The 56,534-nt window shown below is 66.3% G+C and carries 49 protein-coding genes and 2 pseudogenes (2 of these 51 only partly in view); 19 read left to right on the forward strand and 32 right to left on the reverse strand.

The window, feature by feature from the left end:
* On the forward strand, positions 1-178 hold the 3' portion of the coding sequence (locus ACHMWQ_RS01335; protein WP_396306103.1) for a DUF2160 family membrane protein. The gene continues 29 nt to the left of window position 1, outside the view; 178 of the gene's 207 nt are visible here — the last part of the coding sequence; its start codon lies beyond the left edge, outside the window; it ends in the stop codon at positions 176-178.
* A gap of 87 nt (positions 179-265) precedes the next feature.
* Here the strand turns inward: ACHMWQ_RS01335 and ACHMWQ_RS01340 are convergent, their stop codons facing one another.
* The 4 genes from ACHMWQ_RS01340 to ACHMWQ_RS01355 all read right to left on the reverse strand — a co-directional run bounded on the left by ACHMWQ_RS01340 (position 266) and on the right by ACHMWQ_RS01355 (position 4,700).
* Positions 266-1,549 carry a TRAP transporter large permease gene (locus ACHMWQ_RS01340; RefSeq protein WP_354553893.1) on the reverse strand — a complete coding sequence of 428 codons (1,284 nt, stop codon included), beginning with the start codon at positions 1,547-1,549 and terminating at the stop codon, positions 266-268.
* Positions 1,546-2,112, reverse strand: coding sequence for a TRAP transporter small permease (locus tag ACHMWQ_RS01345; protein WP_396306104.1), 567 nt, complete (start codon positions 2,110-2,112; stop codon positions 1,546-1,548). The genes ACHMWQ_RS01340 and ACHMWQ_RS01345 overlap by 4 nt, the downstream gene beginning before the upstream one ends.
* A gap of 70 nt (positions 2,113-2,182) precedes the next feature.
* A complete protein-coding gene (locus ACHMWQ_RS01350; RefSeq protein ID WP_396306105.1) occupies positions 2,183-3,139 on the reverse strand; it encodes a TRAP transporter substrate-binding protein in 957 nt (318 codons plus the stop codon).
* A gap of 241 nt (positions 3,140-3,380) precedes the next feature.
* Entirely contained in the window at positions 3,381-4,700 is a 1,320-nt protein-coding gene (locus tag ACHMWQ_RS01355) for an aspartate aminotransferase family protein (protein ID WP_396306106.1), read from the reverse strand.
* A 445-nt stretch (positions 4,701-5,145) separates the two neighbouring features.
* Between ACHMWQ_RS01355 and ACHMWQ_RS01360 the strand changes: the two genes are divergently transcribed.
* The 5 genes and pseudogenes from ACHMWQ_RS01360 (at position 5,146) to ACHMWQ_RS01380 (ending at position 9,185) form a co-directional block, all read left to right on the forward strand.
* Positions 5,146-5,820: a GntR family transcriptional regulator gene (locus ACHMWQ_RS01360; protein WP_396306107.1), complete on the forward strand. Its 675-nt coding sequence runs from the start codon at positions 5,146-5,148 to the stop codon at positions 5,818-5,820.
* A 60-nt stretch (positions 5,821-5,880) separates the two neighbouring features.
* Positions 5,881-6,114, forward strand: a pseudogene (locus ACHMWQ_RS01365) (ABC transporter permease); the annotation flags it as partial.
* A gap of 123 nt (positions 6,115-6,237) precedes the next feature.
* Positions 6,238-7,191, forward strand: coding sequence for an ABC transporter substrate-binding protein (locus tag ACHMWQ_RS01370; RefSeq protein WP_354553899.1), 954 nt, complete (start codon positions 6,238-6,240; stop codon positions 7,189-7,191).
* A 318-nt stretch (positions 7,192-7,509) separates the two neighbouring features.
* Positions 7,510-8,391: an ABC transporter permease gene (locus ACHMWQ_RS01375; RefSeq protein ID WP_396306108.1), complete on the forward strand. Its 882-nt coding sequence runs from the start codon at positions 7,510-7,512 to the stop codon at positions 8,389-8,391.
* On the forward strand, positions 8,388-9,185 hold the full coding sequence (locus tag ACHMWQ_RS01380; RefSeq protein ID WP_354553902.1) for an ABC transporter ATP-binding protein: 798 nt from the start codon (positions 8,388-8,390) through the stop codon (positions 9,183-9,185). Before ACHMWQ_RS01375 ends, ACHMWQ_RS01380 begins: the two co-directional genes overlap by 4 nt.
* A 528-nt stretch (positions 9,186-9,713) precedes the next feature.
* On the opposite strand, the gene ACHMWQ_RS01385 is transcribed toward ACHMWQ_RS01380, so the two are convergent.
* From ACHMWQ_RS01385 to ACHMWQ_RS01395, 3 genes are all read right to left on the reverse strand, one after another.
* The gene (locus ACHMWQ_RS01385; protein WP_396306109.1) at positions 9,714-9,851 is read right to left on the reverse strand and encodes a hypothetical protein; all 138 of its coding nucleotides are present in this window, start codon (positions 9,849-9,851) and stop codon (positions 9,714-9,716) included.
* A 124-nt stretch (positions 9,852-9,975) separates the two neighbouring features.
* Positions 9,976-11,022, reverse strand: a complete 1,047-nt coding sequence (locus tag ACHMWQ_RS01390) for a Gfo/Idh/MocA family protein (RefSeq protein WP_396306110.1) — start codon at positions 11,020-11,022, stop codon at positions 9,976-9,978.
* A 166-nt stretch (positions 11,023-11,188) separates the two neighbouring features.
* Positions 11,189-11,995 (reverse strand): MipA/OmpV family protein, encoded by an 807-nt coding sequence (locus ACHMWQ_RS01395; protein ID WP_396306111.1) that lies wholly within the window; start codon positions 11,993-11,995, stop codon positions 11,189-11,191.
* A gap of 421 nt (positions 11,996-12,416) precedes the next feature.
* Here ACHMWQ_RS01395 and ACHMWQ_RS01400 point away from each other — a divergent pair, with 421 nt between their 5' ends.
* Both ACHMWQ_RS01400 and ACHMWQ_RS01405 read left to right on the forward strand, forming a co-directional pair.
* Complete coding sequence (locus ACHMWQ_RS01400; RefSeq protein WP_396306112.1) at positions 12,417-13,727, forward strand: DUF3300 domain-containing protein; 1,311 nt, start codon at positions 12,417-12,419, stop codon at positions 13,725-13,727.
* Positions 13,728-13,738: 11 nt separating this feature from the next.
* A complete protein-coding gene (locus tag ACHMWQ_RS01405; RefSeq protein WP_396306113.1) occupies positions 13,739-14,650 on the forward strand; it encodes a DUF2950 domain-containing protein in 912 nt (303 codons plus the stop codon).
* A 71-nt stretch (positions 14,651-14,721) separates the two neighbouring features.
* On the opposite strand, the gene ACHMWQ_RS01410 is transcribed toward ACHMWQ_RS01405, so the two are convergent.
* The 10 genes from ACHMWQ_RS01410 to ACHMWQ_RS01455 form a co-directional block, all read right to left on the reverse strand.
* Positions 14,722-17,856 (reverse strand): efflux RND transporter permease subunit, encoded by a 3,135-nt coding sequence (locus ACHMWQ_RS01410; RefSeq protein WP_396306114.1) that lies wholly within the window; start codon positions 17,854-17,856, stop codon positions 14,722-14,724.
* A gap of 4 nt (positions 17,857-17,860) precedes the next feature.
* A complete protein-coding gene (locus ACHMWQ_RS01415) occupies positions 17,861-19,120 on the reverse strand; it encodes an efflux RND transporter periplasmic adaptor subunit (protein ID WP_354553911.1) in 1,260 nt (419 codons plus the stop codon).
* Positions 19,121-19,327: 207 nt separating this feature from the next.
* Positions 19,328-19,759, reverse strand: a complete 432-nt coding sequence (locus ACHMWQ_RS01420; RefSeq protein ID WP_396306115.1) for an RbsD/FucU family protein — start codon at positions 19,757-19,759, stop codon at positions 19,328-19,330.
* A gap of 176 nt (positions 19,760-19,935) precedes the next feature.
* Positions 19,936-21,489 carry a UxaA family hydrolase gene (locus ACHMWQ_RS01425; RefSeq protein WP_396306116.1) on the reverse strand — a complete coding sequence of 518 codons (1,554 nt, stop codon included), beginning with the start codon at positions 21,487-21,489 and terminating at the stop codon, positions 19,936-19,938.
* A 48-nt stretch (positions 21,490-21,537) separates the two neighbouring features.
* Positions 21,538-22,386 (reverse strand): sugar phosphate isomerase/epimerase family protein, encoded by an 849-nt coding sequence (locus tag ACHMWQ_RS01430; RefSeq protein ID WP_396306117.1) that lies wholly within the window; start codon positions 22,384-22,386, stop codon positions 21,538-21,540.
* Between the two features lie 94 nt (positions 22,387-22,480).
* The gene (locus ACHMWQ_RS01435; RefSeq protein ID WP_354553917.1) at positions 22,481-23,491 is read right to left on the reverse strand and encodes a sugar ABC transporter substrate-binding protein; all 1,011 of its coding nucleotides are present in this window, start codon (positions 23,489-23,491) and stop codon (positions 22,481-22,483) included.
* 43 nt (positions 23,492-23,534) lie between these two features.
* Entirely contained in the window at positions 23,535-24,506 is a 972-nt protein-coding gene (locus ACHMWQ_RS01440) for an ABC transporter permease (protein WP_396306118.1), read from the reverse strand.
* Positions 24,506-26,026 carry a sugar ABC transporter ATP-binding protein gene (locus ACHMWQ_RS01445; RefSeq protein WP_396306119.1) on the reverse strand — a complete coding sequence of 507 codons (1,521 nt, stop codon included), beginning with the start codon at positions 26,024-26,026 and terminating at the stop codon, positions 24,506-24,508. The genes ACHMWQ_RS01440 and ACHMWQ_RS01445 overlap by 1 nt, the downstream gene beginning before the upstream one ends.
* 14 nt (positions 26,027-26,040) lie before the next feature.
* The gene (locus tag ACHMWQ_RS01450; protein ID WP_396306120.1) at positions 26,041-27,183 is read right to left on the reverse strand and encodes a Gfo/Idh/MocA family protein; all 1,143 of its coding nucleotides are present in this window, start codon (positions 27,181-27,183) and stop codon (positions 26,041-26,043) included.
* Positions 27,184-27,204: 21 nt separating this feature from the next.
* Positions 27,205-28,257, reverse strand: coding sequence for a TIM barrel protein (locus ACHMWQ_RS01455; protein ID WP_396306121.1), 1,053 nt, complete (start codon positions 28,255-28,257; stop codon positions 27,205-27,207).
* Positions 28,258-28,857: 600 nt separating this feature from the next.
* Here ACHMWQ_RS01455 and ACHMWQ_RS01460 point away from each other — a divergent pair.
* Positions 28,858-29,482: pseudogene (locus tag ACHMWQ_RS01460) on the forward strand (GntR family transcriptional regulator).
* A gap of 50 nt (positions 29,483-29,532) precedes the next feature.
* Here the strand turns inward: ACHMWQ_RS01460 and ACHMWQ_RS01465 are convergent.
* Genes ACHMWQ_RS01465 through dsbD form a run of 3 tightly spaced genes read right to left on the reverse strand, consistent with a single transcriptional unit; the run spans position 29,533 to position 32,725 of the window.
* Positions 29,533-30,198: a L,D-transpeptidase gene (locus ACHMWQ_RS01465; RefSeq protein WP_396306122.1), complete on the reverse strand. Its 666-nt coding sequence runs from the start codon at positions 30,196-30,198 to the stop codon at positions 29,533-29,535.
* A 53-nt stretch (positions 30,199-30,251) separates the two neighbouring features.
* Complete coding sequence (locus ACHMWQ_RS01470) at positions 30,252-30,878, reverse strand: DsbA family protein (RefSeq protein WP_396306123.1); 627 nt, start codon at positions 30,876-30,878, stop codon at positions 30,252-30,254.
* Positions 30,875-32,725: a protein-disulfide reductase DsbD gene (gene dsbD, locus ACHMWQ_RS01475; protein ID WP_396306124.1), complete on the reverse strand. Its 1,851-nt coding sequence runs from the start codon at positions 32,723-32,725 to the stop codon at positions 30,875-30,877. The genes ACHMWQ_RS01470 and dsbD overlap by 4 nt, the downstream gene beginning before the upstream one ends.
* A 98-nt stretch (positions 32,726-32,823) precedes the next feature.
* On the opposite strand from dsbD, the gene ACHMWQ_RS01480 reads away from it, so the two are divergent.
* From ACHMWQ_RS01480 to ACHMWQ_RS01495, 4 genes are all read left to right on the forward strand, one after another.
* On the forward strand, positions 32,824-33,486 hold the full coding sequence (locus ACHMWQ_RS01480; RefSeq protein ID WP_396306125.1) for a response regulator: 663 nt from the start codon (positions 32,824-32,826) through the stop codon (positions 33,484-33,486).
* Positions 33,483-34,817, forward strand: coding sequence for a sensor histidine kinase N-terminal domain-containing protein (locus tag ACHMWQ_RS01485; RefSeq protein ID WP_396306126.1), 1,335 nt, complete (start codon positions 33,483-33,485; stop codon positions 34,815-34,817). The genes ACHMWQ_RS01480 and ACHMWQ_RS01485 overlap by 4 nt, the downstream gene beginning before the upstream one ends.
* Positions 34,818-34,919: 102 nt before the next feature.
* Positions 34,920-35,507, forward strand: coding sequence for an IMPACT family protein (locus tag ACHMWQ_RS01490; RefSeq protein ID WP_396306127.1), 588 nt, complete (start codon positions 34,920-34,922; stop codon positions 35,505-35,507).
* Positions 35,508-35,707: 200 nt separating this feature from the next.
* A complete protein-coding gene (locus ACHMWQ_RS01495) occupies positions 35,708-36,676 on the forward strand; it encodes a crotonase/enoyl-CoA hydratase family protein (protein WP_396306128.1) in 969 nt (322 codons plus the stop codon).
* Positions 36,677-36,724: 48 nt separating this feature from the next.
* Here ACHMWQ_RS01495 and ACHMWQ_RS01500 read toward each other — a convergent pair whose 3' ends face one another.
* Positions 36,725-39,226, reverse strand: coding sequence for an ATP-binding protein (locus tag ACHMWQ_RS01500; RefSeq protein ID WP_396306129.1), 2,502 nt, complete (start codon positions 39,224-39,226; stop codon positions 36,725-36,727).
* Positions 39,210-41,381 (reverse strand): EAL domain-containing protein, encoded by a 2,172-nt coding sequence (locus ACHMWQ_RS01505; RefSeq protein ID WP_396306130.1) that lies wholly within the window; start codon positions 41,379-41,381, stop codon positions 39,210-39,212. Before ACHMWQ_RS01505 ends, ACHMWQ_RS01500 begins: the two co-directional genes overlap by 17 nt.
* A 357-nt stretch (positions 41,382-41,738) precedes the next feature.
* Between ACHMWQ_RS01505 and ACHMWQ_RS01510 the strand changes: the two genes are divergently transcribed.
* On the forward strand, positions 41,739-42,299 hold the full coding sequence (locus ACHMWQ_RS01510) for a DsbA family protein (RefSeq protein ID WP_396306131.1): 561 nt from the start codon (positions 41,739-41,741) through the stop codon (positions 42,297-42,299).
* Between the two features lie 55 nt (positions 42,300-42,354).
* Here the strand turns inward: ACHMWQ_RS01510 and ACHMWQ_RS01515 are convergent, their stop codons facing one another.
* Positions 42,355-42,612: a hypothetical protein gene (locus ACHMWQ_RS01515; protein ID WP_396306132.1), complete on the reverse strand. Its 258-nt coding sequence runs from the start codon at positions 42,610-42,612 to the stop codon at positions 42,355-42,357.
* Between the two features lie 192 nt (positions 42,613-42,804).
* On the opposite strand from ACHMWQ_RS01515, the gene ACHMWQ_RS01520 reads away from it, so the two are divergent.
* The 4 genes from ACHMWQ_RS01520 (at position 42,805) to ACHMWQ_RS01535 (ending at position 46,831) form a co-directional block, all read left to right on the forward strand.
* On the forward strand, positions 42,805-43,371 hold the full coding sequence (locus tag ACHMWQ_RS01520) for an SIS domain-containing protein (RefSeq protein WP_396306133.1): 567 nt from the start codon (positions 42,805-42,807) through the stop codon (positions 43,369-43,371).
* A 409-nt stretch (positions 43,372-43,780) separates the two neighbouring features.
* Positions 43,781-45,031 carry a four-carbon acid sugar kinase family protein gene (locus ACHMWQ_RS01525; protein WP_396306134.1) on the forward strand — a complete coding sequence of 417 codons (1,251 nt, stop codon included), beginning with the start codon at positions 43,781-43,783 and terminating at the stop codon, positions 45,029-45,031.
* Positions 45,028-46,044, forward strand: coding sequence for a 4-hydroxythreonine-4-phosphate dehydrogenase PdxA (gene pdxA, locus ACHMWQ_RS01530; RefSeq protein ID WP_396306135.1), 1,017 nt, complete (start codon positions 45,028-45,030; stop codon positions 46,042-46,044). The genes ACHMWQ_RS01525 and pdxA overlap by 4 nt, the downstream gene beginning before the upstream one ends.
* Positions 46,045-46,072: 28 nt before the next feature.
* A complete protein-coding gene (locus ACHMWQ_RS01535) occupies positions 46,073-46,831 on the forward strand; it encodes a DeoR/GlpR family DNA-binding transcription regulator (RefSeq protein ID WP_396306136.1) in 759 nt (252 codons plus the stop codon).
* Between the two features lie 100 nt (positions 46,832-46,931).
* Here ACHMWQ_RS01535 and ACHMWQ_RS01540 read toward each other — a convergent pair whose 3' ends face one another.
* The 3 genes from ACHMWQ_RS01540 to ACHMWQ_RS01550 all read right to left on the reverse strand — a co-directional run bounded on the left by ACHMWQ_RS01540 (position 46,932) and on the right by ACHMWQ_RS01550 (position 50,275).
* Complete coding sequence (locus tag ACHMWQ_RS01540) at positions 46,932-47,372, reverse strand: hypothetical protein (protein WP_354553944.1); 441 nt, start codon at positions 47,370-47,372, stop codon at positions 46,932-46,934.
* Between the two features lie 213 nt (positions 47,373-47,585).
* Positions 47,586-48,794: a PQQ-dependent sugar dehydrogenase gene (locus ACHMWQ_RS01545; RefSeq protein WP_396306137.1), complete on the reverse strand. Its 1,209-nt coding sequence runs from the start codon at positions 48,792-48,794 to the stop codon at positions 47,586-47,588.
* Between the two features lie 236 nt (positions 48,795-49,030).
* The gene (locus ACHMWQ_RS01550) at positions 49,031-50,275 is read right to left on the reverse strand and encodes a benzoate/H(+) symporter BenE family transporter (protein WP_396306138.1); all 1,245 of its coding nucleotides are present in this window, start codon (positions 50,273-50,275) and stop codon (positions 49,031-49,033) included.
* Positions 50,276-50,426: 151 nt separating this feature from the next.
* Here ACHMWQ_RS01550 and ACHMWQ_RS01555 point away from each other — a divergent pair, with 151 nt between their 5' ends.
* Positions 50,427-51,878, forward strand: coding sequence for a PLP-dependent aminotransferase family protein (locus ACHMWQ_RS01555; RefSeq protein ID WP_396306139.1), 1,452 nt, complete (start codon positions 50,427-50,429; stop codon positions 51,876-51,878).
* Positions 51,879-52,129: 251 nt separating this feature from the next.
* On the opposite strand, the gene ACHMWQ_RS01560 is transcribed toward ACHMWQ_RS01555, so the two are convergent.
* From ACHMWQ_RS01560 to ACHMWQ_RS01585, 6 genes are all read right to left on the reverse strand, one after another.
* Positions 52,130-52,948 (reverse strand): SDR family oxidoreductase, encoded by an 819-nt coding sequence (locus ACHMWQ_RS01560; protein WP_396306140.1) that lies wholly within the window; start codon positions 52,946-52,948, stop codon positions 52,130-52,132.
* 24 nt (positions 52,949-52,972) lie between these two features.
* Positions 52,973-53,782 carry an HpcH/HpaI aldolase/citrate lyase family protein gene (locus ACHMWQ_RS01565; RefSeq protein WP_396306141.1) on the reverse strand — a complete coding sequence of 270 codons (810 nt, stop codon included), beginning with the start codon at positions 53,780-53,782 and terminating at the stop codon, positions 52,973-52,975.
* 24 nt (positions 53,783-53,806) lie between these two features.
* A complete protein-coding gene (locus ACHMWQ_RS01570; protein ID WP_354553952.1) occupies positions 53,807-54,538 on the reverse strand; it encodes an amino acid ABC transporter ATP-binding protein in 732 nt (243 codons plus the stop codon).
* Positions 54,519-55,175: an amino acid ABC transporter permease gene (locus ACHMWQ_RS01575; protein WP_354553954.1), complete on the reverse strand. Its 657-nt coding sequence runs from the start codon at positions 55,173-55,175 to the stop codon at positions 54,519-54,521. Before ACHMWQ_RS01575 ends, ACHMWQ_RS01570 begins: the two co-directional genes overlap by 20 nt.
* Positions 55,172-55,891, reverse strand: a complete 720-nt coding sequence (locus ACHMWQ_RS01580) for an amino acid ABC transporter permease (protein WP_354553955.1) — start codon at positions 55,889-55,891, stop codon at positions 55,172-55,174. The genes ACHMWQ_RS01575 and ACHMWQ_RS01580 overlap by 4 nt, the downstream gene beginning before the upstream one ends.
* An 87-nt stretch (positions 55,892-55,978) precedes the next feature.
* Positions 55,979-56,534: the 3' portion of a transporter substrate-binding domain-containing protein gene (locus ACHMWQ_RS01585; RefSeq protein ID WP_354553957.1), read on the reverse strand. The gene runs 248 nt beyond the window's last position; 556 of the gene's 804 nt are visible here — the last part of the coding sequence; its start codon lies off the right edge, out of view; it ends in the stop codon at positions 55,979-55,981.

Consider the following 56,534-nt stretch of genomic DNA (forward strand, 5'->3'; position numbering starts at 1 on the left):
GGTCAAGCACGGCTTCCTGCCGATCACGACCAACCTGTTCGATCGCATCTTCATCGCGGTCGTGCTGTTCGTCGCCATCCACCTGTTCTGGATGCGCTTCGTCGAGCAGTCGCTGTCGCTGTATTTCGCGACGGCGATCTCGGTGGTGGTGGGCGCCATCGTCATCAAGCGCGGCTAGCGGCCGCTCTCTTCCCAATGAAAAGGGCCGCTCTCCTTGCCCGGAGAGCGGCCCTTTTTTCGTTCGTCCACGCCCGGCGGAGGGCTGCTACTTCATGCCCATCACATGCGGCAGCCAGAGCACGGTCTGCGGCACAAAGGTGATGACCAGCAGCACCACGAGCACGATGCCGACGATCGGCAGGCTCGCCCAGACCACGTCGCGCATCGGCACCTTGGCGATCGACTGGGTGATCAGCAGATTGAGGCCGAGCGGCGGATGGATCAGGCCGACCATCAGGTTGAGCACGATCACCAGGCCGAAATGGGTCGGATCGATACCGAAGCTGGTGGCGGCCGGCAGGAAGATCGGCACCAGGATGATCGTCGCCGGTGTCGAGTCGAGGAACATGCCCGCGACCAGGAAGATGACGTTGACGATCAGCAGGAATTCCCAGGCCGAGAGATCCGCGCCGTGCAGCAGCGCCTGGATGTCGCGCGGGATGCCGTGCACGACGACCAGATAGGCGATGAAGGACGAGACCGCGACGACCAGCATGATGTTGGCGGTCTGCAGCCCGGCCTCGGTCAGCATGCCGGGGAACAGGCGCCATTTGAATTCGCGGTGGATCACCCAGCCGACGAAAATCGCATAGAGCACCAGCACGGCGCCGAGCTCGGTGACGGTGAACAGCCCGCCCTTGGCGCCGACGATCAGCAGCAGCGGCATGGACAGCGCCCAGGCGCTACCCTTGAACTGCTTGCCGATCACGCCCCAGGGGCGGCGGCCGCGCGCCGGCAGATTGTGCCGCTTGGCGTAGAAGATGACATAGGCGATCAGCGCCGAGGCGATCATCAGGCCGGGAATATAGGCGCCGACGAACAGCTTGGTGATCGAGACCTGCGCGATGACGCCGTAGATGACCAACGGAATGCTGGGCGGGATGATCGGGCCGATCACGGCCGCGCCGGCGGTCAGCGCCGCGGCGAAGCCGCCGGAATACCCTTCCTTGCGCATCTCCGGGATGATCAGCGCGCCCGAAGCGGAGGCATCCGCCACCGCCGAACCGGAGATGCCGGCCAGGAAGACGTTGGTGCCGACATTGACGACGCCGGACGAACCGCGAATGCGCCCGAGCGCCGAGGAGAACAGGTCGACGACGCGGGTGGTGATGCCGCCCGAGTTCATCACCGAGGCGGCGAGGATGAAGAATGGCACCGCCAGCAGCGGGAAGGAGTCGATGCCGTTGACCATCTTCTGCGCCAGGATGAAGCCCGGCATGCCCCAGATGGCGACGATGATCAGCGCCGAGACGCCGAGCGCGATGGCGATCGGCACGGCGAGCAGGGCCAGCGCCAGGAAGGTGACGGAGAGAACGCCGAGCATGATCATGATGCGGAGCTTTCGGTCGCGGCGGCGCGCGTCTGGCTGGCCGTGGCATGGGCGGCGGCCTGGGCCGCCCGGAAGGTCGCCTCCCGCTCGGCCGAGATGCGCGGCGTGAGAATGCGCTCGAGGATGAAGAACAGGCCGAGCCCGGAGAAGGCGACGATCGAGCCATAGAACCAGGCGAAGGGTAGCCCGGTGGCGGGCGCGATCTTCTGGCCGACGACGATCATCAGGTGCCGTGCATAGACGATCAGCATGACGAGGAAGACGGCGGTGGCGAGATCGATGACGATGCCGAGCCGCTTGAACAGGTCGGCGTTCAGCCTGTCATGCAGGAAATCGATGACGATCAGCTCGCGCCGGCTGATCAGCAGGGCCGAGCCGAGAAAGGTGAGCCAGATGAACAGAAGGCGCGAGATCTCCGCCATGCCGGGCGTCGCCGCGCCGATGAAATAGCGCGAGAAGACCTGAACGCAGACCAGAAGGACGATCGCGAGCAGCATCGCCCCGACCAGGAAAGTGAGCAGCCAGCGCAGCGTATCGCCGACCCGGACGAGGATGCTTGTCATCGATACCCCCAAGGGAGACGGCCCGCCGCGCGGACGCGACGGGCCCGAATCCTGCGTTACGAGCCGTGTGTTACTGGACGGCGCGGATCTTGGCGATGATCGGCTGCAACGCCGGATCGTAGGACGCGGTCGCGGCCTTGGCCATGAAGGGCGCGAGATCCGGCTTGTGCACGATCACGCCTTCCGCGACCAGCGAGGCCAGGACGTCGGCCTGCGACTTGTCGGTGTAGTCGCGATACCAGTCGGCGCTCGCGTCAGCGGCCTTGGTGAAGGCGGTGCGCAGGCGCTCGTCCTGGCCCTGGTACCATTCCTCACCGCACATGAAGCCCATCGTCTCGGCCATGTGGTTAGTCATGACGAGATGCTTGGCGACTTCGTAGAAGCGCTTGTCCTTGATCGCGACCAGCGGCTGCTCGACGCCGTCGACGACGCCCTGCTGGATGGCGGTGTAGACTTCCTCGAACGGGACGGTGGCGGGATTGGCGCCGAGCGCACGGATCGATTCGATATAGGCGGGAATGCCGGGAGCGCGGATCTTGCGGCCCTGCAGATCGTCGAGGCTGTCGGCGGGCTTGGTCACCAGGAACTGGCGGAAGCCGTGAAAGGCCGGGCCGATGACGCGGAAGCCGGCATCCTTGGCGATCGACTCGATGATCTCCTGGCCGACCGGGCCGCGCCAGATGCGGAAGAAGTGGTCCTCGTCGCGGTAGAGATAGGCGACGCCTTCGGCATTGGCCGCCGGATGGAACGAGCCGAGGTCGCCGACGCTCTCATACATGCATTCGAGCACGCCGCCCTTCACCTGCTCGACCATCTCGTCGACGGTGCCCAGATGCGAACCCGGGAACAGCTCGATCGAGACGTCGCTGCCGAGATCGGCCTCGATCTTCTCCTTGAAGACCTGCATGGCCTTCGTGTCCGGGCTGTCGTCAGAGCCTGCGCCGCCGATGCGGATGGTGACGCCGGCCTGGGCCGAAGCGGTGGTGATGGCGGCGACACAGACGGCCGCCAGAAGTGTCTTCAACATGCTGCATTCCCCTCAGTGGTTCTTCTTGTCCCGGCAGGCCGCGTTCGCGTGCTTACCGGCCCTGCTCTTCGATCCAGCGTCGCCGGCCGTCGTCAATTCAAGAAAACGATACTCGATTATTGATAGTCCGCAAGTCTCTCTCCGCGCCAGCTGCCTGCCCAAGATCAAGGCGGCCGACGCGCCGCGCGTCCTTACACGGCCCCGAGCCTGCGCCCGAAACCAACCCGACGCGAGCGACCTCTCAGGCGATCGCGCCGATCGTATCGTCCAGCGCATCGACCAGGATGTCGATTTCCGCCTCGCTGACGATGAAGGGCGGCGTGATCTGGATATGGTCGCCGCCCTGGCCGAAATTGGCGCCGGGCACGCCGCCGCCAATGATGACGCCGCGATCCTTCATGCCGGAAACCAGCCGCGAGGTAAAATTCGTCTCGGCCGGGAACGGCGCGCGCGTCGCCCGGTCGGCAACGAATTCGACGCCGCCATAGAGGCCGCGCCCCCGCACCTCGCCGATGCAGGCATGGCGCTGCTGCAGGGCGTTCAGGCGGGCGTGCAGATGCTTGCCGATCTCGGCGGCGCGCGTGAACAGCCCCTCCTTCGACATGATGTTGAACACCTGCTGGCCGATGAAACAGGAAGTCGGGTGGCCGCTATAGGTGAAGCCGTGCACGAAACGCTTGCGACTCTCGCGGAAGAAATTGGTGATCTTGTCGTTGATCAGCACGGCGCCGAGCGGCGCGTAGCCGCTGCCAATCGCCTTGCCGCAGGTAATCATGTCCGGCACGACGTCCCAATCCTGGATCGCGAAGGGCCGGCCGGTGCGGCCATAGCCGGCCAGCACCTCGTCGGCGACGAACAGGACGCCGTAGCGGTCGCAGATCTCGCGGATGCGCTTGTAATAATCGGGCCGCGGCACGAGGCCCGAGGCGGTGGTGCCGACGATCGTCTCGGCGAAGAAGGCGGAGACCGTCTCCGGGCCCTCGAGATTGATCGCGCGCTCCAGCTCGTCGGCGCAATCCAGCGTGCAGCCGCCCTTATCCTTGCAATAGGCGCAGCGATATTCGTAGGGCGGCGCGATGTGGATCACGGGCAGCATGTAGGGCGTATAGGGCGCGCGCCAGCTGGTGCGGCCCGACAGCGACAGCGTCGCGATGGTCACGCCGTGATAGCTCTGCCAGCGCGAGATGATCTTCTGGCGCTGCGTGTCGCCGCGCTCCAGATGATATTGCCGGGCAAGCTTCAGCGCGGTCTCGTTGGCCTCGGAGCCGCCGGAGACGAAATAAACGGATTCGATGCCCTTCGGCGCGACGGAGAGGATCGATTTGCCGAATTCCTCCTGCCAGGGCGTGGTGAACTGGGCCGAATAGGCAAAGGGAACCTTGTCGCCGGCCGCGGCCAGCGCCTGGTAGATCTCGGTGCGTCCATGGCCGATGCCGACCACGCCGGCGCTGCCCATGCCGTCGAGATAGGCCTTGCCCTCGGCGTCATAGAGATAGACGCCCTCGCCCCGCACCGCGGTCGGCAGCTCGCTCGCATAGTCCCGGGAAAAGATCGACGACACCTGGCTCTCCTGCTGGGGCGTGCGCCGCGTCGGGGGCGGCGTCTCATGCGGCTTGGTTGGCTCGCCCGCGGGGGCGTTCTGGACGGCGCGCAAGATCCTGCGAGTTTGGAGCGGTGTCAATATCGATTATTGATAAAATGGAGCGCCGGAAGACAGGATGTTGCCGATTGCACGGACGGGCCAAATAGGAGGGCACATCGCGCTTAAGATGCGGGACGGGGGAACGCCCGGCCTAGTCGTGGTGGAAATATCGTTTATTGTTAGTTTTCAATGCCGGACAGGCATAGAAATCCCCGGGGAACTGGCTGGAGCGTATGAGGGCAAGGCACGGATCGGGAGAGACTCGACGGGGCTCGAGTCCTGCGGCGTGGCTCGTGACGGAACGGCCGATCGACGGATATCCCCTTAGCGACATCCCTTCCCAGTCCCGTACAGGAGCGATCCGATGATGGGCCGCCAGACCAAGAAAGCCGTATCCGGCGATACGCATGCGAGCCTCGAAGCCGAGATCGGCGCGGCGTTGCGCACCGCCATCCTCGACGGCGAACTGGCCCCTGGCGCCCGCCTGATCGAGCTGGAACTCGCGACCCGCTTCAATGTCAGCCAGGGCACCATCCGCGCCGCGCTGAAATTCCTGCAGGCCGAGGGCCTGGTCGAATACCGCCCCCGCCGGGGCAATTTCGTCATCACGGTCGAGACCTCCGACATCTACGAGATCTCCCTGCTGCGCGAGGCGCTGGAATCGCTGGGCGCCCGTCTCGCCGCCAAGCGGATCGACGACAAGGGCTGCAAGGCGCTCGAAGCCCTGCTGCAGGCGATGCGCATAGCGGCGCAGACCGGCAACCGGGCGCGGCTGACCGAACTCGACTTTGATTTTCACCGCACCGTGATCGAGATCTCCGGCCATCGCCGGCTGATGGACGTCTACAGCCGGCTGGAGGGCCAGACGCGGATGTTCCTGCGGCTGACCGACAAGTTCTACCAGAACCCGCTCGACATCATCGAACTGCACGAGCCGCTGGTGAACGCGATCTGCAATGGCGACGCGGAAGCCGCCTTCCAGCTGGCCAACCGGCATGCCGACGCGGATGCCGAGGATTTGATCGAAAGCATGCGCTGACTACCGCAGCGGGGACGTGTGGCGCTGGTCGGCATCACGACCTCGGCCGACGCCAATCTCGGCAACGGCTACACGCTGCTGGCGATCGCCGTGGTCGTCATCGGCGGCACGTCGGTGGCCGGCGGCAAGGCCAATGTGCCGGGCATCTGGGGCGCCTCGCTCTTCCTCTTCCTCGTCCTGCTCCTGACCATGCTCAACACCTTCGGCGTCAGCGCCGGCGTGCGCCTGCTCCTGACCGGGCTGATCATCGTCGGCGTGATCACCGCCGCCGGCGGCCAGAAGGCGCTGCGCTAGACCCGGACACAAGGCCGAACCGCCCCGGCGGATCGGCTGGGATGTTGACTTCTCCGCCGGGGGCTGGTTTCACCGTTTGACCGAACAAACAAATTCCAAGAAGCCACTAAGGGGGGCCCTCTGATGAAGTTCCTGACTGCCGCCGCGATCGCAACCCTTGCCTTCGTCCAGCCTGCCCTCGCGCGCGACGTCACCGTCGATGTCACCGCCATCGTCGAGCATCCGGCGCTGGACGCCGTCCGCGACGGCGTGAAGGACGCGCTCGGCGAAGCCGGCTTCAAGGTCGGCGAGAACCTGACGTTCAATTACGAATCCGCGCAGGGCAATCCCGGCACCGCCGCGCAGATCGCCCGCCAGTTCATCGGCAACGGCCCGGACATCATCGTCCCGATCTCGACGCCGTCGGCCCAGGCCGTCGTCTCCGCGACGCGCGACATCCCGATCGTCTTCTCGGCCGTGACCGACCCGGTCGGCGCCCAGCTCGTCAAGCAGCTGGAAAAGCCCGGCGGCAACGTCACTGGCCTCTCCGACCTGTCGCCGGTCGCCGATCACGTCGCGCTGATCAAGGAGATCCTGCCGTCGGTGAAGACCATCGGCGTGCTGTTCAACCCGGGCGAGACCAATTCGGTCACGCTGGTGGAACTGCTGAAGAAGTATGGCGCCGAGCAGGGCATCGCCGTCGTCGAGTCGGCCGCGACCCGCTCGTCGGAAGTGCAGAACGCCGCCCGCGCCCTGGCCGGCCGCGTCGACGCCATCTACGTGCCGACCGACAACACCATCGTCTCCGCGCTGGAATCGGCTGTCACCGTCGCGATCGAAAGCAAGCTGCCGCTCTTCACCGCCGACACGGATTCCGTCTCGCGCGGCGCCGTCGCGGCGCTCGGCTTCAACTACTATGACGTCGGCAAGCAGACCGGCGCCATCGTCGTGCGCATCCTGAACGGCGAAAAGCCGGGCGACATCGACATCAAGGTCGCCGCCGGCACCGATCTGGTGATCAACCCGGCCGCCGCCGAGAAGATCGGCCTGACGCTGCCGAAATCGGTCGTCGACCGCGCGACCAAGGTGATCAAGTAATTGAAGGACGGCCCGGCCCAGCGCCGGGCTTTTCTTTGCCAGTGACGAGTAGAGCGGGCTTAAGCCGCTCTGGAAATGCCACGCTCACCTCTCCGGAGGAGAACCTCGCGCAACACCGCCGTCATCCCGGCCAAGGCCGGGATCCATACACATCGCCATCTGGCCGGCCGGCGGGGCCACGGCTTACTTGGCCGGTGTTCATGGGCCCTGGCCTTCGACGGGGCGACGACATTGATGCTAAGCAAGGTCTCCCCTAGGGAGAGGTGAAAAGTCGGGTTCGACCCAAATGTTTCTTGCTCTATCGAAGAGGCCGCTTGCGTGAGCCAAATTGCCTTCCTCGGCGCGGTTGAACTCGGCCTCGTCTTCTCCTTCGTGGCGCTCGGCGTCTATCTCGCCTTCCGCATCCTCGACTTCCCGGATCTGACCGTCGACGGCTCGTTCCCGCTCGGCGCCGCGGTCGCCGCCGTGCTCATCATCGCCGGCTGGAACCCCTGGCTCGCCACGGCGATCGCCATGGCAGCGGGCGCCGCCGCCGGCCTCGTCACCGCGACGCTGAACGTCAAGTTCCGCATCCTCAACCTGCTCGCCTCGATCCTGACGATGATCGCGCTGTTCTCGGTCAATCTTCGCGTCATGGGCAAGCCGAACGTCGCGCTGATCAACCAGGACACGATGCTGACGCCGTTCTTCGGCCACGGCCTGTCCGAGTTCTATGTCCGGCCGCTCTTCATCGGCGTGCTCGTCATCATCGCCGTCTTCCTGGTCTGGCGCTTCCTCGCCAGCGATCTCGGCCTCGCCATGCGGGCGACCGGCGCCAATCCGCGCATGGCGCGGGCCCAGGGCGTCAACACCAGCCTGCACATCTATCTCGGCATGGCGCTTTCCAACGCGCTGGTCGCGCTGGGCGGCTCGCTGTTCGCCCAGACCAACGGCTTCGCCGACGTGACATCGGGCGTCGGCACCATCGTCGTCGGCCTCGCCGCCGTGATCATCGGTGAGACTTTGTTCCATTCGCGCCTGATCATCTGGGCGCTGGTCGGCTGCGTCATCGGCTCGGTGCTCTACCGCATCGCCATCCAGCTGGCGCTCTCGAGCGACATTCTCGGCCTGAAGGCGTCGGATTTGAACCTCGTCACCGCCGTGCTGGTCGCCTGCGCGCTGATCCTGCCCCGACTGCGCCGCGGGAGGGCCACGGCATGATCGAGCTTTCCAACCTTTCCGTCATCTTCGGACGCGGGACGCCGCTCGAGAAGCAGGCGCTCTCCGGCCTCGACCTCGCGATCGAGACCGGCTCCTTCGTCACCGTCATCGGCTCGAACGGCGCCGGGAAGTCGACCATGCTCGGCGTGCTGGCCGGCGACGTCATCCCGACCTCGGGCCGGGTCGTCATTGGCGGCCGCGACGTCACCCGCATCGCCACGGCGCAGCGCGCGAAATATGTCGCCCGCGTCTTCCAGGACCCGCTGACCGGCAGCTGCGGCGCGCTGACAATCCAGGAAAACCTGGCGCTTGCCGCGGCCCGCGGCAGCCGGCGCGGCTTCGGCCTCGCCATCGGCAGCAACCGCCGAGAGGAATTCCGCGCCCGCGTCGCCGAACTGAAGCTCGGCCTCGAAAACCGCATGGACGACCGGATGGATCTTCTCTCCGGCGGCCAGCGCCAGGCGCTGTCGCTGGTCATGGCGACCTTGGCCGGCAGCGAGGTGCTGCTGCTCGACGAGCACACGGCGGCGCTCGATCCCGGCATGGCCGAGTTCGTCATGGAGCTGACCCAGTCGCTGGTCGAGAAGCACAAGCTGACGACGCTGATGGTCACCCATTCGATGCGCCAGGCGCTCGATTACGGCACCCGCACCGTCATGCTGCATGGCGGCAAGGTGATCCTCGACGTGGTCGGAGACAACCGCCGCAACCTGACGATCGAGGACCTGATCGAGATGTTCCGCAAGGCCCGCGGCGGCGAAACGCTGGATGACGACGCGCTTCTGGTGAGCTAGGGGTTGCTGGCCGTCGACCGGACAGGCAGAGCGCCCCTCCCCAAAACCGGCGCTGCCGGTTTTGACCCTCCCTCAAGGGGAGGGTTCAAGGGAAGTCTGCCGCTCTCCCGGACCAGGTCCCGCTCGAACCCTCCCCTTGAGGGAGGGTCGAAAATGCCCTTCGCATTTTCGGGGAGGGGGCTCGGCGAGCTGCCACCATAGCCGCCCGGCGATATGAAAGCCCGAAAGCCCCGCTGCATGGATCCTCGCTTTCGCGAGGATGACGACGGAGGGAGGAGACGCAGCATCAGCGGCTCGACCCGCCCTTGCCGGGGACGCGGACCCATCTTACCTAGCCGGTGTTCATGGACCCGGCCTTCGCCGGGGCGACGAATCGCAGCCACCCACTCGGCGTCATCCTCGCGAAAGCGAGGATCCATTCAGCCGAACCCCAGGGAATTGCGAAAGACTAAGGCGTCGCCGCCCGAAAACCCCGCTGCATGGATCCTCGCTTTCGCGAGGATGACGGCGGCGGAGGGACACGCGGCCTCAGCGCGCCTTGCCGGGGACGCCGACGCAGCGCAGGCCCGTCGCGGCGCCGATGCCCCAGAACAGCGAGCTGCAATTGCGGCAGGTGCCGCAGCCGCTTGGCGGGATGGTTGCCGCGCTGTTCTTGGGGTTGGCCATGCCGAAACGCTCCGCTCCAATCGATGCGAACATCATCGCGGGAGCGGGCAGCCCTGCCAAGAAACGGAATTCCGGGCGTCGCCAGCTTCCGTAGAACAAGCGACGCCCGAACGAGCCAAAAGTGTTAAGCCGGCACCGCCTCGAAGGTTTCGGGCGTGACCGGCCCGCCCGTCTCGATCGACTTGTACGCCGCTTCGACCAGGGCGAAGGTGTTGAGGTTGTCGTGGCCCGAGGTTGCGGGCTCGCTGCTGGCGTCGAGGCTATCGAGCCAGTGGCGCTGGGTCGAGACCACGCTGTCCTGGATCAGCAGCCAGGGCTCGCCACCCCAGGAGAGCGGCTTTGGCGCCGCGATTTCCGTGAAGTTGCCCTCGGGCGAGGTAACGACCAGCCGGCAATCCGTCTCGACCCGGATCGAGCCCTTCGTGCCTTCGAAGTGGATCAGCGTCTGCGGGAACAGGTCGGGCGACTGGCGGCTGGCATAGCTGCATTCGGAAACGCTGACCGCGCCATTGGCGTGGCGCATCATCACTGTCGCCTGGTCCTCGCCCTTGATGCCCTGCTTGATCGCCTGGTCGAGGCAATAGACGCTCGTCGCCTCGCCCATGAAAACACGCGCCACGTCGAGCACATGCACGCCGATATCGAGCAGCACGAAGCGCTCGACCTCGGCGAGATAGGGCTGACCCTTGTAAATGTCGTAGCCGGTGCGGAAGGCGAAGCGGCCCCAGGTCGGCTCGCCCAGCACGCCGGAGCGGGCGATCTCGGCGGCACGCAGCAGCGGCGCCTGGAAGCGGAAGTTCTCATGCACCATCAGCGGCCGGCCGGCCTTGTCCATGGCCGAGACCAGCGCGCGGCAATCTTCCCAGTCCGGCGCCAGCGGCTTCTGCACCACCGCCGCCACGCCATGCCGGGCGCAGGCCTCGACCAGCGCGCGATGCGACGGCGCGGTGGTGACGATGTCGACGAAATCCGGCTTCTCGGTCGAAAGCATCGTCTCGAAATCGGTATAGAAGGCCGGGATGCCGAAATCGGCCGCGGCAGACGCCGCCTTCTCGCCGTCGACATCGCAGACCGCGACGATCTTCGCGCGATCCGCCAGTTCCGCCCAGGCGTTCAGATGATTGCGCGCAAAGAACCCGCACCCGACAAGGGCGCCCCTCCGAAGTGTCATCGTCTCTCTCCCTCGACTGAATCAGCCTGCGCCGGCGCGTTTTCGCGATGCGCCGCGGCCGGTCCCGTTGGCGCGTCGGACCGGCCCGCAGCTTGGCGTCGAGTCGAGCAGCCGGCCGCGCGAACGTCAAGCGGAGGCAGACGAATTCGGCAGGAAGAGGAAGCGGTCAGTCGCGAAAAAGATCGACCGAGAAGCGCTTGGAGATGCCGAGGCCGACGGTGAACTGGTTCTCGCTGCCGGCCGTCGCCACGATCGGCGAATTCTTGGCGTCGCCGACGAAGCGGTCGTAGCCGGCATCGGCGTTCAGGAACCAGTCCGGCTTGAACTCGTAGCGCGCCGAGGCCTTGAGGCCGACCGAATAGATGCCGCCGCCGGCATCATAGGCCGCGAGGTTGCCCCCGCTGGCGAGGCTTTCCTCGGCCGAGACGTTGAAATAGGTGCTCGTGAAGCCGCTGGAGCCGAAATTGGCGCGCGGGCCGAGCTTCAGCTCGACCTGCTTGGTCGGACGGACGATTGCATCGGCGCCGAAGCTGCCGACCACGCCGCTGGCCTCGCCGAACGCGCCGCGCACTTCGCCCAGCACTTCCGCGCCATAGACCTCGTCGAAGTTGAACTCGTAGCCGGCCTTGACGCCCAGCTCATAGGTCGCGTCGAGTCCGCGCGTCCCGGCAAGGCCCGGCTCGTCATTGGGGTTGCGCTCGCCGATGATGCGGAAGGACGGGCCGAAGTTAAGCGCCGTCTTCGGGCCGCCGCCAAGCTCGAACACGCCGGGCAGCCGGAAATAGGACATGGAGACGATCGGATAGGGCGTAAACAGCAGGTCCTTTGAGCCCAGGAAGCTCGGCACCAGCTTGCCGCCGGCGCCCAGCTCGATCACCAGGTCGACATCGCCATAGGGCCGACGCTCGGCCGCGTTCGCGGAAAAGGCGGCAAGCGGCAGCAGCAGGGAAGCGGCAGTCAGAATTCGCAACAAGGCTGGCAGTCTCCGGAACGCGATACGCCGGGGCCAGTCGCAACCTCCCCACGCACTATGGTTAGCTAGATATCACGCGCGTTGCTGAAGAAATTATTACGAGCCGCCCCGCAGCACATCGCGGCTCGGTTGTAGCGCTTCACCATGACGCGGCGGCCGTGGTGGCGCTTGCGGGCGAAGACGCCTTCCCCGCCCCATACGCAAGAATTGATGCAGTAAATATCACCGCCATGACGATAGGAATTGCACATTCCTTTGGGTCATATAAGGTCGATTGGCTTGTCCAGGATCGTCAGGTGGCGCAATGACAGCCTCATTCCAAGGTACTCGTGGGCCGGCCATCGGCCTTGTCTTTCTCGCGACGGCCGCGCTCATCACCAGTTCTATCGCGGCACGGGCGCAGGACGCCCCGGCCCCGCGGATGCAGCCTCCGGCGGCATCGCCGGCCGAAGCGGCCGCCTCCGCCCCGACCCAGGCTGCGCCGGACGACGTCTTCACCCAGGACGAACTGCGCAAGCTGCTCGCGCCCTTCGCGCTCTATCCCGACGCGCTGCTGGCGCAATTGCTGCCGGCCTGCGCCTATCCCGTCGACATTGTCCAAGCGGCGCGCTGGCTGGCCAAGAACAAGGCCGCTGTCGCTAAGAACGATTTCTCCGGCGTCGATACGCAAAACTGGGACCCGACCGTCAAGGCCCTGGTGCGCTTCCCCGACATCATCGAGCGGCTCAACGACGACCTCGACATGACGACCGACCTGGGCGATGCCTTCGTCAACCAGCCCGACGACGTCGCCGCGATGATCCAGGACCTGCGCCGCGAAGCGCAGAAGGCCGGATCCCTCAAGACTACCGAGCAGCAGAAGGTCGTCGTGCAGGACCAGGGCGGCACCAATTACGTCACCATCGAGCCGGCGACGCCCGGCGTCATCTATGTGCCGACCTATGATCCGCAGACGGTTTATTACGAAAGCGGCGACACGGTCGCGGCCGGGCTGATCGGCTTTGGGGTCGGCGTCGCGGTCGGCATCGCCATCGACAATGTCTGGGACTGGGGCCGCGGCTGGGTCTACCCGCCGCGCTGGCCGGGCTATCCCGGCTACCGACCGGGCGGCGGAAACAACATCAACATCGGCAACGACATCGATATAGGCGGCGGCACGCGGCCCTGGCGGCCGGACGGCGACCGTTATCGACCCGGCCAGGGCACCAAGCCGGGCCTGGGCAACCGGCCGGGCGGCCCCAACGCCGGCAATCGCCCCGGCGCTGGCAACCGGCCCGGCGCGGATCGCCCGAACGCCGGCAACCGGCCGGAGGCAGGCAACCGCCCCTCCGCCGGCAACCGCCCCGACATGGGCAACCGGCCTGACGCGGGCAACCGGCCCAATGCCGGCAACCGGCCTGATCGGCCCGCTGGCGCCAACAAGGCGCAGCGACCGGCTTCCGGCGGCAAGGCGGCGGCCAAGAAGCCGGTCAAGAAGCCGGCCAAGGACACCGCCTTCAGCAGTGCGAAAATGGGCGGCAAAGGATCCAAGGCGGTCTCGAACCGTGGAGCCTCCAGCCGGCAGTCGGTCGCCCGCCCCTCCGCGCCCCGCCCGCAGGTCAACCGCGGCGGCGGCCGGCCACCGCAGATGTATCGCGGCGGGGGCGGACGGCCGCAGATGCAGCGCGGCGGCGGCGGTGGCGGTCGGCAGATGCATCGTGGCGGTGGTGGTGGCGGACGCGGTCGGCGCTGAGGAGAACGGTCATGCTGAAAATAGCCCTGTCCGCCATCGCCATGCTGGTCGCCGGAGCCACCCTCCTCGCCCAGCCGGCCGGCGCCCAACAGGTCTTCCCCACGCCCGAGGCGGCGTCGACAGCGCTCGTCGACGCGGCGAAGGCGCCGGAAAAGGGCATGCTGGACAAGATTTTTGGCCCCGGCGCGCGGGAGCTGATCGCCTCCGGCGACGAGCAAGTCGACAAGCAGCGGCTTTCCGATTTCCTCGATCTCGCCAGCAAGGGCAGCGCCGTCACGGATGGCGAGGACGGCACCAAGGTGCTGACCTTCGGCGCCGATCCATGGCCGTTTCCCATTCCGCTCAAACCCTCCGGCGGCGGCTGGGCCTTCGATCTGGAGGCGGGCCAGCAGAAGATCGCCGACATGGCGATCGGCAGGAACGAACTCGTGGCGATCGGCGCCTGCGAGGACTATGTCGCGGCCCAGAACGAGTATTTCCGCACCCTGCATGACGACGAGCCGGTGCATCAGTTCGCGCGCCGGCTGATCAGCACGCCCGGCCGGCATGACGGGCTCTACTGGGAACCGGAATCGCCGACCGATCGCAGCCCGCTTGGCGACCAGATCGCCGCCGCCTCGGTGCGAACGGGCAAGGATTCCGACACGCCTCGCGCTTATCACGGCTATCGCTACCGTGTCTTGACGCGCCAGGGTCCGGCGGCGCCGGGCGGCGCCTATGATTATCTCGTCAAGGACCGGATGCTGGCCGGCTTCGCGCTCGTCGCCTATCCGGAGATCTGGGGCGAGACCGGCATCATGACGTTCCTGTGCGACCAGCGCGGCAAGGTCTACCAGCGCAATCTCGGCGCCTCGACCGCCGCGGTCGGTCCAAAAATCCAGAGCTTCAATCCCGGCCCGGCCTGGGAGCCGGTCGAGCCCTGAATGCCAGAGCGGCGCGAAACCGGTCGGGTTCCGCGCCGCTCTGTTGCTTCGCACGCTTGTCCGCCCTGGTTCTAGACCGGCTTTTCGGCCGGCGCGGGGGACTTGCGCGACATCCGCCAGGAGCCGAGGCGGCGCACGCCGACATAGAACAGCGGCACGAAGAAGATGCCGATCGCGGTCGCCGCGATCATGCCGCCCATCACGCCGGTGCCGACTGCGTTCTGCGCGCCCGAGCCGGCGCCGGTGGCGATCGCCAGCGGCAGGATGCCGAAGATGAAGGCCAGCGACGTCATCAGGATCGGCCGAAGCCGCATCCGCGCGGCGTCGAGCGTCGCTTCGACCAGCCCCTTGCCAGCCGCCTGCTGGTCCTTGGCGAATTCGACGATCAGGATCGCGTTTTTCGCCGCGAGGCCGATCGTCGTCAGCAGGCCGACCTTGAAGTAGACGTCGTTCGACTGGCCGAACAGTTTGGCGGCGATCAGCGCGCCGAGCACGCCGATCGGCACGGAAAGCATGACCGAGAATGGGATCGACCAGCTTTCATAGAGCGCCGCCAGGCAGAGGAAGACGACGAGGATCGAGATCGCATAGAGCGCCGGCGCCTGGTTGCCGGAAAGCTGCTCCTGGTAGGACAGCCCCGTCCACGAGGCGGTGAAGCCATCCGGCAGCTTGGCGACCATGGCCAGCATCTCGTCCATGGCCGTGCCCGAACTGACACCCGCCCCGGCCGAACCCTGGATGCTCACCGCCGAGATGCCGTTATAGCGATCGAGCTTGGGCGAGCCATAGGTCCAGTCCGTCGAGACGAAGCTGGAGAACGGCACCATCTCGCCGCTGGCATTGCGTACGAACCAGTCGTTCAGATTGTCCGGCTGCATGCGGAAGGGCGCGTCGGCCTGGAGATAGACCGGCTTGACCTTGCCGCGATCGATGAAGTCGTTGACATAGCTGCCGGCGAAGCCGACCGAGATCGTGTCGTTGATATCGCCGAGATCGATGCCGAGCGCCCGGGCCTTGGCCTGGTCGATGTTGATGCGGAATTCGGCCTGGTCCTCCTGGCCGCCCTGGCGGACGCCGCTGACCAGCGGATTCTCGCGCGCCATTGCCAGAAGCTGGTCGCGCGCTGCGGCCAGTTTTTCCGGACCGGCCCCGGCCGAATCCTGCAGATACATCTCGAAGCCGTTGGAATTGCCGAGATTGGGCAAGGCCGGCGGCGACAGGGCGAAAACCTGCGCGTCGCGGATTTTCGAAAAGGCCGCCATCGCCCGTCCGGCAATCGCCGAGGCAGATTGGTCCGCACGGGTACGCTGGTCGAAATCCTTCAGCTTGATGAAGGCCATGGCCGCGTTCTGGCCATTGCCATTGAAGCCGAAGCCGAGGGCGGAGAACACGCTGTCGACGGAATCCTTCTCCTGCGTCAGGAAATGGTCCTCGACCTGCTTCACCACTTCCAGCGTCCGGGCGCGGGTGGCCCCGACCGGAAGCTGGATCGACGTCATCAGCACGCCCTGGTCTTCTTCCGGCAGGAAGGAGGTCGGCAGCCGGTTGAACAGGACGGCGACGCCGGCGCACATCAGCAGGTAGATGATGAAGAAGCGGATCGGCCGGCGGATGATCCCGCCAACGCCGCGCTGGTAGCGGTCGGCATTCCGGTCGAAGGTCCGGTTGAACCAGCCGAACAGGCCCTTGCGCTCGCCATGGCCGCTGGAGGGCTTCAGCATGGTGGCGCAGAGCGCCGGCGTCAGCACCAGGGCGACGAAGACCGAGAGCACCATGGCGGCAACGATCGTCACCGCGAACTGGCGATAGATCACGCCCACGGAACCGCTGAAGAAGGCCATCGGCACGAAAACGGCCGAAAGCACCAGCGCGATGCCGATCAGCGCGCCGGTGATCTCGTGCATGGATTTCTTGGTCGCCTCGCGCGGCGACAGGCCCTCTTCCGCCATCACGCGCTCGACATTCTCGACCACGACGATGGCGTCGTCGACGAGCAGGCCGATCGCCAGCACCATGGCGAACATGGTCAGCGTGTTGATCGAATAGCCCGCGAAGGAGAGCACGGCGAAGGTGCCGAGCAGCACCACCGGCACAGCGATCGTCGGGATCAGCGTGGCGCGGAAGCTCTGCAGGAACACGAACATGACGATGAAGACGAGCACCACCGCCTCGATCAGCGTTTCGACCACCTTCTCGATCGAAAGCTTGACGAAGGGCGTGGTGTCATAGGCCGTCACCACCTCGATGTTCGGCGGCAGGCCGGCCGAAAGCTTGGCGATAACCTCGGCGACGCCGGCGGCCGTATCGATCGCATTGGCGCCGGTGGCGAGGTTGATGCCGAAGCCGGCGGCGTTCTTGCCGTCGAAGCGCGAACTGGTGGTGTAGCTTTCCGAGCCGATCTCGACCCGCGCGACATCGCTCAGATGGACGATCGAGCCATCGGTCGTGGTCTTCAGGATGATGTCGCGGAACTGCTCGGGCGTCTGCAGCTGGCTCTGCGCCGTGATGGTGACGTTGAGCTGCTGGCCATCGATGCTGGGCAGCGCGCCGAGCTGGCCGGCGGAGACCTGCTTGTTCTGCGCGGCGATCGCGGCGACGACGTCGCTCGGAATCATCTGGTACTTGGACAGCTTGATCGGATCGAGCCAGATCCGCATCGCATAGCCGGAGCCGAAGACGTTGACGTCGCCGACGCCGCTGACGCGCTTGATCGAATCCTCGAACCGGCTGGAGAAATAGTCGCCGAGATCCTCGGACGACTGGCTGCCATCGGTCGAGACCAGGCCGCCGACCATCAGGATGCTCGAGGTCGACTTCGTCACCGTTATGCCCTGCGCCACCACGGCATCGGGCAATTGCGACTGCACCAGCTGCAGCTTGTTCTGCACCTGCACCTGAGCGATGTCGGGATCGACGCCGCTCGAGAAGGTCAGCTGGACCGAGGCCTGGCCGGAGGCGGTGCTGGAGGCCGACATGTAGTCGAGATTCTCAAGCCCGGTCATGCCCTGCTCGATGATCTTGGTCACCGAGTTCTCGATCGTCTCGGCGCTAGCGCCGGGATAGGTGGCGGAGATGCGCACCGTGGTCGGCGCGATCTCGGGATATTGCGCGATTGGCAGGGTGTAGATGCCGAGCAGGCCCGCGAGCATGACGGCGATCGCCAGCACCCAGGCGAAGATCGGGCGGTCGATGAAGAAATCGGCCATGCGATCAGCCTCCTGCCGCGGGGGCGGGAGCGGCGGCCGGTGCCGGCGTGCCGGTCGATGCAGGCGTCCCGGTGGATCCGGGCGTCTTGGCATCCACGGGATGCGCCACGCCGGCGGCGTCGAGCGCGACCTCGATAGGAGTCACGGCCTGGCCGTCGCCGATCTTCTGCAGGCCGTCGACGATCAGCCGGTCGCCATCGGAGATGCCCGATTCGACCAGCCAGTCCGAGCCGACCGATTGCATGGTCTTCAGCACGCGGGTCTCGACCTTGCCGTCCTTCGAGACGAACATCGCCGTCGCGTCGCCCTTGGCGTTGCGGTTGACGGCGCGCTGCGGCACCAGGAAGGCGCCCTCGTCATTGCCGAGGTCGACAATGGCGCGGACATACATGCCCGGCAGCAGCATGCGCGTCGGGTTTTCGAAGCTGGCGCGCATCGAGAAGGTGCCGGTGGTCTCGTTGACGGTCGCTTCGGCGGATCGCAGTTCGCCGGTCTTGTCGTAGACGAGCGTGTCGTTGAGCTTGAGCTGTACCCTGGGCGGGCCATCGCCGCGCTTCAGCCGTCCGCTGTCCATCAGGCTGCGGATGCGCAGCAGATTGGTGCTGGAATCGGTCAGGTCGACATTGATCGGGTCGATTTCGCGGATGGTGGCGAGCGCCGTTGCCTGATTGGCGGTCACCAGCGCGCCCTCGGTCACGGTCGAGGTGCTGATCAGGCCGGAAATCGGCGCCAGCACCTTCGTATAATCGAGATTGATCTGGGCGGAGGCGAGCGCTGCCTCGGCGGCCGCGACATCGGCCTTGGCCTGGGCCAGCGTCGCCTTGGCATCGTCGAGGCTCTGCGCCGTCACGGTGTTGACGCCGACCAGCTGGTTGTAGCGGTCGACCTTGGCCTGCGCGCTCGGCACGGCGGCCTGCGCCTTTTCCAGCGACGCGGCGGCCGCGTCATAGGCGGCCTGATAGGGGCGCGGATCGATCTGGTAGAGCAGGTCGCCGGCCTTGACCTGGCCGCCCTCGGTGAACACCCGCTTCTGGATCAGCCCATCGACCTGCGGCCGGATCTCCGACACCTTGGTGGCGCTGACGCGGCCGGGCAGCTCGATCGTGATCGGCACGTTCTGCGGCTTGAGCGTGACGACGCCGACCTCGACGGGCCCCGTCGGCGGCCCGCCTGGACCCGGCCCGGTCCCGGAAGACGGGCCGGAACAGGCCGCCAGGAAGAGAGCGCCGAACAGGCTCGCCAATGCGAGGGCCCTGGGTTTCATGCGAGATGCTCCGAAGATCGCCACGACCACTCTTGTCGAGTGATCCTATAGAGCCTCTCTTTTCACCTCGTCCGCCAGCTGCGCAACCGTTTTTGGGCGTCAAAACATTGCTGGCGTTTCGAAATATTGCTGCGAATTCTGCATTCGCACGCAAAGGTTAGCGCCCAACCCCCTCGCACGCGGCGCAGCGACGGCAAGCCGGCCTGTTCAAGCCGGCCGGACGATGCCCTTCTTCAGGATGAGATTGCCATATTGCCGGGTCTCGCCGGTCTGGACGATCGCATAGCCGGCATTGGCCCGCTCGTAGAAGGCGAAGCGCTCCAGCGAGTGGACCTTGTGCTCCGGCTCGTGGCGCTGGACGATCTGCTCGAACTCGTCGACGATCGGCTCGCGCCGGTCGGGATCGCCCACCACCTGCATCGAAATCGCGGCGACATCGTCATACTGGTCGAGCGGCAGCAGCGACAGGATGGCTTCGAGCACCTGCGGCGCCGTGGCGGCATCGATGCGGATCAGCTCCGGCCCGGCGCTGGTCGCGGGATAGTTCGCGTCGACGATGGTGATCTCGTCACCATGGCCCATGGCGCGCAGCGTCCAGAGCAGATCCGGCGAGAGGATCGGCGAAAGTCCCTTGAGCATGTCGTGTCCTTTGGTTGGAGGAATGGGGGGGGGAACCGGGCCTGCACCAGCCCGGTCCGCTCCCGCCGATGAAGGCCGGAGCGGACCGGACCCCTCCCCTCGGGTTCGGAAAAAGGTCGTTGCGCGCTGGCGCAGGGTTAACGGAAGGCTAACAAGGGGAGACGGGTCAGCGCCCCCTAGAAGGTCGCTCCGATCTGCCACGGCACGAATTCATTGTCGCCATAACCGAGCAGTTCCGACTTGCTCTTGTCGCCGGAGGCAACCTGGAGGATCCGGTCGAAGATCTCCTGCCCCTTGGTCTCGAGCGACTTGCCGTCGAGCACGTCGCCGCCATTGATGTCCATGTCGTCGATCATCTTGGCGTAGATCTCGGAATTGGTGGCGATCTTGATCGAGGGGGTCGGCTTGCAGCCATAGGCCGAGCCGCGGCCGGTCGTGAAGCAGAGGATGTTGGCGCCGCCCGCCACCTGGCCGGTCGCCGAAACCGGGTCGTAGCCCGGCGTATCCATGAAGACAAAGCCCTTCTCGGTCACCGGCTCGGCATAGCCATAGACAGCGGTCAGCGGCGAGGTGCCACCCTTGGCGGCGGCGCCGAGCGACTTCTCGAGAATGGTCGTGAGGCCGCCCTGCTTGTTGCCGGGCGAGGGATTGTTGTTCATCTCCATGAGGTTACGCTCAGCGTAATCCTCCCACCAATGGATGATGTCGACCAGCTTCTGGCCGACCTCGCGCGACACGGCACGCCGGGTGAGCAGATGCTCGGCGCCGTAGATCTCCGGCGTCTCGGAGAGAATGGCGGTGCCGCCATGGCGCACGAGGATATCGGCGGCGACGCCCAGCGCCGGATTGGCGGTGATGCCGGAATAGCCGTCGGACCCGCCGCATTGTAGCGCCAGCATCAGTTCGCTCGCCGGCACCGTCTCGCGCTTCACCGCATTGACGATCGGCAGCATCGCCTTGACCGCTTCCACGCCGGCATCGACCGTCTTCTTGGTGCCGCCGACTTCCTGGATGGTCATGGTGCGGAAAGTCTCGCTCTCCTGGATGTTATAGGCATCCTTGAAGCGCGGAATCTGGAAGCCCTCGCAGCCGAGGCCGACCATGACGACGCCGCCCATGTTCGGGTTGGTGGCATAGCCCCAGGTCGTGCGCTTCAGCGTGTCGAAGATCACGCCGCGATAGTCGATCACGCAGCCATTGGCCTGCTTAAGCGCGACGATACCGTCGATATTCGGATAATCGCTCAGGATGCCTGAGCGTTCGATCTCGGTCGCGATGAAGCCGGCCACCGTCGTCGAGCAGTTCACCGAGGTGAGGATGCCGACATAGTTTCGAGTGCCGACCTTGCCATTGGCGCGGCGAAATCCCTGGAACGTCGCCTGGAATTCCTTCGGCACAAATTGCGTCGGCACCACCCCCTCGCTGAAGGCGTAGTCGCGCGCGAAGGCGCCATGCTCTTCGCCAATACCGCAATTATGCTCATGCACCCAGTCGCCGGCGGCGATGTCTGTCTTGGCGAAGCCGATGATCTGGCCGAATTTGCGGATCGGCTCGCCCGCGGCGATCGGCCGGATCGCGAATTTGTGCCCGCGCGGCACGCGCCGGAGGATGGTGGCGCCCTGCGCCGTCGTCATGCCGACATCGAGATTGCCGAGCGCCACCGCGATGTTGTCCTCGCCATGGAGGAGAAGCGTGCGCGGCTGGGCCGGAAGGGGGGCTGCCTCGTTCATGGGTTCGTTCCTATCGCGGCCACACGGGCAGCCGCCGTTGCGCGGGCCTCAGGCTGAACGCCAGCCATCGCGGATGAGCGTGAAGCCGTCGCTGTAGACTTCGGTGGCGGCCGGGAAGAGATCGCGCCAGATCCGCGTCGCCGCCGCCAGCAGCGGCATCGACCGTCCGAACGCCTCGATGGTGATCCAGCCGTCATAATCGGCCTGCTTCAACGCCTTGAAGGTGCTGGCAAAATCGATGTGACCCTTGCCGGGCGTGCCGCGATCGTTCTCCGAGACATGCACATGCGCCAGATGCGGCGCGATGGCAGCCACGGCGGCGATCGGGTCCTTCTCCTCGATATTGGCGTGGAAGGTGTCGTACATGCCAGCAACGTTCGGGTGAGCGACGGCGGCGAGGTAATCGTTCAGGTCGTGCATGGTGTTGACGAAATAGCATTCGAAGCGGTTGACCGCCTCCAGCACCAGCGTAATGCCCTTGGCGCGCGCCATGTCGCCGGCATCGCGGTGGAAGGCGATGGCGCGCTCGCGTTCGTCCGAGGTCGGCGCGTCGCCGGAGAAATGGCCGAGCGTCGAATGCAGCGGGCCGCCGACGACCTTGGCGCCCAATGCTGCCGAGCAATCGAGGATCCAGGCCATATGCCGGCGGGCACCCTGCTGCTGCGCAGCGTCGGCGCCGAGCGGGTTCATCTCGACGCCGGGGAACAGCGAAATCACCGTGCGCTCCAGCCCAAGCCGGTCGAGTTCGCGGCCAAGTTCGGCATAGTGCTCCGGCGTGCCTTCGAAGATCGGGATCTCGACGCCGTCATAGCCGCAGCGTTTCAAATCCTCGAGGATCGGCCAATGTCGCGGTTCGACATGCGCCGTCCAGAGCAGGAGATTGAAGCCGATCTTCATCGAGAATGTCCTGGTTCGCATCCGGCGGGTCGGCGGCGCGATGCCACCGTCCGGGAGGGGCCGGCGGACCCGAGGATCCACCGGCCGCAACGCATCAGTTGGTCGGCGGGACCGGCGGCGCTGCGCCCTGCGGCAGCGGCTCTTCCAGCCACTTGGTCACCATTTCAGGCTTTGCATCCCAGGGAGCGGCATCGGCCAGATTGTCCTTGGTGATCACCTGGCTCGGCGCGTAGTAGAACTGGCCCGGCTTGACCGAACCGTCGATGACGCCGAGCAGCAGGCGCAGCGCATGGACCGAGGCGATCGAGGGCGGGTTGCTGCCGGTCAGGGTCATCTGGCCCTTTTCGATCAGCTCGACGCCATAGGGCGCGCCATTGTTGCCGCCGATCAGGATCTGGCCGGTCTTGCCGGCACGCTCGATGGCGATAGCGACGCCGACGGCCATGTCATCATTGGCGGCATAGATCGCCTTGACGTTGGGATGCGCCGCCAGGATCTGCGAGGCCGCGTCCATGGCTTTCTGGCGATCCCAGTCGGCCGCGAGGTCGGCAACGCTGACCGCCTTGGAGCCGGACTTGGCGATGCCGTTCTTGAACGACTGCACGAAGGCTTCCGCGTCGCCGCGGCCGAGCTTGCCGGTGATGGTGGCGTATTCGCCCTCCGGCAGCAGCTTGCCGATCGCCTCGCCGACCGGTTCGCCGAACCGGTAGAGATCGATCTGCATGATGCCGGCCGAATCCGCCAGGATCGACGGGTCATAGCCGTACTGGAAGAAGATCGGCACGCCGGCCTTCTTGGCCTGGGCGATGGCGGCCTTTTCCGAAGAAAGCGACACAGCGTAGATCAGGATGCCGTCGACACCCTTAGTGATCGCGTCCTGGACGTTGGCGAGTTCCTGGGTCGGGTCGTTATTGGCGGAATAGGTGATCAGCTTGACGCCGAGCTTGTCGGCGGCGGCCTGCGCCGCGTTCATGCCATACTGGTAATAGGGATCCGGACCGCCGCGCATGAAGGCGATGGTCTTCTCCGCTGCCTGCGACAGGCTCGGCGCCAGGATGGCGGTTCCCAGCGCCAGCACGGCGAGGGCTCTCCTCGTGATATTCATTGCTCGTCTCCTCCGTTGCAATGTCCCTGAAGCGGCGTGCCGGTTAGGCTTTCTTCTGCAGCAGGACCGCCGCCGTTATGATCAATCCCAGCACGGCGCTCTGGAAATTCGCGCCGACGCCGAGAAGGTTCATGCTGTTGCTCACCAGCCCGAGCAGCAGGACGCCGCCCAGCGTGCCGAGCACCGTTCCCCGCCCACCGATCAGCGGGGTGCCGCCGATGACCACGGCCGCGATGGCGCGAAGCTCGTAGCCCGTGCCCATGCTGGGCAGGCCGGAATCGAGGACGCCGGTGAGGATGACGCCGGCGACGCCGACGAAGAGGCCGCTCAGCGCATAGAGCGCGATCTTGATGCGCCGCACGGGAATGCCGGAAAGCCGCGCCGCTTCCTCGTTGCCGCCAATGGCGAAGGCATAGCGGCCGAGCGTCGTGAAGCGCAGGATCAGGAACATGACTAGGATGGCGAGGAACATGGCGTAGACCGGCCATGGCACGCGCAGGAAATCGCCGAGGCCGAACACGTCGAACAGCGCGCCGGTGCCGTTGATCGGGCTGCCGCCCGACATCAGGATCGCGACCCCCTGCAGGAAAGTCATCGTGCCGAGCGTGATGATGAAGGGCGTGGCGCGGTTGGTGGCGACCAGCATGCCGTTGATCGCGCCGATCACCGTGCCGGCCACCACGCCGGCGAGGATGCCGAGCGCGACCGAGCCGGTGTGCATGATGGTGAGCGCCGTGGCGAGGCCGGCCACCGAAAGCGCCGCGCCGACCGAAAGATCCAGCCCGCCGGCGATCAGCAGGATGGTCTGGCCCGAGGCGACGATGCCGAGCGCCGACACCTGGAACAGGATGTTCAGCAGGTTGTTCACGGACAGGAAGCGCGGATTGCCGATCGCGGTCACCACCACGATGAGCAGGAGCACGATCAGCAGCGTGTAGCGGCCGAGATCCTGTCCACGGAGCGCGCCGAACTTTCGGGGGATCGGCTTGGCAGCCGTTGCGGCGGGAGAAGACATCAGTTCACGCTCCGGGTGCTTTGGGTCTGGATGGCGGAGAGCAGGCGCTCGGGATCGAGCCGATCCGGCGACAGGGCCTGCTCGATGCGGCCATTCCGAAGGACGAGAATTCGATCGGCGAGCGCGATCAGCTCTTCGAGGTCCGTCGACACGAAGACGATGGTCGCGCCCTTGTTGGCGAGACTGCGCAGATGGTCGTGGATCTGCCGCTGCGACTCGACATCGACGCCCTGGGTCGGCTCCTCGAGCACGAAGAGCTGGCCATCGGCGAAGATGGCGCGGCCGAGCAGCGCCTTGCGCTGGTTGCCGCCGCTCAGGAAGCGGACCTCGCGGCTCGGCGCGCGCGGATTGAGGTCGAGCCGTTCGGACATTTCGGTCGCGATGCCGGTCTCCTGGGAAAGCTTGAGCCAGCCCAGCTTCGACAGCCGCCGAAGCGCCGCGAGCGAGATGTTCTTGGCAATCGACAGGCTCATCACCAGCCCGCGCCCGCGCATGTCCTCCGGGATGAACAGCACGCCGCGGGCAATCGCCTCGCGCACGGCGCGCGGTGCATAGGGTTCGCCGCCGAGCGACATGCTGCCCGCGACATGGCGATGGTCGAGCCCGCCGATCACGGCGGCCAGGGCATTGGCACCACCGCCGATCAGCCCGGTCAGGCCGACGATTTCGCCCTTGGCAACCTCCAGCGAGACATTGTCGAGACCGCCCGCGCTCGAAACCCCGTCCATCACCAAGAACGGTTCCGTCTTGGGCCGTTCGCTTCGATGCGTCTCGACCGCGTCGAGCGTCCGCCCGACGATCATCGAGATCAGCCCGTCCTTGTCGGCGCTCCGGCCCTCGACCAGCGCGACCTTTCGGCCGTTGCGCAGCACGGTGATGCGGTCCGAGATCGCCAGCACCTCGTCGAGGTGATGCGAGACATAGACGACCGCCATGCCCTGTCTGGCGAGGTCGCGGATCAGCCGGAACAGGAACTCGGCCTGCGCCTTGTTGAGCGCCGCCGTCGGCTCGTCGAGCAGCAGCACATGCGCCTTTTCGCGCACGGCCTTGGCGATCGCCACCTGCTGCCGATCGGCGATGTCGAGGTCGCCGAGCCGCTGGTTGACGGGCAGATCGAGCCCGAGCCGGGCCAGCAGCTCGGTCGCCCGGGTCGCCATCGCCTTGTCATCGAGGATGCCGAACGCTTTGCGCGGCTCGGCGCCGAGGAAAATGTTGGCGGCGACCGAGAGATCGAGATGCAGTTCCGGGTTCTGGTAGACGATGGCGATGCCGGCCGCGCGGCCCTCGGCCGGATTGAGCGCCTTGAAGGCGGTGCCGCCGACGATGATCTCGCCGCTGTCGGGCGGCTGCGCGCCCGACAGGATCTTCATGAAGGTCGACTTGCCGGCGCCGTTCTTGCCGACCAGGCCATGCACCTCGCCGCGCGCAACCTCGAAATCGACGTCATCCAGCGCGCGCTGACCCAGAAAGCTCTTGGTCACGCCCTGTACCTGGATCGCGAGCGGTGAAACGGGGGGCATGGCCGTGGCGCCGCTCAGCCCTGGACCGCTTCCCAGCGGCCCGACTTCGCCGAGGCCAGCACGGCGTCGGTGACGTAGTCGGTGCGGAGCGCCTCGCGGAAGGTCGGTGCAGCCGGCGTGCCGGAGGCGAGGCCGGCGAGGAAATCGGCGGCCTGATGGATGAAGCTGTGCTCGTAGCCGATCTGCAGGCCCGGCACCCACCACTGGCTCATATAGGGGTGGTCGCCATCGGTGATGTGGATCGAACGCCAGCCGCGCAGATGCCCCTCGTCGCTGTAGTCGAAGTAGGACAGCCGGTGCAGGTCGTGCAGGTCCCAGGCAATCGAACCCTTCTCGCCATTGATCTCCAGCGTGTAGAGCGCCTTGTGGCCGCGGGCGTAGCGGGTCGCCTCGAAGGTCGCGAGCGAGCCGTTATGGAAACGGGCGAGGAAAGCGCTGGCGTCGTCGATCTTGACCTCTTCGACCTTGCCGCTGACCGCATGCGAGCGCTGCTTGACGAAGGTTTCCGTCGCCGCCGTGACGCTGTCGATGCCGCCATTCAGCCAGATCGCGGTATCGATGCAGTGCGCGAGCAGGTCGCCGGTCACGCCGCTGCCGGCGACGTTGGCGTCGAGCCGCCAGGTGCCCATGCCGCCCTGCGGCACGTCGGCCGAGATCGTCCAGTCCTGCAGGAATTTGGCGCGGTAGTGGAAGATGCGGCCGAGCCGGCCCTCGTCGATCATCTGCTTGGCGAGCGTCACCGCCGGCACGCGGCGATAATTGTACCAGACCATGTTAGCGACGCCTGCCGCCTCGACGGCCTCGACCATCTTTTCCGCCTCGGCAGCGTTGCGGCCGAGCGGCTTCTCGCACATCACCATCTTGCCGGCCTGCGCCGCCGCGATGGCGATCTCGGCATGGGTATCATTGGGGCTGGCGATATCGATCAGGTCGATATCGTCGCGCTCGACCAGCCTGCGCCAGTCGCTCTCGGAGCTCTCATAGCCCCAGTTCCCGGCGAAATCGGCCGCGCCCTTGGCGTTGCGCGTGGCGATCGCCTTCAGCACGGGCTCGTATTCGCTGTTGAAGAACTGACCGACCTGGCGGAAGGCGTTGGAATGGGTGCGGCCCATGAAGCCGGCGCCGACCAGACCGATGTTCAGCTTTTTCTTGGTCATTTGTGAGGGTTCCTGAAGCCGTTATTCGCACCAGCCATGGGCGTCGCGCACCTTGATCATCGCGCCCAGAACGTCATTCCAGGTCTGCTGCGCCGTCATCACGGAATTGGGGAACATGCAGCCGTCCCAGGCGATGTGGCGCATCTTCTTGGTCAGGTTTCCTTGGTCATCGCGCAGCCAGTAGCCGGCATGCTTGGTGACATCGAGCTTGCCGTTGGGGTCGGTGACCTGGACGTGGCGGCCGGTCTTCTCGTGGTCGCCGGAGCCGAAGACGGTGCCGTCGTTCTGGGCGACGTGGAAATCGTAGGTCCAGGGGCGCAGCGCATCGGCGACCTGCTTGTAGGCCGCGTCGAGCACCGAACGGTCCTGCCAGTCATAGCCCTCGGGAAGCAAGCGATCCTGCTCGGCGTTGTAGCCGAGCGTGAACAGCATCGAATGCGCCATGTCGGCCTGGTAACCGACGACGCCCGGCATGTTAACCGCTTCGAGCAGGCGGACATTCTCGCGCCAGGACTGCATGCCGCCCCAGCAGATTTCGCCCTCGGCGACGAGGAATTCGCCATGATCCTGCGCCGCCTTGCCGGCTTCGCGGAACGTCTCGGCGATGATCTTGGTGTTGCCGACGGGATCCTTGTCCCAGTCGCCGACGCCGGTCGAGGAATCGATCCGGATGCCGCCAGTCGGGCGGATGCCCAGTTCGCGCATGTGCTCGCCGATCGCGGCCGCCTTGCGGACCTGCGAGACGAAGCGCTTGCGCTCCTCGGCCGAGCCCATCGCGGAGCCGCCGCCGGCGCCCGCCCAGATCGGCGCCACGAACGAGCCGACCTTCAGGCCGTAGCCCGCAATGTGGTCGACCATGCGCTTGACCTGGTCCTTGTCGCTGTCGATCGACAGGTGCGGATCGGCCAGCCAGAGATCGATGCCGTCGAACTTCTGTCCGTCGACTTCCGCCTTGGCGGTCAGCTCCAGCAGCGTGTCCAGCGGAATGACGGGCTCGCCGCCCTCGCCGCCCTTGCCGACGACGCCCGGCCACGCGGCGTTGTGCAGCTTCGGATAGTTGTTCGGATCCGCCATGTGCTCTTCCTCCCTATCGGACCCGCCCTCTCGGCGGCGATGGTCCACCTGCATGCGGGGGAAGCGACACGGTCGCCGTGCAGGCGCACCTCTCCGCCGGCAGTCCCATCGGACTCCGTTCAGATTGCGCCACGCCGCGAGGGTCTCCTCCCCTGCGCGCCCCAACCGCTACCTCTATTGGCCGGAACGCAACGGCACTCTCTGTTATATTAGTGTAACGTGTCAAGCGGGCTTCAACGCGTGGTTGGACACCTCGGGGAAGATTGAATTCCTGAGTTTTATTGTCCGGTTTATTCTGCCATATCGTTGATAACGATCGGCTTCTGACCGCTCTCGCGAGCCGGCGCGGATCTTTCGGCTCACCGCGCTTCGAAGCAGCTGCGCTTGCGGTGGGGCGGGCCAGTAATATAACAGTAAAGCGGCACGGGTCGTGCGGGCGCGGAAGCGCCATCCGGCCCGGCGGGCGGCACCAGGTTCGGACTGGCTGCCATCGGCGAATTAGGGAGAGGATCCAAGCGGGTGGCCGAAGCGGCATTACTGCAATTGCAGCTGGTCAACCTGGACCGCAAGTCGCCGCTGCGCGACCAGATCTATCAGGTCGTGCGCACGCTGATCATCATCGGGCAATTGCGGCCCGGCCAGTCCGTCAACGAGGTCGAGATCGCAGAGCAGCTGGGCGTCTCGCGCACGCCGGTGCGCGAAGCGGTGAAGCGGCTGAGCGACGAGGGCCTGATCAACGTCTATGCCCAGACCGGCACCTTCGTCGCCGCGCTCTCGCGCGACGCGATCGAGGAAGCCTATGTGATCCGCAACGCGCTCGAGGTCGAGAGCGTGCGGAGGGCGGCGGCGAAGATCAGTCCGTTCCATCTCGAGGAGCTGGAAGACATTGTCGGCCAGCACCAGACCGCGATCGGGCGAAAGCGCTATACCGACGCCATCCGGCTCGATGACCAGTTCCACCGCTATATCGCGGAGATTAACAATCTCTCGATGCTGTGGCGCGCCGTCGATATCTCGAAGGCGCAGATGGATCGCGGAACGCTATCTGGCGCTGCCGAAGCCGGGCTTGGGCGAGACGACGATTGCCCAGCATCAGGCGATCCTGACGGCGCTCGCCGCGCGCGATGCACAGCAGGCCATGGAGGCGATGCGGGTGCATCTCGACACCTCGCTGCGCAACACGCTGAGCCTGCTCGGCGACATGCTGGATCCGCCGGAAGGCTAGCGCGCACGAACGAGCAGACGGGGCTCCTCCATCGGAAGAGCCCCTTCGCCTTAGAGCACCACGACCTTCGAGCCGTCGGGAACCCGGCCATAGAGGTCGATCACGTCCTGGTTCATCATCCGGATGCAGCCCGACGAAACCGCCTCGCCGATCGACCAGGGCTGGTTGGTGCCGTGGATGCGATAGAGCGTGTCCTTGCCGCCCTGGAACAGATAGAGCGCGCGGGCGCCGAGCGGGTTTTCCGGCCCGCCTTCCATGCCGCCTGCCCATTGCTGGTTGATCTCCGGCGAACGAGCGATCATGTCCTGCGTCGGGGTCCAGCGGGGCCACTGGCGCTTGTACTGGACATTGGCGGTGCCGGAGAACTCCAGCCCTGCCTTGCCGACGCCGACGCCATAGCGCATCGCCTTGCCGCCTTCCTGGACCAGGTAGAGATAGCGGTCATGCGGGTCGACGATGATGGTGCCCGGCGGCTGGTCGGTCGAATAATCGACCTGCGTGCGGATGTTGCGCTGCTTCAACTTGTCGAGCGGCACGGCCGGAACCGGGAATTTCTCCGTCTCGATCGCCGCGTAATGGCGCGCCACCTGCGGATCGACCGCGGGCGTCAGCGGGGCGGAGAAATCGCGTCCGGTCGAGGCGCAGGCGGCGAGCGCCAGCGGCAGCAGGACGGCAACCGTCATCCGCCGTAAGAAGGGGGGAAGGCTTAAGGACATGCTTGGGGGGTTCCGTAGTGGTCACGAAGAAGAGGGGTTGAGATAAAGCGGGATCAGTTGGCGGCCTGCCGCCGGCGCGCTTCGGCGACGGCTTCCTTGAAGCCGTCATAGTCGAGCGTCGAGGCCCGGAAGGGGCCGATCAGATAGGTCGGCGTGCCGCTCATGCCAAGACCTTCGGCCTGCGCCAGATTGCGCTGCATCAGCGCCGAGATCTTCGGCCCATGCGCGGTGAGATCCGCCTGCAGCCGCTTCATGTCGACGCCGGAAGCCTGGATTGCCTCCAGCATCGTGTCGCCGGTGACGCCACGGCCCGAAATGCCCATCAGCGCGTGATGCGCCGTCTCGTACTTGCCCTGGTAGTTGGCCGCCAGCGCGAACTGCGCGCCCTGGACGGAGGATTCGGTCAGGATCGGCCAGTCCTTGTAGACCAGGCGGATCTTGCCATCCTCCTTGACGACGCGCGCCAGGTCGGCCGCCGACGTCTTGCAGTAGGGGCAGTTGTAATCGAAGAAGGCGACGATGGTGACGTCACCCTTGGGGTTGCCGCCCGTCGGCGCCTCTGGATCGTTCAGGACCGCGTTGACATCGACGCCCTTGGCGAGGGCCGGCATACCGTCAAGAACGATCGCGGAAGAGGCAAGAAGGCTCGCGGCGGTTCCGAGGAAAAAGCGGCGGTTCATGAAGGGCTCCATTCTGGAAAACTGCTGTCCTTGGGCGCTTGGCTGCCGGGAGAGACGGCGCGCTCAAGCCGCTGGGCAAAGTCGTTGGCGGCGATCGCCCCGATCATGCGGGATCCGGCCAGTTCCGAGCCGGTGGCGCTGAGCAGGAACATCGTCGGCGGCCCGACGACGCCGAAGCGCTGCATGAGCCGGCGGCTGTCTTCGCTGTTCCGGGTCACATCGGCCTTGATGAAAGTGACACCGGAAAGCGGGGCTGCAAGACCGGGCTCCGCCAGAACGCGGTCGTTCGATTTGCACACGGTGCACCAGTCTGCGGTAAACGAGACGAGAATGGGGCGCCCCTCGGCCCTAGCCGCCGACAAGGCCTGATCCAGCGCCGCTTCCGAGCGAGCGGTCAGCGCCTGTGGCACAACGGCCACAACAGGCCCCGCCCCGGCGAGGAAAGCGAGCGGCCGCAGCGGGTCGGTGCCGCCCCCGGCAAAGCCGACGATCAGGGTCGCGCCATAGATGGCAAGCGCCAGCCCGGCGGACTTCTCCAGCCGACGGATCCAACCTGTCGCAGCCGTCAGGCCGTCAAAGGCACCGAGGAACACCGCGGCGCCCAGCGCCCCGACACCCCAGACCGGCAATGCGAATTCCTCCGGCAGCGCACGCAGCAACAGGGCGGCGGCGAGCCCGAGAAAGACGATTCCGAAGGCCTGCTTGACCCGCACCAGCCAGGGGCCGGATTTCGGAAGCACACGACTGCCGAAGGTGCCGAAGACGATCAGCGGCAATCCCATGCCGAGGCCGAGTGCGAACAGCGCGGCCGCGCCGCGCAGGCCGTCGCCCGTCTGCGCCACATAGAGAAGGGCGGCCGCCAGCGGCGGCGTCACGCAGGGCCCGACGATCAGGGCCGAGCCGAAGCCGAGACCGGCGGCGCCCGCGACCGATCCGGCTCGCGCCCCGGTACGCCCGGCGATCCATCCGGCCCAGCGCGCCGGCACCTGCAGCTCGAACAGGCCGAACATCGACAGAGCGAGCGCAACGAACACCGCCGCCATCAGGCCGAGCGCCCAGGGGGCTTGCAGCACCACCTGCAGATTCTGGCCGGACCAGGCGGCGGCGAGGCCGAGGACGGCATAGGCCAGCGCCATGGCGCCGACATAGGCGCTCGAAAGCACGAAGCCGCGCCGGGCGGAAAGCTGTTCCCCGGCCCGCGCCAGCATGCCGGACAGGATCGGGATCATCGGGAAGACGCATGGCGTCAGCGACAGGAGCAGGCCAAATCCGAGGAAGCTCACCAGCGTCAGCGCCAGGCTGCCGCCCATCAGCGAGCTTGCCGGCGGCGTTTCTAGGCCTGTCTCGGCCGGGGCGGCCGGCGCGACGGCAGCGGCCGACGCGGTTTGCGTGCCAAAGCCAAGCCCCGTCTCGACATCCGTCAGCGTCAGCGTGGCGAGATCGAGCGCCTTGGTGACCGGCGGATAGCAGATGCTGTCCTCGGCGCAGCCCTGATAGGTGACCCGCACTTGCCCGCTCGGCAGGGAAGCATCCGCGAGAGGGATGGAGACGCGATCGCGATAGATCTCGCTCGGGCCGAAATTCGGGTCATCCTTGGTTTCGCCGGGCGGCGCGGTGATGGCGATCGGCTTGTCGCCACCGGCGATCGAGATCCTGTCGCGATAGAGATAGTACCCGGGCTCGATCTGCCATTCGAGCCGCAGCGGCCCGCCGGCATCGCGATGCGCGGCAAGACGAAACGCGACATCCGCCGGCAAGGGCGTCTGCGCCCTCGCTACAGCGGCCAGCAGCGTGACGAAAACGCCAAGCGCCAGGATCATGCGATACAGGAAGAACTTGCCCGACATTGCGACTCCGTGCGGGATGGAGGCGCACCATCGGATGAGCACCTTAAGCCAGCCTTAAGTCTCACGGAGAATAGAGAGCGAAAGCAGAGGATCCCCGCATGCGCGTTCTCGTCGTCGAAGACGATCCAGTCCTGTCGGACGGCCTGAAGGTCGGCCTGGCGCTCGGCCTCGTCACGGTCGATTGCGTGGCGAGCTGCGCCGATGCGCGCGCGGCGCTCGCCACCGCGCAGTTCGACGCCGTCGTGCTCGACCTGATGCTGCCGGACGGATCCGGCCTCGACGTGCTGCGCGACATGCGCCGGGCGGGCGATGATACCCCCGTACTTCTCCTCACCGCGCAGGACGAGACATCCGACCGCATCCGGGGTCTCGACAGCGGCGCCGACGACTATATCGGCAAGCCCTTCGATCTCGACGAACTGGCCGCGCGGGTCCGGGCGGCGGCACGGCGGCACGCCGGACGCGCCGCCCCTTTGATGCAAACCGGCTCGATCTCGCTCGATCCCTCGACGCTCTCCGTCACGGTCGCCGGCGAGCCGATTTCCCTGTCCCGGCGCGAATTCTCGGTGCTGGCGGCGCTGATGGAACGGCCGGGCACGATCCGCTCGCGGGGCGAGATCGAGGAGCGGCTCTATGGCTGGCAGGAGGAGGTCGACAGCAACGCGGTCGAGGTCCACATCCACAATCTGCGCAACAAGATCGGCCGCACCGCGATCGAGACCGTGCGCGGGCTCGGCTATCGCATGGGGTCGGCCCCATGACCTCGCTGCGGCGCCGGCTGTTTTTCATCCTGGTGGCGGCGACCGGCCTGATCTGGCTGAGCGCCGGCGCCTGGATCTATATCGGCAGCCGCTCGGAACTCGAGCATGTGCTCGACACCCGGCTCCAGGAAGCGGCGAAGATGGTGCATTCGCTCGTCGACGCCCACACCATGCCGGCCTCGGTCGATGCCCTGAATGCCGCGCTGCCGGCGGAAGTACCCGGCTATGAGCGCCAGCTCTCCTGCCAGATCTGGTCGCTGGACGGCCAACTCGTCGCCCGGTCGAGCGGCGCGCCCGCCGCCCGGCTCGCCGAGAACGTCGATGGCTATTCGGACCGGATCGTCGATGGCGAACCCTGGCGGGTCTACACGATCCAGGACCCGGTGAAACGCGTGCGCGTCATGGTCGGCGACCGCATCGGCCTGCGCCACAAGCTGGTCAACGATTTGATCGTCGGCCTGCTGGCGCCGGCGCTGCTGGTGCTACCGCTGTTCGGGCTTCTGACCTGGGCGAGCCTCGGGCGCGGCCTGCGGCCGCTTCGCAGCATGGCGACGGAACTGCAGGGGCGGGATGCCGAGGACATGCGCCCGCTCGACGCGAGCCGGCTGCCCGCCGAGGTGCAGCCGCTCGCCCACGCGCTCAACGCGTTGTTCGACAAGGTCGAAGCGGCGCGCCGGCATGAGCGCGAGATCACGGCCTTCGCGGCGCATGAACTGCGCACGCCGCTCGCCGGGCTCAAGACACAGGCGCAGGTGGCGCGGGCGGCCGCCGATCCGGCGGTGCGGGATCGCGCCCTGTCGCAGATCCTCGTCTCCGTCGACCGGACGACCCGGCTCGTCCGCCAGCTGCTGGTGCTGACCCGGCTGGAAGCCGAGGCCGCTCCCCCGCGCGAGGGTGCCCACACGGCCAGCGACCTGCTGGCGGAAATCGTCGCGACCGCGCCACCGCTCGCTGCCAATGTCCAGGTCGAGATCGATCCTGCGCTGGCCGGGCTGGCCTTGCCCGGCGCGCGCGACACCTGGATGCTGGCCCTGCGCAACGTGCATGAAAACGCCATCCACCACATGCCGGAGGGCGGCCTCGTCCGCTGGTGCGCGACACCGGACGGGCGGGGCGTGATGGCCATCGACCAGGGCCCGGGCATCCCCGAGGAGGAACTGGCCCTGGTGACCCAGCGCTTCTATCGCGGCCGCCACAAGAGCACGTCGGGAACCGGCCTCGGCCTCACCATCGTCGCCATCGCCGCGCGCCGGCTCGGCGTCGAACTGGTGCTGAGCAACCGGCAGGACCGGAGCGGCCTGCAGGCCGCCTTCGTCCTGCCGCGCGCGTGAGACGGGCCACAGCAGGGAACCATCGCGGCAAAACGGACCCGGCGCCCTTGATCTTCGGCGCCGGGCTTTGCATGAAGCATCGGCGAGGCACGAGCGGCGGCGATGTTCACCCTTCTTAAATCCGAAACCTTCCGGCAGGAAATCAAGAAGAGCCGCTTCCTCGCGGTGGCGGGCCCCGTATCCGACGAGGCGGACGCGAAGGCGTTCATCGCGGCGAATTCCGACCCGGCCGCGAACCATAATTGCTGGGCCTGGAAGATCGGGCAGCAGTACCGCTTCAGCGACGATGGCGAACCGAGCAGCACGGCCGGCAAGCCGATCCTGCAGGCGATCGAGGGGCAGTCTCTCGACGGCGTCGCCGTCGTGGTGACGCGCTGGTTCGGCGGCATCCTGCTCGGCGGCGGCGGTCTGATCCGCGCCTATGGCGGCACGGCGGCGGCGTGCCTGCGCGCGGCGGAGAAGCAGCCGCTGGTCGTCACGCAGGAGGCGACGATCCTGTGCGGCTTCGGCGACCTGGCGCTGCTGCAGGCGCGGCTGGCGGCATGGCCCACCACCCGCGTGACGTCGCAGACCTTCACTGAGACGGGTGGCGAACTCGTCGTCGCCATCCAGCAGGACGATGTCGAGGCCGTGCGGCAGCTGGTCGCCGACCTCACCAGCGGCCGCGCCGCGATGCGTCTCGCCGACTAGATCGGACGCTCTTCCGTCGGCGCACGGAAAGCTTCATACCCCTGCCGTTCAGGGATGCAGCACGACCTGACGTAAACTTCAGCAACGAACGCACGCTAGGATCTGCTCTCATCGGCCTTCTTGAGCGTAATGTATTGGTGGCGGTCTTGCGGCATCCTCCCCCGCGACGGCCCAAACATTTACGCAAAAGGAGACTGACGATGACTTCCCTTCGCATGACCCACGAACCCATCGCCTTCGCCAACCCGAACGCCGGCTCGGCGATCCAGACGGCGGCGGAAGCCGCCCGGGCGATCCACGATATCGGCTATGACAACCTTCATCTCGATATCGACACGGTTAACTCTACCTGCTGGTGCTACATGGAGCCGGTGGGCAAGCCTTCCTACACGCATGAGCTGATGGGCGACATCAGCCGTATGCAGAAGGCGATCACCCAGACCTTCTCCAACCTCGCCGGCCCGGAAGCGGCCCCCTTCGGCTGGTTCGTCATGGCCTCGGGCGTGCTGGGCATCTACAATCTGGGCGGCGATCTCGGCCATTTCGCCCAGCGCATCCGCAGCCGTGACCTGAAGGCGATGCGCCATTATGGCCATGTCGCCGTCGAGGCTATCCACCGCAACGCCGTGGCGTTCGACGCGCCGGTGGTGACGATGGCGCTGGTCCAGGGCGACGCGCTGGGCGGCGGTTTCGAGCATGCCCTTTCCTTCGACCTGATCGTGGCCGAACGCAGCGCCAAGATGGGCCTGCCGGAAATCCTGTTCAACATGTTCCCCGGCATGGGCGCCTACAGCTTCCTGTCGCGGCGCATGTCGCGGGACAAGGCGGAAGCGCTGATCCTGTCGGGCCGCATCCACACCGCCGAGGAACTGTATGAGATGGGCGTGGTGGATGTGCTCGCCGAGGACGGCCAGGGCCAGGCGGCCGTGCTCGACTACATCGCGCGCCACAACCGCAAGCACAACGCCCATCACGCCCTGTACCGGGCCCGCCGGCGCGTCAATCCCGTCACGCTCTCCGAGCTGATCGACGTGGTCGACATCTGGGCGGAAGCGGCGCTGAACCTGACCGAGGCCGACCTGCGCAAGATGGATCGGCTCTGCTCGGCCCAGAACCGCCGTCTCGCAAGCCTGCAGCCAGACATGCCCGTTCTCGTGGCTGCCGAATAAGGCCCGATTGGCGATGCGCCCGCGGGCGCATCGCCAGCCGCCCTTCGGCTATCCCAGACCCGCCTCGCGCGCCGAATAGGCGCGCATGGCCTTTTGCGTGCGCCTGAGTTCGGCCTTGGCCTGCCGGGTAAATTCCGCCGCGCCCGCCCGCAATTCGTCGCCGCGCAGGTTGCGCCAGGGCGCGCAGATGGCGCCGAGCGCCACCGCTCCCATATTGGCCGAACTGCTCTGCAGCGCATGATCGTCGCTGCGGAACGCTTCGAGATCGCCGCGGCTGGCGCTCTTGATCAGCCTTTCCAGCATGATCTCGGCATCCGCCAGATAATCCTCCATCAGCTCGACCACGAATTCCGCATTGCCAAGCCGTTGCAGGCGCTCCACAGCCCGATCGTCGAGGCTCGGCAGGACGGCGTTGCGAACCAGGGTAAGCCGGGGTTCGGAGCGCCCGGCCTTGTCCGGCTCGTCACTCGTGATCCGGTCGATGGCGGCCAGCAGCGCCGAGGGCTCGACCGGCTTGATCAGGCAGTCATCCATGCCGGCGTCGCGCCAGCGGCTGTCGTTCATCGCGGTCGCATCGGCGGTCAGGCCGACAATGGGCAGCCGCCGGTCGCCGGTCGCCATGACCCGGTAGAGCTTGGTCGCTTCCAGCCCGTCCGTGTCGGGCATGTTGAAGTCCATCAGCACGATGTCGATCTGGTCCGCTTTTTCCTCCAGCAGGTCGAGCGCCTGGTCGCCGGTCTCGGCCAGCAGGACGGAGTGACCGGCCGCCTCGAGGATGCGCGAGAAGACGCGCTGGTTGATGCGGTTGTCGTCCGCCAGAAGAATGCGGCGCGGACGGCTCGGCCGGATCGGGCGCGGCGTCGCGGCGACGACTTCCGCCGGCGCCGGCGCGTTCAGCCGGCTGGCGACCGTCAGCGCGCGGCGCAGTTCCGTCGGCGTCGGACGCTCCGACAGCAGGCTCGAGCAACGCTGCCGGGTCGCCAGCGGCGGCAGTCCCGGCGGCACCCAGGGCTGGATCAGCACGCCCTTCGAGGATCCCGTCGCGCCGATAGAAGGTAGGGGGAGATTCTTGCTGTCCGGCTCGAACAGCAGCCGGATGGCGTTGGACGCTTCGGGCGGAAACATCCTTGCAGGTCCCTGGCGCGGATCGGCGAGAATCGGGGCCACGCGGAGCGAGGACAGCGTGCCGATCAGGTCGCGGAGGGGCGCCGCATCGCGGCAGACCAGCACCACGCCGCGCTCGCGCCAAGGTTCCTCCGCCGAAAGCCCCTCGTCGACCGGCGTCGCTACGACGATGTCGAAGCGGAAGGTGCTGCCCTCGCCGAGGGCGCTTTCGACCGAGATCGACCCGCCCAGCAATTCCACCAGTCGCCGTGCGATCGCCAGGCCGAGGCCTGTGCCGCCGAACCGGTTCATGATGCTGGCATTGGCCTGGGTGAAATCCTCGAAGATCCGGTCCTGATCCTTCGGCGCGATGCCGATGCCGGTATCGGTGACCTCCATGATCAGGCGGAAACGGCCATCTTCCTCGGGCTGGCCGTCGACCGCGATCGTCACGCCGCCCTCGCGGGTGAACTTCACGGCGTTGCCGACCAGATTGACCAGGATCTCGTGCAGGTGCTGGCGGCTGCCGAACAGCCGCAGCGGCGTACGCGGCGTGACGTAGATGTCGAAGGTCAGGTCGCGTTCGCGCACCTGGGCCTCGACAAGCCGGCGCGCATCGACCAGCAGCGCGATCAGGTCGATCTCGCCATTCGATACCGGCATGCGGCCGGCCTCGATGCGCGACAGGTCGAGCAAGCTGTTGATCAGCGACTGCAGCGAGCGGCTCGCGACATCGACGGTCTCGACCATGTCGCGCTGCTCGGCGACGAGCGGGCTGGCCCGCAGCAACCCCGTCATGCCGACAATGGCGGTGAGCGGGGTGCGCAGTTCATGGCTGACACTGGCCAGGAACAGGCTTTTCGCCTGGCTCGCCTCCTCGGCCGCCTGGGTCGCCTGCGACAGCTTGCGGATCAGCGTGCCGGCATAGGCCGGCAGGATGACCAGCCCGGCCAGCAGGCCGGCCGAAAGATGCCAGCGCTGCGCCCAGAACGGAGTGGTCAGAACCACGACGCCGAAACAAAGGGTTGCAACGGGGATGGCGGTCGCGAGCGCGGACAGGCCGAAGCGGAAGCCATTGCCGAAGATGACCCAGAGATAGATCGGAAAGAACAGCGCCGCGACTTCGCCGCCGAGATGCAGCTGCCAGGAGAGGAAGCCGCAATCCATCACCAGCGCGAAGAAGCGCCGCGCGCGCGACACGCCGGGATAAAGCAGGATGTGGCACAGCACGCCCAAGGCGAGCGGGATGTAGAGCGCCATGACATCGAGCGCATAGCCGATGTCGTCGCTGCTCCGGTTCACCAGCAGGACGATGACGATGATGGTGGCGAAGACGAGCCGGTTGTAGCTCATCTCATGTTCGCTATCGGGCCGGTCCCGCAGCCGCGCAGCCATCCAGCGAAGGGGTGCGGTAAGCGCCTGAACGAGACTATCCGGCGCGCGCATGCTCATTCTCCGTCGCCCCGTGCGAGGGTTCGGAGCCCGCCTGGCCATGCTGCATCACCCAGGCGACGAAAGCATCGGCCGGAATCGGTCCGCTGAAATGGTATCCCTGTACTTCGTCGCATCCCTCGAGCCGCAAAAGCTGCAACTGAGGTTCGGTCTCGACGCCTTCGGCGAGTACCTGCAGATGCAGGATATGCCCGAGATCGATGATGGTCCGCACGATCGCGAGCGCGCTCGGATCGCTGCCCAGATCCTGGACGAAGGACCGGTCGATCTTCAGGCGGTGCAGCGGAAAGCTGCGCAGATAGCTCAGCGACGAATAGCCCGTGCCGAAATCATCGACGGAGAGCGTGACGCCGAGCGACCGCAGCACATGCATCTGCTTGACGATATGCTCGTCATGGCCGAGCAGAATGCCTTCCGTCAGCTCCAGCTCCAGCAGGGTCGGCCGCATGCCGCTTGAGCGCAGCGCATCCTTGACCAGGGTTTCCACGCCCTGGCGGCGGAACTGGATCGGCGACATGTTGACGGCGATGCGCAGATCGCCGAGCCCGTCCGCTTCCCAGACCGCCCCCTGGCGGCAGGCCTCGTTCAGGACCCACTCATTGATCGGCAGGATGAGGCCGGTTTCCTCGGCAAGACCGAGGAAGGAGCCGGGTGCCAGCAGCCCGCGCTCGGGATGCTGCCAGCGCAGCAGCGCCTCGGCGCCGACGACCTTGCCGCTGCGAAGGTCAATCTGCGGCTGGTAGAACAGGACGAATTCCCGGCGCGACAGCGCACCGCGCAGCTCGGTCTCGAGATGGGCCGTCTGGCTGGCGCGCGGCCGCATGTCGGCCGCGAAGAACCGCCAGGTGTCGCCGCCCAGCGACTTGGCCAGGTACATGGCCTGGTCCGAATTCTTCAGCAGCTCGTCCGGGTCGGTCCCGTCCAGCGGCGCGAGGGTGACGCCGATGCTGGCGCCGATATTGAGCGCGAGCGGGCTGTCCTCCTTGCTGTTGAGGAGGTCGAGGATCGACTGGGCCAGCCGGCCCGCATCCTCCGGCCCGTCAATGTCGGGCTGCAGGATGGCGAATTCGTCGCCACCGAGGCGGGCCACCGTGTGCCCCTCGTCCACCAGCGCGCAAAGCGCAGCCGCGACCCTCTGCAGCAGCTCATCGCCGCGGTGGTGGCCATGCGCGTCATTGACCGCCTTGAAGCGGTCGAGGTCGATGAAATGCAGGGCGAAGTTCTGGTCGCCGCGCCGGCCGCGCGCGAGCTCGCGCCGCAATCGGTCGCGCAGCATCAGCCGGTTGGGCAATCCGGTCAGCGAATCGTGATTGGCGATGTGCAACAGCCGCCGCTCGGCATGGCGCTGTTCGGTGATATCGATCGATGTCGAGAGCACGCTCGCGATCTCGCCGGAGCTGTCATAGAGCGGCGCCTTGCTGGTCAGGTAGATGCGCGGCTCGCCATCGGGCGCCAGCACTTCCTCCTGGCGCGGGGAGATGGCGCGCCCGGTCTTGAGCACGAGCTGGTCGAGCCGGCGGCTGATATGAGCCCGCTCCTCGCCCAAAAGCGCCTCGATCGGCTTGCCCACCAGTTCGCCCGGCGCCTTGCCGAAAAAGGCCGCCTGATGCGCGTTGACGAAGACGCAACGGCCGTCGCGGTCCGTGGCGTTGATCATCGCGGGAACGGTATCGATAACCTGGGCCAGCGCCTCGCGGCTTTCGCGCAGCAGCCGCTCCTTGGCATGCAGGCTGATCTCCAGCAGGTCGGCCCGCTTCGATATCAGAAGCTGCTGGGCCCGGAGCTTGAGGAGATTCTTGGCCCGGGCGAGGAATTCGACATGGTCGACCGGGCTGAGGAGAAAGTCCGTCGCCCCCGCTTCCAGCGCCTCGACCCGGAACTGCTGGTCGCTATAGGCGGTGATGACGATGATCGGCACATCCCAGTTGCGCACATCGGCGCGAACGGAGGCGGTCAGCTCGGCGCCCGACATGGTCGGCATCTTGTAATCGGTGATGATCAGATCGGCGGTATTCTCCGCCAGCCATTCGAGAGCCTTTCGCGGATTTCCGAATGTGCGGATATCCAGCTCGGTCTCCAGTTGACGCGCCAGCTTCGAATAGATGCGCTGATTGGTCGAGCTATCGTCGACGATGAGGATCTTGGGCATCAGTGCTGGCGCCATGGACACACAAAAGGCCTCTTGCGATAGCGTTGGCACGCTGAACTGGGATGACCGTATAGCATTGAAAGTTGCTTGCGAGCGGCCGGAGGGCGTCGGATCGAGCGTGATTTATGTGTTTACGCTCACCCGCGGACAAGTGGTAGCGCTGGCGGGACCATCCGACCAGTTTTCATTGCTTTGCCGCCCCCGCGAACGAGCCCATGACGTGTCCGGGCCAAACCACGCCCAAAACATGTGGACAAGCCTCAGGCGGCGAGAGCGTTCCAGCCGAAAGGCGCTCTACGCTCCCCATTTGAACGGGCACCCGCGCCGATACCATTGCCATCGCATGAAGGAAATTCCATGACAGAGACAGCCTGGCACGCCGATCCCTTGGTGTGGGGACACGGCCCGCGCCGGTTCGAGGTCTTTCTCGAACCCACCTGCCCTTATTCGGTTCGGACCTTCAACAAGCTCGACCGGCTTCTCGCCGAAGCCGGCGAAGACCGGATCACCATTGCCATCCGCCTGCAGTCGCAGCCCTGGCATCTCTATTCCGGGGTGATCGTCCGCTGCATCCTGGCGGCGTCTACGCTACCGGGCGGCAAGGAAACGGCGAAGAAGGTCATGGCCGCCGTCGCCGCGCATCGCGAGGAATTCGAATTCACGCATCATGCCGGCGGGCCCAACATGGACGTCACGCCGAAGCAGATCATCGAACGGCTGGGAGGCTATAGCGGGGTCGCGCTGCAGGAGGCGTTCGCCCTCCGCACGCTGGACCGCGAGATCAAATGGCACTGCAAATATGCCCGCCAGAACGGCATCCACGTCTCGCCGACCTTCATGATCGACGGACTGATCCAGCCCGACCTGAGCAGCGGCGACGAGGTATCGGCCTGGGTGTCGCGCCTGGTGCCGGCCTGATCCAGGATCCCGTCCCCGGCAGCGCTGGCGCCGCCGGGGACGATCCTGATATTGGCTAGAGAACGTCCAGCGAGAGCTCGTCGGAGAGCGCCTCTTCCTTCTGTTCGTCGGTCAGCGTGACCTCCTCGGAGACGCCGGCCTCGTCCTTTACCTCGAAGGTGTCGGGCAGTTCGTCATTCAGCGACCAGTAGGCGAGCATGGCCGCCTCGGTCCGGTTGCTGGCGATCACGTCAACGGTGATCGTCACCTGGAAATGATCGCCTTCGAAATCCTCGAACTCCGGGTCGAGTTCGGCTTCGGTCTTATCGGACATCGTTCTTCTCCGCAGATTTCCGGTCAAGGGTGGCCCTACTTGCGCGCTGCCTCACAGCCGGTCAAGCCGCAACGCGGCCACCCGACTCGATGCGTGGAGATCGTGAGACATCGGGCTAACGGCCTTTGCAGTCCGCCCGACCTCCGTGCTTCACTGGCAAGGATTCGAAACTCCATAGCAGGAACCACCGTCGTGACCCGTGTCGACCCTAGCCCCTACCATGCGGCGCTCGAAGAACTTGGCACCGTATTCAGTCGATTGGATGACGAGAAGGTCGATGAACTCATCGAGGCCATCGCCAAGGCGAAGAGCACGGTCGTGTTCGGCGGCGGCCGCGAGCGCCTGCAGATCATGGGCTTTGCGATGCGCCTCTACCATATGGGCGTGCCGGTCGCGGTCGAGGGCGACATGACCACGCCGCCGGTCGGCCCCGGCGACCTGTTCCTGCTCACGGTCGGGCCCGGAGAGATCTCGACCGCCCTGGCGCTGATCGGCGTGGCGCGCAGCGCCGGCGCGACCGTGGCCGTGATCACCGCGCAGCCAGGCGGCAAGGCGCCGGCCATGGCCGACCTCGTCCTGCACCTGCCGGCCCAGACCATGGCCGACGACCAGGGCGAAGCCCGCAGCTCGATCCTGCCCATGGGCTCGCTTTATGAGGGCGCGCTGTTCGTACTGTTCGAGGTCATGATCCTGAAGCTGCGCGAGCGCCTGCAGACGACGCCGGAAGCCATGCGGGCCCGCCACACCAACCTGGAATAGACTTCTCTCCAGCGATGCCAGCCTTCCGCCCGGCGGCCAAGGGAGGCTGGCATCTCCCCCGACGCATCAATTCCGCCCAACTGGCCCTCGCCCAGGCCGCGCCGGCGCATGTCCGCCGCGCTCCTTCCCAAGGCAGCACGACGCCTTCCGCCTAAACACGCTCCACGATCCAGCTCCTTGACCCGCGAGCGCTCCGCTCCCGGGAACGAACCGTCGCGCGCTTTTCAGCGCCCGACTGCGCAATTCGATCGTCGAAACCCTTTCGTTTTGCGCATAACGCGCATAGAATGACCCCGTCAATTTGCTGTGCCCTTGATCGATCCGAATTCTGCGCAGAACGCGCAGCGGACCCGATCTGGCATTTGTCGAGCCACTCCACGATCCCTGACTTCTTGGGCGCATTCATCCGATGACACGCTGGCTGATCCTCGCCGATGATCTGACCGGGGCGGCCGACAGCGCCATTCCGTTTGCGCGGCGAGGGCTGGACAGTGTGGTCAGCTGGAGCTCGGAAGCGGCCGGCGCGCTGCGAACGGCTATCGTTTCCCACAATACCGACAGCCGGGGGCTGACTGCCGGGGCGGCGGCGGAACGGCAGCACCATGCGCTCGCGACCCACTCCGAGCCCGGGCGCGACCTCTTCAAGAAGATCGATTCGACCCTGCGAGGCCAGCCGGCGGCCGAGATCGCCGCCACCATGGCCCATATGAAGCGGCGGTTCGGCAGGGCCTTCGGCCTGCTGGCCCCCGCCTTCCCGGCCACCGGCCGCACGACGCGCCACGGCCGCATCCTCGTCAGCGGTCAGCCGCTCGAACAGGTCGAAGTCTGGCAGCGCGACCACAGCTACGCCAATGCCGATCTCGCTGACGTCCTCGCCTCGGCCGGGGTGGCGACAGGGATCGTGCCGCTTTCGACCATCCGCGCGAGCGAGAGCGATCTGCGCGCCGCCTTCTCGCTCCTCGCCAGCCGGGGCGATGTCGTGGCGATCTGCGATGCGGAAACCCAAGACGACCTGCGCCGGATCGCGGCGGCAAGCCTGCCGCTGTCGCCGGGCGCCTTCCTGATCGGCAGCGCCGGCCTCGCTTCGGCCGTGGCGGCACTCGCGCCGTCGCCCCCCGTCGCGCCGCCCTGCTTCGAGGCTTCGGCGCAGGGCTTCCTGATGGTGGTCGGCTCGCTGGCAGCGGCGTCGCGCCGGGGTGCTGCCAAGCTCGTCGCCAGCGGGCATGTCGCGCATGTGTCGGTCTCGCCCGAAACCCTGCTGCACGATGCGTCGGAACGGGCCGCGATCGGCAACGCGGTCGCAGCCCGGCTCGATGCCGGGGAGGATGTCCTGGTCGAGATCCAGATGGATGGCCGGCCCGAAATGGCGCTGGGGCCGAGCCTCGCCGAGGGGCTGGCCGACGCGCTCGCGCCTGCCGCCACCCGCATGGGAGCCTTCGCGGCGACCGGCGGCGAAACGGCGGCAGCCTTGCTTTCCCGCTTCGGCGCCCTGGGCATCCGCCTGATCGACGAGATCGAACCCGGCGTCGCCCTGGGCCAAGCCCTTGGCGCGCTCTCCTGTCCCGTGGTCACGAAAGCCGGCGCCTTTGGCGACGACGACAGCCTCGGCCGCATCGCCCAACGCCTTCGCGATATCCGCACCCAAGGAAATCCAGCATGACGCCGACCCAGAGTTCACTGCCCACCATCGCCATCACCATGGGGGATCCCTCCGGCGTCGGGCCAGAGATCATCATGAAGGCGCTCGCGCAGGATTCGACCCGCCAGCTGTGCAACGCGCTGGTGATTGGCGATGCCGAGCGCCTGCGCCTCGCGGGCCGGCTGGCCGGGATCGACCTGGAGGTCGCCTCGCTCGACGATGCGGCGGAAGCGGATTTTGCCGCGCCGGCCGTGCAATGCATCGACCTCAAGCTGGTGCCGGCGGATCTCCCCTTCGGCAAGGTCTCGCCGGTTGCCGGCGAGGCCGCCTTCCGTTTCATCGAAAAGGCGGTTGAGATCGCCAGCGCCGGCATCGCCCAGGCGATCTGCACCGCGCCGCTCAGCAAGGAGGCGCTCCATGCGGCCGGGCACAAATATCCCGGTCATACCGAGCTGCTCGCGGAACTGACCGGCACGCCGGAAGTGTCGATGATGCTGGTCTCGCCCAAACTGCGCGTGATCCACGTCACGACCCATATCGGGCTGATCGACGCGATCGCGAAGATCGAGCCGGGTCTTGTCGAGCGGGTCATTGCGCGAGGCCATGCGGTGCTGACGAAAGCTGGCATCGCCAACCCGAAGATCGGCGTCTGCGCCATCAATCCGCATGCGGGGGAAAACGGGCTGTTCGGCCGCGGCGAAGAGGCCGAGAAGATCACCCCCGCGGTCGAGGCCTGCCAGGCGAAGGGATGGGACGTCCGCGGCCCGCTGCCAGCCGACACCCTGTTCTTCCTGGCCGGCCGCGGCGATTACGACATGGTGGTCGCCATGTATCACGACCAGGGCCATGGCCCGATCAAGGTGCTGGGGCTGGAATCCGGCGTGAACATCACGGTCGGACTTCCCGTCATCCGCACTTCCGTCGATCACGGCACGGCGTTCGACATTGCCGGCACCGGCGTTGCCGACGAGCGCAGCCTGATCGAAGCGCTGCGCCAGGCTGTGGGACTCGCGCCGCGCCCCGCCGCCGTCTAGTCGACCGCCCCTAAGGAAAAGCACGCCCATGCGCAGCACCGAACGCCGCTCGCGCCTTCTCGAAGCCTTGCAGCTTGGCGAAGTCGATGTCGAGGATCTGGCGCGCCGTTTCGCCGTGTCGGAATCGACCGTGCGGCGCGATCTGCAGCGCCTTGCCGCGGACAATGCCGTCCGCCGAACCTATGGCGGCGCCATCCTGCTCGGCCGGGGCCGGGAAACGACGCTCGGCGAAAGACTGGACGAGCGCGGCGCGGAAAAGCGGGCCATCGCGCAGGCGGCACTGGCATTTATCGAGGATGGCGACACCCTCCTCCTCGACGCCGGATCCACCGTCCTCGCGCTTGGTCCGCTGCTGGCCGGCCGACGGCTGCGCATCATCACCAACAACCTGGTCCTGCCGCCCTTGCTGGTCGGCGAGCCCGACATCGAAATGATCGTGCTGGGCGGCACGCTGCGCTCCAGCAGCATGGGCACGGTCGGCCCGCTTGCGGTGGAAGCGCTCCGGCGGCTTACCGCCGACAAGGCGTTTCTGAGCGCGGACGGCATCGTCGCCGGGCGTGGCTTGTGCGAGGCGCATCTCGATCAGGTGGCGCTCAAGAGCCGGATGATGGAGCAGGCAAGGGAAACCATCGTCCTCGCCGACGCAACGAAACTCGGCCGCGCGGAACAATCGGCCTGGGCGCCCCTGCCCGCGCATTGGCGCCTGATCACCGACGCAACCGCGACCGACCACCAGCTCGCCACGATGGCCGCCGCCGGGGCGGAGGTGACCCTCGCGACCGTGTGAGGATCGTGGCGGCCTACGGAGCCCTTCGGCCCTCGCATACAGCGTCCCGTCATCACGGCCATTGTCTGAACGGTCGGGACGACGGGACGATGCTTGAACGTTACTTGACGGTGATGGCCAAGCCGCTCAAGTCGGCGTTGACCTGCAGGCCGACCTGCTTGCCCGAAAGCTCGAGCCGGGCGCCCTTTTCATTGGTCATCACGATGACCTGCGCGCCGCGGCCAATCGCGCCGCCGCCGCCGGCTGCGCCGTAGACACCGGTTACGTCGCTGGCGCGGCGAATGTTGCGGACCGTGCCGCGGAAATTGGTCTTGGACGCGCCAAAGGCGATGCCGCCCGAGATGCCGGCGATCGAGATCGGGTAGCGGCGACCATGGAAGGTCAGCGTACCGTCGCCGCCCGAGCCGCCGACGAAAAAAGCCGCCTTGTACACGGAGAAACGGATCGTGCCGCTGTCGGCATGCGCGGCGCTGGAGAGGCTGACGGCCCCGGCCGCGATGACGGCAACCGCGGCGGCGCGAATTCTGGGCGAAATCATCATGATCAAGTTCCTCAAGGTAGCCGCTTGCCCAGCGACTGGGCTCGTCAGCCTCGTCTCCGAGTGACAATGGAACAGTCTCGCCCGGGATTGGTTCCGCGCGAGGTGACCGAATTCCGATACGGTCAGGATGTCGCAAGATAAGGTTGGCCAGCAAGCGCGATTTGCCGGCTTCCCGCGCCTGGCGCCGTCTTGGCAATTTCTGCCTTCGCTGGCCTAGGAGGGCTGGGTCAGGCGGAGGATGCGAGAACTGCCGCCCCGCGTCTCAGTGACGACGAGGACGGAGCCGTCCGGCGCGGCCTTCACGTCGCGAACGCGGGCGCCCACCGGCACATGCTCCTCGGCGACGACGCGGTCATTGTCCATATGCAGGACGACGACCGCCTGGGTGACCAGCCCGCCGACCAGGAAGGTGCCCTGCCAATGCGGGAAGGTCTCGCCGTGGTAATAGGCCATGCCAGAGGGGGCGATGACGGGATCCCAGTAATAGACGGGCTGTTCCGTGCCGATCTCGGCTGTCTTGCCCGCGCCGATCGGCGCGCCGCTATAGTCGATGCCATAGGTAACTTCCGGCCAGCCGTAATTCTTGCCGGCCTCCGGGCGGTTCAGCTCGTCGCCGCCGCGCGGCCCGTGCTCGACCGTCCAGAGCCGCCCCTGGCCGTCCAGCGTGGCAGACTGCATGTTGCGGTGGCCGAGGCTCCAGATCTCCGGCAGCGCGCCCTCCGTGCCGACGAAGGGATTGTCGGGGAGCGCGGCCCCGTTGCGGTCGATGCGGAAGACTTTTCCAAGGCCGCTGGCGATATCCTGCGCCTGCACGCGCACCGCGGCGTTCGAGCGCTCGCCCACCGTGACAAACAACTCGCCCTTCGGACCGAACACCAAGCGCGAGCCGAAATGGTTGTTGCCACGGAAGGCCGGCGTCTGGCGGAAGATGACGGTCAGACCCTCGAGGCGAGCGCCTTTGTCATCCCGTACCAGCTTGGCGCGCGCCACCGAGGTGGCGTTGCCGCCGTCGCGCGGCTCGGAGAAGGAGACGAAAATCTCCTGGCTGGTGTCGAAATCGGGCGCCAGCGCGACGTCGAGCAGCCCGCCCTGCCCCGCGGCATCGACCTCCGGCACGCCGGCGATATCCGTGCCCACCGAACCGTCGGCGCCGACGATGAACATCCGTCCTTCCTTGGCGGTGACGAGCATCCCGCCATCCGGCAGGACTTCGAGCGACCAGAGCTGCGGCAGGTCCTCCGCGATCACGCTGACAGCGGGCTCGGTCCGCTTTTCCGGCAGAGGAGCGCGGGTCTGATCCGAAGACTGGGGCTTCTGGTTGGCGCCATGGGGCGGCCGGGTGTCGAGCGGGGTCTGCGCATAGGAAGGGAGGGCGACGCCGGCTGTCAGCACCAGGGCCAGGGCGGTGGCAAGTCGGATCATGCGTCTTCTTCCTTTTAATAACGGCGGAGGCGGAAGGAGATCCACCCCGGGTGGGAGGCGGATGACGCGAGACCGCTGGAGGGCGGCTCGCGCATCCTTGGCCTTCGGCGAACATCGGCGCCGGGGATCTGGTTGTCGAACGTCCGGGCACGCATCCGGTTCCCTCGCCGTTGCGACCAACGCCATCCGCATGTCCCCCTCCCCCCGCCGCTAGGCCGCGGAAGTCGATGGGAAAGTCAGGCGCGTCGTGCGGCGTTTTGGGCGGCTCCCTCGTTCCCGACCGGCCCGGCACGAGCGGGGCGCGGCCAGCTTCCGTTCAGGATGAGGGTGGCGACGAGGCCGATCAGCAGGCCCCAGAACGCCCCGCCAATGCCAAGCAGCTGGATGTTGGCGGCGGAGGCGAGAAAGGTGATCAGCGCCGCCTCGCGCGAACCCGGATCCGCCATCGCTCCGGCAAGGCTGCCGCCAATGGTGCCGAGCAGCGCCAGACCGGCCAGTGTGGTGATGAAGGTCGCGGGGAAGGCCATGAAGACGGCGGCCAGCGTCACGCCGAACACGCCGACCAGCACGTAGAAGCACCCTGCGGCGATGCCGGCGATCCAGCGTTTCGACGGATCCTCATGCGCGTCCTTGCCGGTGGCGATCGCCGCCGTGATGGCCGCGATGTTGAAGGCATGCGAGCCGAACGGGGCCATGAGAAGCGAGCCGAGGCCCGTGACCGCGACGATCGGATTGGCGCTCGTCTTGAAGCCGTCATTCCGCAGCACCAGCATTCCCGGCATGTATTGGCCGGTCAGCGTGATTACGAACAGCGGCAACGCCACCGAAAGCAGGGCGTTCAGCGAAAACTGCGGCAGGGTGAAAACAGGCGACGCGAATTCCAGCGTCAAGCCCGAGAGATCGACCCGGTCCTGCACCAGCAGGAAAGCCAGCCCGATCACCAGAATGCCGACCACTGCGTAGCGCGCGGCAAAGCGCTTCAACACGACATAGGCAACGATCAGCAGGCCGACCAGCAGCGGATCGGCGCTCGCCCCGCCAAAGGCACCTATGCCGAAGGGCAGCAGGATGCCGGCCAGCAGGCCCGAAGCGATGCCCGGTGGGATCAGCCGGATCACTTTCTCGAAATAGCCGGACATGCCGAGCGCGACGAAGGCCGCCGCCGAGATCATGTAGGCGCCGACCGCCTCCGCATAGGGCGTCGTCGCCAGCGCGGTCACCAGAAACGCTGCCGCCGGGGTGGACCAGGCGGTGATGATCGGCTCGCGGTAGCGCCAGCTCAGGAAGAGGCCCGTCAGTCCGACGCCGATGGAAACCGACCAGACCCAGGACGCCGTCAGCCCCGGACTGAGGCCCGCGACCTTCGCGGCCTGGAAGACGAGGATGAAGGTGCCGCCATAATTGACCAGGACGGAGATCAGGCCGGCAATCACGGGATGCGCGAGATCGTGGAGGCGAAGGGGAGTTGGCTGGGATGGCATGGTCGAAGAGAAACTCCGGAAGGACGGGCCTCGCGGGCCGCGGGTCGGCTTGACAACTAACCGGTGAATGGCCTGTTCTCTCCCACCAATTCTATCGATGGGGCCAGACCATTTGTTCAAGCATTCGCAACTGGAATCGGTGAAGGCGTGGATGGCGCTGCCCGCCCATGCGGCCATGCCGCTTCATGCACGGATCCAGCGGGCGATCCGGCAACTGATCGTCGACGGTGCGCTGGGACCGGGCAAGCCTCTGCCCGCCTCCCGCGCGCTTGCCACGTCGCTCGGCGTGTCGCGCGACACGATCGAAGCCGCCTATGGCCAGCTTCACGCGGAAGGCTTCATCGACCGGCGCGTGGGCAGCGGCAGCTTCGTCGCCGAGATGACCGCGTTCATGCCCGGCCGGGGGCATTCGCCCAGAGATCCGCAGCGTCGCAACCAGCCGCCGAAGCTCAGCCGGCGCGGCGCCGCCATATTCGGCGGTGGCGGCGTTCGGGAGAGGCTCACGCCGCGGCCCTTCGCGCCGGGCGTGCCGGAGACGCGCACTTTTCCGCTTGCGCTCTGGGAGCGCCTGGAGCGGCAGGTCCGGAAGGAAGTCGGCGCGCAAACCCTGCTGCATGGCGACCCGCAAGGCATCGAGCCGCTCCGCCGCGCCATCGCCGACTATGTGAACCTGGAGCGAGGCGCGCGCGCCACGGCGGACCGGGTGCTGGTGCTGACTAGTTCGCAGCAGGCGCTGTCGCTCTGCGCCAACATGCTGCTTGATCCCGGCGACGGGATCTTCATCGAGGATCCCGTCTATTACGGCGCGCGTCGCGCCTTCGACGCGGCGGGGCTGGAGTGCCTGCATATCCCCGTCGACGGCCAAGGCCTTGTGGTCGAGCCGATCCTGGCCGAACCGCGCCGGGCCAAGGCGGTGTTCCTCACGCCCTCCCACCAGTTTCCGACCGGGGCGACCCTGGCGCTGGAACGCCGCCTCGCCCTGATCGAATGGGCGGCCCGGCACCAGGCCTGGATCATCGAGGATGACTACGACAGCGAGTTCCACTATGCCGGCAAGCCGACCGCCTGCGTGCAGGGCCTCGATCCGCATGACCGGACGCTCTATATCGGCACCTTCACCAAGTCGCTCTTTCCGGGCCTGCGGATCGGCTATCTCGTCCTGCCGCCCCAACTCGTCGGGCCGATGACCGTCGCGCGCACCCTGCAGGACGGCCATACTGCGCCGATGGCGCAATGGACTTTGGCGCGGTTCATGGAGGGCGGGCATTTCGGTGCGCATGTCCGCAGCATGCGCGGCGTCTATGCCGACCGCCTAGACCTGCTGGAAAGCCTCGTGCGCCGCCATCTGGCGGATTTCGTCGAACCGCGCGTTCCCGCCGGCGGGCTGCAGATGTCCTGCCGGTTGACCGGCGGGCTCCCGGAGCGCGCCGCGATCGAGGCGGCAGCGCGGGCCGGCATCGATCTGCTCGGTCTGTCGGCGCTGCATGCCGACGGCCGCGGCGAGGCCGGCTTCCTCATGGGCTTCGCCGCCTACACGCCCTACGAGATCGAGCTCGCCGTCCGGAAGCTGGCGACCGCGCTTCAGACAATGAGACCCACCTAGTCACGCCGCCCGGAACATCGCCGCCGCGGCATCGGCGCCTCGATTTCCCGAACAAACCGCTCGGCATCCGCCGAGTCGGGAGCGGCATAACTGAGGTTCTTGAACACCCCCGTCAGCTTGGTGAAATACTCTGGACGCCCGGACAAACGGCGTGATGCACACGCCCGGCTGCCGGGCCTCCTCCCGATGAACAGGAGGACTCAGGCACGGAAGGATCGGTGCCCGGCAGAAGCTGCCGGGCACGCCTTGGTTCACCAAGCGGTGAAGCCGCCATCCACGGTAACGTTCGAACCCGTCATGTAGGACGAGGCGTCCGACGCCAGGAAGCGGATGACGCCATTATACTCATCGATCTCGGCCTGACGGTTCATCGGCACGCGTTCGAGGAAGGCCTCGATGAACTCCTTGTCGAAGTTCGCCGTCTTGACGCCGCCGAACGAGATCAGGTTCACGCGAACCTTTTTCTGCGCCCAGTAGGTGCCGAGATAGCGCGTCATGTTGACGAGGCCGGACTTGGAGGCCGCGTAGGAGATGGCCTTGATGAACGGCACGCCGTCGCGCTTTTCGCGATAGGCGTAGAGCGCCTGATTGGGCGAGACCAGACCATAGATCGAGCCCACATTGATGATCGAGCCACGGCCGGCCTCGGCCATGCGGCTGCCGACGACCTGGCTGGTCAGCATGACGCCGGTCAAGTTGGTGTCGATGATCTCGTCCCAGTACTTCTGGGGATAGTTCTCGAAAGGCGCGTTCTGCTCGGCTGAGCCGTTGGGCTTGGAATCGATCCCGGCATTGTTGACCAGGATATGCGGCACGCCCCAGTCGGCGATCAGCTTTTCGGTCGCTGCCTCCAGCTCTTCCTTGCTGGTCACGCTGGCTTCATAGACGTTGATATTGTCGCTGACGCCGGGGAATTTTTCCTCGATCTGCTGGCGGCTGAAGGGCCGGCGCGAGAAGATCGCCACCTTGGCGCCGGCTTCCGCCAGGGACTTGGAAAACTGCGTGCCAAGCTGGCCGAGACCGCCGGTGACGACCGCGACGCGGCCCTCGACGCTGAAGAGATCCGTCATTCATTCCACTCCAAAAAATCGGGTTCAGGCGCCCTTGGCGGCGCTGTCGATGGCTTCGCGCGCGCGCTGGTAGCCCTGGTTGAGGAACATCACGTCATTGCCCATGATGATCATGTCGACGCCCTTCTTCTGCAGGGCCGTGACGCTCTCGGCGACGGGGGGAATGCAGGGCGCCATCACCTTGATGCCGCGCGCATGCGCCTTCTCGATCAGCTCGGAAAGCTTCTCGTCGACCTCGGCGTTCTTCATCGAGTAATCGATCGGGATCTGGCGCGAGATCGAGTAATCGGCCGGGCCGAAATTGACGACGTCGATGCCTTCGACCTCCAGGATCTCGTCGATGTTGTCGAAGAACTCGAAGCTCTCGGCCATCGGGATGACGAGCTTGGTAGCGTTCTCGTGCTCCATATATTTGGACCACTGGAAGCCTGGGCCCGCATAGCCCGCCGCGCGGCAACCGGCGTCGCCGCCGCGGCGACCGATCGGCATGAACTTGGCGGCGCTGACACAGGCGCGCGCCTCTTCGGCCGTCTTCACATAGGGCACGATCACGCCCGTCGCGCCCATTTCGAGCGACTTGCGGATGTCCCACTGGTTGACGCCGCGCACGCGGACCAGCGGCGCGATGCCCGCCAGCAGCGACGCCATCACCAGCTTTTCCATGTCGCGGTCGACATTGGTCGGGGTGTGCTCGGCATCGATGAAGGCGAAGTCGAGGCCCCAGTTCCCAGCAATCTCGATCGGGGTCGTGGAACCGGAATAGAACGTCGAGCCGAAGACGGATTCGCCGCGCTTCATCTTCTCTAGGAGGGTGTGGTTCTCAGGTACGGCCAATTGATGCTCCTCTGGCGGCGTTGGTTATTTCAAGTCAGGCGCAATGAAGCTCTTGAGCTCGGGCGTCTGCGGATTGGTGAAGATCTGTTCGGAAGGGCCCTGCTCCCAGACCCGCCCTTCGTTCATGAACACGGTGTGGGTGGCGACGCGGCGGGCGAAGCCCATCTCGTGCGTGACGAGAACCATGGTCATGCCGGCCTTCGCGAGCTCGGCGATGGTCTTGAGCACCTCGCCGGTCAGCTCGGGATCGAGCGCCGAGGTGACCTCGTCGAACAGCATGACCTTGGGCTTCATGGCCAGCGAACGGGCGATGGCGACACGCTGCTGCTGCCCGCCGGATAGCTGGTCCGGATAGGCATGTGCCTTGTCGGAAAGGCCGACCCGGCTGAGCACGTCCTCGACCAGACCCGCCATCGCGCTGGCCGGCAGCTTGCGGACCACGCGCGGCGCCAGGGTGATGTTGTCGGCGACGCTCAGATGCGGAAACAGATTGTAGCTCTGGAACACCATGCCGACCTCCTTGCGCAGTTCGCGCAAGGCCGGCTTCGCATCGGACACCTTGTGTCCCGCGACCTCGATCGAGCCGGACTCGAACGGCTCGAGCCCGTTGATGCAGCGCAGCATGGTGCTCTTGCCGGAGCCCGACCGCCCGATGACGGCGACCACATCGCCCTGTTCGACGCTGAGATCGATGCCCTTGAGGACCGGCATGGCGCCATAGGATTTCTTCAGGTTTTCAATGCGCAGCGCCGGCACTTTTTCTCTCCTTGAGCTTTTCGCTCCACCACGACAGCGGGAAGCACACGACGAAGTACATCGCAGCGACGGTCATGAAGACGTGGAAGGGCTGGAAGGTCACGTTGTTGAGCAGCTGCCCCGCCCTCGTCAGTTCGACGAAGCCGATCAGCGCGGTGACGGACGTATTCTTGACGATCTGGACCATGAACCCGACCGTCGGTCCCAGCGCGATGCGCAGGGCCTGGGGCAGGATAACGTAGCGCAGCTTCTGCGGCCCGCTCAGGGCCAGGGCGTCCGCCGCCTCCCACTGCGTCCGCGGGATGGATTCGATGCAGCCGCGCCAGATATCGGCGAGGAACGCGGTGGCATAGATGGTGAGCGAGATCACCGCCGCAGCGAAGGGCGGAAAGTAGAGGCCGAGAAAGCTCAGCCCGTAGAAGCAGAGGAACAGCAGGATCAGCAGCGGGGTCGCCTGCACCAGCTGGATATAGCTGGCGATGATGAACCGCAGCCAGCGCGGCCCCAGCGAGCGCCCCACGGCGAAGATCAGTCCCAGCACGCCGCCGGAAATGAAGGTCATGATCGACAGGCCGACCGTCCAGAGTAGGCCCATCATGAGGAACTGGACGCTCTGCCAACCAAAGGACTGGATCATAGGTCGGCCTTTCCAGGAACGAGCATCATGCCGGCGGCGGCATCGCCGGTATGGACGCGGCGGCGGAAGAGCCAGAGCCCGATCGCCCAGTAGAGCAGGCGGAAGGCAAAGGTCATGGCGATGTAGAGGATCGCCACGAGGATGAAGGTCTCAAGGCTCCGGAAGGTCTGGGATTCGATCATCGAACCGGCCAGGGTCAGGTCGGTCGCCGAAATCGCCGAGACGAGCGAGGTGCCCAGCAGGGTCAAGGTGAGCTGGCCCGTCAGCGCCGGATAGATGATGCGCAGGGCCGGCACGATCACGACGTAGCGCATCACCTGGAAGCGCGACATGCCGAGCGCCAGGCCGGCCTCGATCTGGGTCTTGGGAATGGCCAGCAACCCGGCCCGGAATATCTCCGTCGAATAGGCGCCGAGATTGAGCGAGATCGCGATGACGGCGGCCGTATTGGCACTGAGACGCAGCCCGGCGAAGGGCAACGCGAAGAACAGCAGGAAGAGCTGCACGAGCAGGGGCGTATTGCGGAACGCCTCGACATAGATCGAGCCGGCGATATTGGCCCAGCGCGGTCCGTTCACCCGGACGAGCGCCACGCTCAAGCCGATGGCGAGGCCGATCGCGATGGATTGGCCGGACAGGACCAGCGTATCCAAGGCGCCATCCAGCAGTTCGGGAAGCCGGCTCATCACCGGCCCGAAGGTCATTTCGTAGGCCAATTGAAGTCTCCGAGATCCCTGGCAGATCCTGGCTGGGCCGGCGATCCGGTCGCCGGCCCAGCCTTCCCCTTTGGGGTGGGGATGCGATCAGAACGTGGGAAGCTTGCCGCCGGGGATCGGGATGCCGATCCACTTCTCGTGCAGGGCGCCGAGATTGCCGGTCACTTCCTGGTAGTAGATGAAGTTGTTCAGCCACTGGTGCAACTCGGTCGCGTCCTTGCGGACGGCCATCGACCAATAGAGCGTGAAGATCGGCAGATCCGACTTCACTTCGAGATTGCTCAGATTCTGCTTCTTGATGACGTCATTGGCCACAGCGGCCACGGCGGCAGTTGCGTCCACCTGACCCGAGATCAGCGCCTGCATGGCCAGCGCATCATCGTCGAAGCGCACGACTTCCAGGCCCTTAATGCCATAGCCGGAGACGGCGATGTCCTGGGTGGAGCCCTTCGGCACCGAAATGCGCTTGCCGGCGAGATCCTCCAGCGAGGTGATCTTCGTATCCTTGCCCGCCACGAAGCGCATCTCATAAGCGCCGTACGGGTTGGTCATCAGGAAGGTCTTGGCGCGGGCGGGCGTCGCCGTCATCTGGGCGATCAACATGTCGACGCGGCCGGATTCGAGGGCGGCGGCGCGCGAGGCG

It is taken from the genome of Kaistia sp. UC242_56 (assembly GCF_044452255.1).
In the GTDB taxonomy this organism is placed as follows: domain Bacteria; phylum Pseudomonadota; class Alphaproteobacteria; order Rhizobiales; family Kaistiaceae; genus Kaistia; species Kaistia defluvii_A.

Coding starts and splice junctions, on each gene's coding strand:
- ACHMWQ_RS01510 (WP_396306131.1), top strand. CDS start 41,739: ATGACAGAGACAGCCTGGCACGCCGATCCCTTGGTGTGGGGACACGGC.
- ACHMWQ_RS01385 (WP_396306109.1), bottom strand. CDS start 9,851: ATGGCCAACCCCAAGAACAGCGCGGCAACCATCCCGCCAAGCGGCTGC.
- ACHMWQ_RS01405 (WP_396306113.1), top strand. CDS start 13,739: ATGCTGAAAATAGCCCTGTCCGCCATCGCCATGCTGGTCGCCGGAGCC.
- ACHMWQ_RS01425 (WP_396306116.1), bottom strand. CDS start 21,489: ATGAACGAGGCAGCCCCCCTTCCGGCCCAGCCGCGCACGCTTCTCCTC.
- ACHMWQ_RS01420 (WP_396306115.1), bottom strand. CDS start 19,759: ATGCTCAAGGGACTTTCGCCGATCCTCTCGCCGGATCTGCTCTGGACG.
- ACHMWQ_RS01370 (WP_354553899.1), top strand. CDS start 6,238: ATGAAGTTCCTGACTGCCGCCGCGATCGCAACCCTTGCCTTCGTCCAG.
- ACHMWQ_RS01480 (WP_396306125.1), top strand. CDS start 32,824: ATGCGCGTTCTCGTCGTCGAAGACGATCCAGTCCTGTCGGACGGCCTG.
- ACHMWQ_RS01545 (WP_396306137.1), bottom strand. CDS start 48,794: ATGATCCGACTTGCCACCGCCCTGGCCCTGGTGCTGACAGCCGGCGTC.
- ACHMWQ_RS01560 (WP_396306140.1), bottom strand. CDS start 52,948: ATGACGGATCTCTTCAGCGTCGAGGGCCGCGTCGCGGTCGTCACCGGC.
- ACHMWQ_RS01410 (WP_396306114.1), bottom strand. CDS start 17,856: ATGGCCGATTTCTTCATCGACCGCCCGATCTTCGCCTGGGTGCTGGCG.
- ACHMWQ_RS01485 (WP_396306126.1), top strand. CDS start 33,483: ATGACCTCGCTGCGGCGCCGGCTGTTTTTCATCCTGGTGGCGGCGACC.
- ACHMWQ_RS01465 (WP_396306122.1), bottom strand. CDS start 30,198: ATGTCCTTAAGCCTTCCCCCCTTCTTACGGCGGATGACGGTTGCCGTC.
- ACHMWQ_RS01440 (WP_396306118.1), bottom strand. CDS start 24,506: ATGTCTTCTCCCGCCGCAACGGCTGCCAAGCCGATCCCCCGAAAGTTC.
- ACHMWQ_RS01540 (WP_354553944.1), bottom strand. CDS start 47,372: ATGATGATTTCGCCCAGAATTCGCGCCGCCGCGGTTGCCGTCATCGCG.
- ACHMWQ_RS01380 (WP_354553902.1), top strand. CDS start 8,388: ATGATCGAGCTTTCCAACCTTTCCGTCATCTTCGGACGCGGGACGCCG.
- ACHMWQ_RS01445 (WP_396306119.1), bottom strand. CDS start 26,026: ATGCCCCCCGTTTCACCGCTCGCGATCCAGGTACAGGGCGTGACCAAG.
- ACHMWQ_RS01360 (WP_396306107.1), top strand. CDS start 5,146: ATGATGGGCCGCCAGACCAAGAAAGCCGTATCCGGCGATACGCATGCG.
- ACHMWQ_RS01415 (WP_354553911.1), bottom strand. CDS start 19,120: ATGAAACCCAGGGCCCTCGCATTGGCGAGCCTGTTCGGCGCTCTCTTC.
- ACHMWQ_RS01400 (WP_396306112.1), top strand. CDS start 12,417: ATGCAGCCTCCGGCGGCATCGCCGGCCGAAGCGGCCGCCTCCGCCCCG.
- ACHMWQ_RS01500 (WP_396306129.1), bottom strand. CDS start 39,226: ATGCGCGCGCCGGATAGTCTCGTTCAGGCGCTTACCGCACCCCTTCGC.
- pdxA (WP_396306135.1), top strand. CDS start 45,028: ATGACGCCGACCCAGAGTTCACTGCCCACCATCGCCATCACCATGGGG.
- ACHMWQ_RS01350 (WP_396306105.1), bottom strand. CDS start 3,139: ATGTTGAAGACACTTCTGGCGGCCGTCTGTGTCGCCGCCATCACCACC.
- ACHMWQ_RS01575 (WP_354553954.1), bottom strand. CDS start 55,175: ATGATCCAGTCCTTTGGTTGGCAGAGCGTCCAGTTCCTCATGATGGGC.
- ACHMWQ_RS01535 (WP_396306136.1), top strand. CDS start 46,073: ATGCGCAGCACCGAACGCCGCTCGCGCCTTCTCGAAGCCTTGCAGCTT.
- ACHMWQ_RS01390 (WP_396306110.1), bottom strand. CDS start 11,022: ATGACACTTCGGAGGGGCGCCCTTGTCGGGTGCGGGTTCTTTGCGCGC.
- ACHMWQ_RS01495 (WP_396306128.1), top strand. CDS start 35,708: ATGACTTCCCTTCGCATGACCCACGAACCCATCGCCTTCGCCAACCCG.
- ACHMWQ_RS01435 (WP_354553917.1), bottom strand. CDS start 23,491: ATGAATATCACGAGGAGAGCCCTCGCCGTGCTGGCGCTGGGAACCGCC.
- ACHMWQ_RS01455 (WP_396306121.1), bottom strand. CDS start 28,257: ATGGCGGATCCGAACAACTATCCGAAGCTGCACAACGCCGCGTGGCCG.
- ACHMWQ_RS01515 (WP_396306132.1), bottom strand. CDS start 42,612: ATGTCCGATAAGACCGAAGCCGAACTCGACCCGGAGTTCGAGGATTTC.
- ACHMWQ_RS01345 (WP_396306104.1), bottom strand. CDS start 2,112: ATGACAAGCATCCTCGTCCGGGTCGGCGATACGCTGCGCTGGCTGCTC.
- ACHMWQ_RS01505 (WP_396306130.1), bottom strand. CDS start 41,381: ATGCCCAAGATCCTCATCGTCGACGATAGCTCGACCAATCAGCGCATC.
- ACHMWQ_RS01525 (WP_396306134.1), top strand. CDS start 43,781: ATGACACGCTGGCTGATCCTCGCCGATGATCTGACCGGGGCGGCCGAC.
- ACHMWQ_RS01470 (WP_396306123.1), bottom strand. CDS start 30,878: ATGAACCGCCGCTTTTTCCTCGGAACCGCCGCGAGCCTTCTTGCCTCT.
- ACHMWQ_RS01430 (WP_396306117.1), bottom strand. CDS start 22,386: ATGAAGATCGGCTTCAATCTCCTGCTCTGGACGGCGCATGTCGAACCG.
- dsbD (WP_396306124.1), bottom strand. CDS start 32,725: ATGTCGGGCAAGTTCTTCCTGTATCGCATGATCCTGGCGCTTGGCGTT.
- ACHMWQ_RS01550 (WP_396306138.1), bottom strand. CDS start 50,275: ATGCCATCCCAGCCAACTCCCCTTCGCCTCCACGATCTCGCGCATCCC.
- ACHMWQ_RS01490 (WP_396306127.1), top strand. CDS start 34,920: ATGTTCACCCTTCTTAAATCCGAAACCTTCCGGCAGGAAATCAAGAAG.
- ACHMWQ_RS01450 (WP_396306120.1), bottom strand. CDS start 27,183: ATGACCAAGAAAAAGCTGAACATCGGTCTGGTCGGCGCCGGCTTCATG.
- ACHMWQ_RS01555 (WP_396306139.1), top strand. CDS start 50,427: ATGGCGCTGCCCGCCCATGCGGCCATGCCGCTTCATGCACGGATCCAG.
- ACHMWQ_RS01340 (WP_354553893.1), bottom strand. CDS start 1,549: ATGATCATGCTCGGCGTTCTCTCCGTCACCTTCCTGGCGCTGGCCCTG.